Annotated in this window: 56 protein-coding genes and 1 tRNA gene (2 of these 57 only partly in view); 17 read left to right on the top strand and 40 right to left on the bottom strand. The window is 67.6% G+C overall.

Annotated features, from left to right (window positions below; all coding sequences use genetic code 11):
* The 7 genes in view from ACIQLD_RS02495 to lnt are tightly spaced (at most 57 nt apart) and all read left to right on the top strand, a layout consistent with a single transcriptional unit that may run on beyond the window.
* Positions 1 to 905, top strand: the 3' portion of a protein-coding gene (locus ACIQLD_RS02495; RefSeq protein WP_402604613.1) for a hypothetical protein. Its footprint begins 7 nt before the window's first position; 905 of the gene's 912 nt are visible here — the last part of the coding sequence; its start codon lies beyond the left edge, outside the window; the stop codon is at positions 903 to 905.
* The gene (locus ACIQLD_RS02490; protein ID WP_402604611.1) at positions 905 to 1897 is read left to right on the top strand and encodes a helix-turn-helix transcriptional regulator; all 993 of its coding nucleotides are present in this window, start codon (positions 905 to 907) and stop codon (positions 1895 to 1897) included. Before ACIQLD_RS02495 ends, ACIQLD_RS02490 begins: the two co-directional genes overlap by 1 nt.
* Entirely contained in the window at positions 1894 to 2877 is a 984-nt protein-coding gene (locus ACIQLD_RS02485) for a helix-turn-helix transcriptional regulator (RefSeq protein WP_402604609.1), read from the top strand. The genes ACIQLD_RS02490 and ACIQLD_RS02485 overlap by 4 nt, the downstream gene beginning before the upstream one ends.
* 44 nt (positions 2878 to 2921) lie before the next feature.
* A complete protein-coding gene (gene tatA / locus ACIQLD_RS02480) occupies positions 2922 to 3158 on the top strand; it encodes a twin-arginine translocase TatA/TatE family subunit (protein WP_402604607.1) in 237 nt (78 codons plus the stop codon).
* A gap of 57 nt (positions 3159 to 3215) precedes the next feature.
* Entirely contained in the window at positions 3216 to 3974 is a 759-nt protein-coding gene (gene tatC, locus ACIQLD_RS02475) for a twin-arginine translocase subunit TatC (protein WP_402608477.1), read from the top strand.
* Positions 3971 to 6445, top strand: coding sequence for a DEAD/DEAH box helicase (locus ACIQLD_RS02470; RefSeq protein WP_402604604.1), 2475 nt, complete (start codon positions 3971 to 3973; stop codon positions 6443 to 6445). Before tatC ends, ACIQLD_RS02470 begins: the two co-directional genes overlap by 4 nt.
* Before the next feature lies 1 nt (position 6446).
* A complete protein-coding gene (gene lnt / locus ACIQLD_RS02465; protein ID WP_402604602.1) occupies positions 6447 to 7979 on the top strand; it encodes an apolipoprotein N-acyltransferase in 1533 nt (510 codons plus the stop codon).
* Here lnt and ACIQLD_RS02460 read toward each other — a convergent pair.
* The 4 genes from ACIQLD_RS02460 to ACIQLD_RS02445 form a co-directional block, all read right to left on the bottom strand.
* Positions 7976 to 8359 carry an RNA polymerase-binding protein RbpA gene (locus ACIQLD_RS02460; protein ID WP_021200565.1) on the bottom strand — a complete coding sequence of 128 codons (384 nt, stop codon included), beginning with the start codon at positions 8357 to 8359 and terminating at the stop codon, positions 7976 to 7978. The genes lnt and ACIQLD_RS02460 overlap by 4 nt on opposite strands.
* Before the next feature lie 124 nt (positions 8360 to 8483).
* On the bottom strand, positions 8484 to 9260 hold the full coding sequence (locus tag ACIQLD_RS02455) for a glycerophosphodiester phosphodiesterase family protein (RefSeq protein ID WP_402604598.1): 777 nt from the start codon (positions 9258 to 9260) through the stop codon (positions 8484 to 8486).
* The gene (locus tag ACIQLD_RS02450; RefSeq protein WP_402604596.1) at positions 9257 to 10186 is read right to left on the bottom strand and encodes an SPFH domain-containing protein; all 930 of its coding nucleotides are present in this window, start codon (positions 10184 to 10186) and stop codon (positions 9257 to 9259) included. Before ACIQLD_RS02450 ends, ACIQLD_RS02455 begins: the two co-directional genes overlap by 4 nt.
* 8 nt (positions 10187 to 10194) lie before the next feature.
* Positions 10195 to 10668: an NfeD family protein gene (locus tag ACIQLD_RS02445; RefSeq protein WP_402604593.1), complete on the bottom strand. Its 474-nt coding sequence runs from the start codon at positions 10666 to 10668 to the stop codon at positions 10195 to 10197.
* 122 nt (positions 10669 to 10790) lie between these two features.
* Here ACIQLD_RS02445 and ACIQLD_RS02440 point away from each other — a divergent pair, with 122 nt between their 5' ends.
* The gene (locus ACIQLD_RS02440) at positions 10791 to 11555 is read left to right on the top strand and encodes an SDR family oxidoreductase (protein WP_402604590.1); all 765 of its coding nucleotides are present in this window, start codon (positions 10791 to 10793) and stop codon (positions 11553 to 11555) included.
* Positions 11556 to 11627: 72 nt separating this feature from the next.
* Here the strand turns inward: ACIQLD_RS02440 and ACIQLD_RS02435 are convergent, their stop codons facing one another.
* Positions 11628 to 12224, bottom strand: coding sequence for an HdeD family acid-resistance protein (locus ACIQLD_RS02435; RefSeq protein ID WP_402604588.1), 597 nt, complete (start codon positions 12222 to 12224; stop codon positions 11628 to 11630).
* A 116-nt stretch (positions 12225 to 12340) separates the two neighbouring features.
* Here ACIQLD_RS02435 and ACIQLD_RS02430 point away from each other — a divergent pair, with 116 nt between their 5' ends.
* The 3 genes from ACIQLD_RS02430 to ACIQLD_RS02420 are packed head-to-tail and all read left to right on the top strand — an operon-like array spanning position 12341 to position 15609.
* On the top strand, positions 12341 to 12805 hold the full coding sequence (locus ACIQLD_RS02430) for a helix-turn-helix transcriptional regulator (protein ID WP_402604586.1): 465 nt from the start codon (positions 12341 to 12343) through the stop codon (positions 12803 to 12805).
* A gap of 5 nt (positions 12806 to 12810) precedes the next feature.
* The gene (locus ACIQLD_RS02425; RefSeq protein WP_029259226.1) at positions 12811 to 13221 is read left to right on the top strand and encodes a VOC family protein; all 411 of its coding nucleotides are present in this window, start codon (positions 12811 to 12813) and stop codon (positions 13219 to 13221) included.
* Between the two features lie 30 nt (positions 13222 to 13251).
* Positions 13252 to 15609, top strand: a complete 2358-nt coding sequence (locus ACIQLD_RS02420; protein WP_402604583.1) for an ATP-binding cassette domain-containing protein — start codon at positions 13252 to 13254, stop codon at positions 15607 to 15609.
* A 48-nt stretch (positions 15610 to 15657) separates the two neighbouring features.
* Here the strand turns inward: ACIQLD_RS02420 and ACIQLD_RS02415 are convergent, their stop codons facing one another.
* Positions 15658 to 16518 (bottom strand): class I SAM-dependent methyltransferase, encoded by an 861-nt coding sequence (locus ACIQLD_RS02415; RefSeq protein WP_402604581.1) that lies wholly within the window; start codon positions 16516 to 16518, stop codon positions 15658 to 15660.
* A gap of 79 nt (positions 16519 to 16597) precedes the next feature.
* Positions 16598 to 17362 carry a peptidoglycan recognition family protein gene (locus ACIQLD_RS02410; RefSeq protein WP_402604579.1) on the bottom strand — a complete coding sequence of 255 codons (765 nt, stop codon included), beginning with the start codon at positions 17360 to 17362 and terminating at the stop codon, positions 16598 to 16600.
* A gap of 84 nt (positions 17363 to 17446) precedes the next feature.
* On the opposite strand from ACIQLD_RS02410, the gene ACIQLD_RS02405 reads away from it, so the two are divergent.
* Entirely contained in the window at positions 17447 to 17929 is a 483-nt protein-coding gene (locus ACIQLD_RS02405) for an HIT family protein (protein ID WP_402604577.1), read from the top strand.
* Between the two features lie 44 nt (positions 17930 to 17973).
* Positions 17974 to 18507, top strand: coding sequence for an AAA family ATPase (locus ACIQLD_RS02400; protein WP_402604575.1), 534 nt, complete (start codon positions 17974 to 17976; stop codon positions 18505 to 18507).
* On the opposite strand, the gene ACIQLD_RS02395 is transcribed toward ACIQLD_RS02400, so the two are convergent.
* On the bottom strand, positions 18504 to 19562 hold the full coding sequence (locus tag ACIQLD_RS02395) for a GNAT family N-acetyltransferase (RefSeq protein ID WP_402604573.1): 1059 nt from the start codon (positions 19560 to 19562) through the stop codon (positions 18504 to 18506). The genes ACIQLD_RS02400 and ACIQLD_RS02395 overlap by 4 nt on opposite strands.
* Positions 19563 to 19609: 47 nt before the next feature.
* Positions 19610 to 19978, bottom strand: a complete 369-nt coding sequence (locus ACIQLD_RS02390) for a VOC family protein (protein WP_402604570.1) — start codon at positions 19976 to 19978, stop codon at positions 19610 to 19612.
* Positions 19979 to 20055: 77 nt separating this feature from the next.
* On the opposite strand from ACIQLD_RS02390, the gene ACIQLD_RS02385 reads away from it, so the two are divergent.
* On the top strand, positions 20056 to 21381 hold the full coding sequence (locus tag ACIQLD_RS02385) for a nitrate/nitrite transporter (RefSeq protein WP_402604568.1): 1326 nt from the start codon (positions 20056 to 20058) through the stop codon (positions 21379 to 21381).
* Positions 21382 to 21388: 7 nt separating this feature from the next.
* Here the strand turns inward: ACIQLD_RS02385 and ACIQLD_RS02380 are convergent, their stop codons facing one another.
* The 7 genes from ACIQLD_RS02380 to polA form a co-directional block, all read right to left on the bottom strand.
* Positions 21389 to 22201 carry an arginase family protein gene (locus ACIQLD_RS02380; protein WP_402604565.1) on the bottom strand — a complete coding sequence of 271 codons (813 nt, stop codon included), beginning with the start codon at positions 22199 to 22201 and terminating at the stop codon, positions 21389 to 21391.
* A gap of 78 nt (positions 22202 to 22279) precedes the next feature.
* Complete coding sequence (locus ACIQLD_RS02375; protein ID WP_402604562.1) at positions 22280 to 23026, bottom strand: formylglycine-generating enzyme family protein; 747 nt, start codon at positions 23024 to 23026, stop codon at positions 22280 to 22282.
* A 43-nt stretch (positions 23027 to 23069) separates the two neighbouring features.
* A complete protein-coding gene (locus ACIQLD_RS02370; protein ID WP_402604560.1) occupies positions 23070 to 23825 on the bottom strand; it encodes an SGNH/GDSL hydrolase family protein in 756 nt (251 codons plus the stop codon).
* Between the two features lie 34 nt (positions 23826 to 23859).
* Positions 23860 to 25212: an MFS transporter gene (locus ACIQLD_RS02365; RefSeq protein ID WP_402604557.1), complete on the bottom strand. Its 1353-nt coding sequence runs from the start codon at positions 25210 to 25212 to the stop codon at positions 23860 to 23862.
* Between the two features lie 35 nt (positions 25213 to 25247).
* Positions 25248 to 26282 (bottom strand): LLM class flavin-dependent oxidoreductase, encoded by a 1035-nt coding sequence (locus ACIQLD_RS02360; RefSeq protein WP_402604554.1) that lies wholly within the window; start codon positions 26280 to 26282, stop codon positions 25248 to 25250.
* Positions 26283 to 26336: 54 nt separating this feature from the next.
* Positions 26337 to 28013 carry a DUF885 domain-containing protein gene (locus tag ACIQLD_RS02355; protein WP_402604552.1) on the bottom strand — a complete coding sequence of 559 codons (1677 nt, stop codon included), beginning with the start codon at positions 28011 to 28013 and terminating at the stop codon, positions 26337 to 26339.
* A 41-nt stretch (positions 28014 to 28054) separates the two neighbouring features.
* Complete coding sequence (gene polA, locus ACIQLD_RS02350) at positions 28055 to 30688, bottom strand: DNA polymerase I (protein WP_402604549.1); 2634 nt, start codon at positions 30686 to 30688, stop codon at positions 28055 to 28057.
* 45 nt (positions 30689 to 30733) lie between these two features.
* Between polA and ACIQLD_RS02345 the strand changes: the two genes are divergently transcribed.
* Positions 30734 to 31162 carry a hotdog fold thioesterase gene (locus ACIQLD_RS02345; protein WP_402604546.1) on the top strand — a complete coding sequence of 143 codons (429 nt, stop codon included), beginning with the start codon at positions 30734 to 30736 and terminating at the stop codon, positions 31160 to 31162.
* Here ACIQLD_RS02345 and ACIQLD_RS02340 read toward each other — a convergent pair.
* Together ACIQLD_RS02340 and ACIQLD_RS02335 are read right to left on the bottom strand one after the other, a co-directional pair.
* Entirely contained in the window at positions 31137 to 31712 is a 576-nt protein-coding gene (locus ACIQLD_RS02340) for a GNAT family N-acetyltransferase (protein ID WP_402604544.1), read from the bottom strand. The two genes, ACIQLD_RS02345 and ACIQLD_RS02340, sit on opposite strands and share 26 nt — an antisense overlap.
* 2 nt (positions 31713 to 31714) lie before the next feature.
* Complete coding sequence (locus tag ACIQLD_RS02335) at positions 31715 to 32335, bottom strand: ANTAR domain-containing response regulator (protein ID WP_017830602.1); 621 nt, start codon at positions 32333 to 32335, stop codon at positions 31715 to 31717.
* A 100-nt stretch (positions 32336 to 32435) separates the two neighbouring features.
* On the opposite strand from ACIQLD_RS02335, the gene ACIQLD_RS02330 reads away from it, so the two are divergent.
* Both ACIQLD_RS02330 and ACIQLD_RS02325 read left to right on the top strand, forming a co-directional pair.
* A tRNA-Leu gene (locus tag ACIQLD_RS02330) sits at positions 32436 to 32518 on the top strand.
* Positions 32519 to 32601: 83 nt separating this feature from the next.
* A complete protein-coding gene (locus ACIQLD_RS02325; RefSeq protein WP_402604541.1) occupies positions 32602 to 33861 on the top strand; it encodes an alpha/beta fold hydrolase in 1260 nt (419 codons plus the stop codon).
* Positions 33862 to 33883: 22 nt separating this feature from the next.
* Here ACIQLD_RS02325 and ACIQLD_RS02320 read toward each other — a convergent pair whose 3' ends face one another.
* The 22 genes from ACIQLD_RS02320 to pyrF form a co-directional block, all read right to left on the bottom strand.
* A complete protein-coding gene (locus tag ACIQLD_RS02320; RefSeq protein ID WP_402604538.1) occupies positions 33884 to 34540 on the bottom strand; it encodes an esterase/lipase family protein in 657 nt (218 codons plus the stop codon).
* Between the two features lie 109 nt (positions 34541 to 34649).
* Complete coding sequence (pyk, locus tag ACIQLD_RS02315; RefSeq protein WP_402604536.1) at positions 34650 to 36098, bottom strand: pyruvate kinase; 1449 nt, start codon at positions 36096 to 36098, stop codon at positions 34650 to 34652.
* A 58-nt stretch (positions 36099 to 36156) separates the two neighbouring features.
* The gene (locus tag ACIQLD_RS02310; RefSeq protein ID WP_402604534.1) at positions 36157 to 37623 is read right to left on the bottom strand and encodes a glutamate synthase subunit beta; all 1467 of its coding nucleotides are present in this window, start codon (positions 37621 to 37623) and stop codon (positions 36157 to 36159) included.
* Positions 37616 to 42139, bottom strand: coding sequence for a glutamate synthase large subunit (gene gltB / locus ACIQLD_RS02305; protein WP_402608476.1), 4524 nt, complete (start codon positions 42137 to 42139; stop codon positions 37616 to 37618). Before gltB ends, ACIQLD_RS02310 begins: the two co-directional genes overlap by 8 nt.
* 143 nt (positions 42140 to 42282) lie before the next feature.
* Positions 42283 to 43311 (bottom strand): prolipoprotein diacylglyceryl transferase, encoded by a 1029-nt coding sequence (gene lgt, locus ACIQLD_RS02300; RefSeq protein ID WP_402604531.1) that lies wholly within the window; start codon positions 43309 to 43311, stop codon positions 42283 to 42285.
* A 10-nt stretch (positions 43312 to 43321) separates the two neighbouring features.
* Positions 43322 to 44125, bottom strand: coding sequence for a tryptophan synthase subunit alpha (gene trpA, locus ACIQLD_RS02295; RefSeq protein WP_402604529.1), 804 nt, complete (start codon positions 44123 to 44125; stop codon positions 43322 to 43324).
* Entirely contained in the window at positions 44122 to 45390 is a 1269-nt protein-coding gene (gene trpB / locus ACIQLD_RS02290; RefSeq protein WP_402608475.1) for a tryptophan synthase subunit beta, read from the bottom strand. Before trpB ends, trpA begins: the two co-directional genes overlap by 4 nt.
* Positions 45390 to 46160 (bottom strand): indole-3-glycerol phosphate synthase TrpC, encoded by a 771-nt coding sequence (trpC, locus tag ACIQLD_RS02285; protein ID WP_402608474.1) that lies wholly within the window; start codon positions 46158 to 46160, stop codon positions 45390 to 45392. The genes trpB and trpC overlap by 1 nt, the downstream gene beginning before the upstream one ends.
* 2 nt (positions 46161 to 46162) lie before the next feature.
* Positions 46163 to 46393: an HGxxPAAW family protein gene (locus tag ACIQLD_RS02280; RefSeq protein WP_017830578.1), complete on the bottom strand. Its 231-nt coding sequence runs from the start codon at positions 46391 to 46393 to the stop codon at positions 46163 to 46165.
* Between the two features lie 48 nt (positions 46394 to 46441).
* Positions 46442 to 47029, bottom strand: coding sequence for a Trp biosynthesis-associated membrane protein (locus ACIQLD_RS02275; protein WP_402604525.1), 588 nt, complete (start codon positions 47027 to 47029; stop codon positions 46442 to 46444).
* Positions 47026 to 47406 (bottom strand): phosphoribosyl-AMP cyclohydrolase, encoded by a 381-nt coding sequence (gene hisI, locus ACIQLD_RS02270; RefSeq protein WP_402604523.1) that lies wholly within the window; start codon positions 47404 to 47406, stop codon positions 47026 to 47028. Before hisI ends, ACIQLD_RS02275 begins: the two co-directional genes overlap by 4 nt.
* A complete protein-coding gene (gene hisF / locus ACIQLD_RS02265; RefSeq protein ID WP_402604521.1) occupies positions 47403 to 48164 on the bottom strand; it encodes an imidazole glycerol phosphate synthase subunit HisF in 762 nt (253 codons plus the stop codon). The genes hisI and hisF overlap by 4 nt, the downstream gene beginning before the upstream one ends.
* Positions 48164 to 49006: an ATP phosphoribosyltransferase gene (gene hisG, locus ACIQLD_RS02260; protein ID WP_402604518.1), complete on the bottom strand. Its 843-nt coding sequence runs from the start codon at positions 49004 to 49006 to the stop codon at positions 48164 to 48166. The genes hisF and hisG overlap by 1 nt, the downstream gene beginning before the upstream one ends.
* Positions 49007 to 49044: 38 nt before the next feature.
* A complete protein-coding gene (locus tag ACIQLD_RS02255; RefSeq protein WP_017202142.1) occupies positions 49045 to 49308 on the bottom strand; it encodes a phosphoribosyl-ATP diphosphatase in 264 nt (87 codons plus the stop codon).
* The gene (rpe, locus tag ACIQLD_RS02250; RefSeq protein WP_402604516.1) at positions 49305 to 49985 is read right to left on the bottom strand and encodes a ribulose-phosphate 3-epimerase; all 681 of its coding nucleotides are present in this window, start codon (positions 49983 to 49985) and stop codon (positions 49305 to 49307) included. Before rpe ends, ACIQLD_RS02255 begins: the two co-directional genes overlap by 4 nt.
* A gap of 4 nt (positions 49986 to 49989) precedes the next feature.
* Positions 49990 to 51489, bottom strand: a complete 1500-nt coding sequence (locus ACIQLD_RS02245) for an RsmB/NOP family class I SAM-dependent RNA methyltransferase (protein ID WP_402604514.1) — start codon at positions 51487 to 51489, stop codon at positions 49990 to 49992.
* Positions 51486 to 52406 carry a methionyl-tRNA formyltransferase gene (fmt, locus tag ACIQLD_RS02240; RefSeq protein WP_402604512.1) on the bottom strand — a complete coding sequence of 307 codons (921 nt, stop codon included), beginning with the start codon at positions 52404 to 52406 and terminating at the stop codon, positions 51486 to 51488. Before fmt ends, ACIQLD_RS02245 begins: the two co-directional genes overlap by 4 nt.
* 18 nt (positions 52407 to 52424) lie before the next feature.
* Complete coding sequence (locus ACIQLD_RS02235; protein ID WP_402604509.1) at positions 52425 to 54383, bottom strand: primosomal protein N'; 1959 nt, start codon at positions 54381 to 54383, stop codon at positions 52425 to 52427.
* A 16-nt stretch (positions 54384 to 54399) separates the two neighbouring features.
* On the bottom strand, positions 54400 to 55593 hold the full coding sequence (metK, locus tag ACIQLD_RS02230) for a methionine adenosyltransferase (RefSeq protein WP_402604506.1): 1194 nt from the start codon (positions 55591 to 55593) through the stop codon (positions 54400 to 54402).
* 88 nt (positions 55594 to 55681) lie between these two features.
* Positions 55682 to 55936, bottom strand: coding sequence for a DNA-directed RNA polymerase subunit omega (rpoZ, locus tag ACIQLD_RS02225; protein WP_017204385.1), 255 nt, complete (start codon positions 55934 to 55936; stop codon positions 55682 to 55684).
* Between the two features lie 65 nt (positions 55937 to 56001).
* Positions 56002 to 56913: a guanylate kinase gene (gene gmk, locus ACIQLD_RS02220; protein WP_402604503.1), complete on the bottom strand. Its 912-nt coding sequence runs from the start codon at positions 56911 to 56913 to the stop codon at positions 56002 to 56004.
* Positions 56906 to 57095, bottom strand: the end of a protein-coding gene (gene pyrF, locus ACIQLD_RS02215; protein WP_402604501.1) for an orotidine-5'-phosphate decarboxylase. It continues 656 nt past the right edge of the window; 190 of the gene's 846 nt are visible here — the last part of the coding sequence; its start codon lies off the right edge, out of view — the gene reads right to left on this strand; it ends in the stop codon at positions 56906 to 56908. Before pyrF ends, gmk begins: the two co-directional genes overlap by 8 nt.

Raw genomic sequence — 57095 nt, 5'->3', positions numbered from 1 at the left:
AAACGACCGCCGTTCTGGCCTCCCTCAGCCTCGCCGTCCTCGCCCTGACAGGCTGCACCGCGACCGCATCCGACGGTGTCGCCGCCTGCGATCGCGGCGGCAACGACAAGATCCTGAACGTCGCCGATGTGAGCGGGGACCTCGGCTCCGTTCCGGACGTCGACGTCTTCGGACCGGTCAAGACCGACAAGACCTCCTTCGCGGATGTCACCGTCGGCGACGGGATCGCCCTGGGCTCGGATTTCCAGCCCGTGGTCATGGACATCGCCTTCTACGGCGGCGACAGCGGCAAGAAGCTCTACCAGTCCGAATTCAACGGAGACCAGAGTCGCGTGCACAGCATCGACTACTGGGCGCAGCGTTCCGCCGGCCTGTCCGAGGTTCTGGAGTGCGCCACGGAAGGCAGCCGCATCCTCGCTGTCCTGACGCCTGAGGACTTCGGCGCGCAGAACGTCCAGGCGTTCGGGCTCGAAAAAGGCGAGAACATCGTCGCGGTCATCGATGTGCTCGACGTCATGCCGTCGAAGGCATCCGGTGCGCTCCAGTTCAACGATGCCCGCGGCCTTCCCACCGTCGTGCGTGCTCCCGACGGCACTCCCGGCGTCATCATCCCCGATGTGCCCGCCCCGACCGAGATCACCACGCAGACCCTCATCAAGGGCGACGGCCCGGAGGTGAAGAAGGGCGACATCGTCGTCTCCAACGTCATGGGTGTCGGCTGGGACGACAAGAAGGTCACCACGAGCTCCTGGGGCAAGGATGCCAGCGTCAGCGTGGCCGCCGACCAGCTCGTCGGAGCCACCGTGGGATCTCAGCTCCTCGTCGTGTTCCCCGCGGCCGAGAACTCTCCCGCGACCGCGATCGTCGTCGACATCCTGGGCGCAGTGACGGCGCCCGCGCCGTGATGGCTGCCCGGATCCCCGCGGAGGAGCGCCTGACGAATCTCGTCGTGGCGTTGATGGCCACGGAGATCGGGTTGACCAAGCAGCAGATCCTCGACAACGTCTCCGGCTATCGGCAACGCGCCGAGGCGGGAACCCGCTCGGACGCGCTCGAGAAGATGTTCGAGCGCGACAAGGACGAGCTGCGCTCGCTCGGAGTGCCCATCGAGACCATCGGGGACGCCGCCGATCCCAACGATCTCCGCGAGGCCCGCTATCGCATTCCGCAGGCGGAATACGATCTCCCGAGTGACATCGAGTTCTCGCCCGCCGAGCTGGCCGTGCTGCAGTTGGCCGGTAGCGTCTGGAGTGCGGAGTCGGTCTCGGGCGACGCGCAATCGGGCGTCCGGAAGATCCGAGCGCTCGGCATCGACGGCGACGAACCGATCATCGGCTTCGCGCCGCGGATCACGGCACGAGATGCGGCGTTCTCGCCGTTGCAGGATGCCATCGAACGCAGCAGGGTGGTGGCGTTCGACTACTTGAAGCCGGGGGAGGACGCACCTCGTCGTCGGCGTATCCGGCCGTTGGCGCTGGTCGACTACGAGGCGCGATGGCATGTCTTCGGCGTCGACGTCGACGCGGAAGAGGATCGCACCTTCCTGCTCAGCCGTGTCGTCGGCGATGTGCGCGTGAGCCCCCAGAGCTTCGATCCCGCCCTGCGCGACAGCGCCGGAGATCGAGCCCTCGCCGGGTTGGAACGTGTCGCAGCCGAGAACTCCGCCCTCCTGGAAGTGACCCCGGGGACCGAGGCCGCACTGCGCTTGGGACGACGGGCCACATCGGCCGCGCAGGGGATCAATGTGCCCTTCGTCGACCTGCACATCCTCGCCGACGAGCTCGCCTCGTATGGTCCGGAAGTCCGGGTGGTCGAACCCGCCCTGCTGCGGGAGGCCGTGATCTCACGGCTCCGTGCCGTCGTGCGCGTGCACGCCGATGTCGAGGAGGCGAGATGAGTGCGAAGTCGAAGCCCCTGCTCGCGGCTGATCGTGTGCGGCTCTACCTGACTCTCGTTCCCTACCTCCTCGAGCACGGTCAGGTGTCGCTCCAGGAAGCAGCGTCAGAGTTCGGCGTGACTCCGCAGGAGATGCGGGGCATGGTCGAGAAGCTCACCGTCATCGGTCTCCCCGGGGAATCGGGCTACTGGCAGCAGCCCCAGGAGATGTTCGACATCAACTGGGACCTGCTCGATCTCGAAGACGTGATCGAGATCACCAACGACGTGGCGCTGCGTCGCGTTCCGCGCTTCACCGCCCGCGAGGCCGCGGCGCTCCTGGCCGGCCTGCAGATGGTCGCTGCGGTCCCGGCCGTCTCGGATTCGGGTCTGGTCGCCGGGCTGATCTCCAAGCTCTCACGGGGCGCGGCGGATGCGCCCGCCGATGTCGTCGTCGCCCCGAGCGCGGTCGACGAGGTTCGCGAGGCGGTGGCTCGAGGACTGCATGAAGGGGTGGCGATCTCCTTCACCTACCAGGCTCCCGATGCCGCCCCGACGACGCGCACGGTCGACCCGATGCAGATCCTGATCACCAACGGGCAGTGGTACCTGCAGGGCTGGTGCCATCTTCGACAGGCTATGCGCACATTCCACCTCGACCGCGTCAGCGCCCCGACGCTGACCGACATCCCGATCACCCACGCCGGCGATCAGGTTCCCGAGGCGTTCGCCGGCCTGGACGACGAGCGTGAGGTCACGGTCCGTGTGGCCGAGCGACTCGCTCCGCTCCTGAGCGGATTCCTGCCGACGGGTGAAACCGACGTGGTCGATGGCGCGGTCACCACCCGCCTGCATCTCGCCGACCCGCGAGGCATCAAGCGTCTCGCGGGCCGCTTCGGCGGAGCGATGGAGGTACTGGAACCCGGTGTCGCCCGGTCGGCGACCAGGGACTGGGCCGCCGCAGGACTCGCCCTCTATCGCCAACCCGAAGCAAAGGTTTGATCTGTAGACTGGAGCGAACGCTCACCGACGACGGGAATCCTGACATGTTCGCTGGAATGCAAGGCTGGCACCTGCTTATCGTGCTGGCCGTGATCCTCCTCCTGTTCGGTGCTGCCAAGTTGCCGGCTCTCGCGAAGAGCATGGGCCAGTCCGCCCGCGTGTTCAAGGGCGAGATGAAGGCGATGAAGGACGACGACGCTGCTCGCACCGACTCCGCTGCCGTCGAGCCGACCACGGTGAAGGACTCGGGCATCGAACCTGAGACTCCGCCCCGCGCCTGACCGGCCGTGGCAGCCATCGAACCGACCGTGATGCCGAAGGCGGATCGGGATCGACGGATGTCGCTCGGCGCGCATCTCGTCGAACTGCGCAAGCGCCTGATGTTCGCAGCGCTCGCCCTGCTGATCGGCATGGTCATCGCCTTCCTCATCGCTGACCCGATCATCAACTTCATCACCGAGCCGGTGCGCATCATCGCCGAGAAGCGTGGAGACGACTTCAGCGCGCTCAACTTCGGAACGGTCACGGCCGCGTTCGACATGCGCATGCGCATCGCGTTCTCCATCGGCATCTTCCTGTCGGCTCCGGTGTGGCTTTGGCAGATCTGGGCGTTCATCATGCCCGGTCTCACGCGCAAAGAGGTCAGGTACACGATCGGTTTCGTCGTGGCCGCGGTGCCGCTGTTCTTCGCCGGCTGCTACCTCGGCGTGATGATCATGCCGCACATCATCGAGTTGATGTGGAGCTTCACGCCCGCCGGTGCGACGAACCTCTATTCCGCACAGGAGTATTACGACTTCATCTTCAAGCTGATGATCGTGATCGGCATCTCGTTCGTGCTTCCCGTGTTCCTGGTCGCGCTCAACCTCGCGGGCGTCATGTCCGGCCGCGCGATCCTCAAGGGATGGCGGGTCGCCATCATCATCGCCACGGTGTTCGCCGCACTCGCGACGCCGGCCGCTGACGTCGTCAGCATGTTGATGCTCGCGGGGATCCTGATCGTCCTCTTCTTCGCCGCGGCCGGGCTCTCGCTGATCTTCGACCGACGAAAGCGCAAGCGCGACGAGGCATCAGGGCTTCTGCCGGATCCGGCATGAGTTCCCCTTCCGAGAGGTACGCCCGCGCGCAGGAGGCGGTGGAGCACCCGCAGTCGACCGCTTTCGCCGCACTGCAGAAGTTCCAGCTCGATCCCTTCCAGATCGCCGGCTGCCACGCACTCGAGAGCGGACGCAGCGTGTTGGTCGCCGCGCCGACGGGTGCCGGGAAGACGATCGTCGGCGAGTTCGCGATCCACCTCGCCATGCAGACCTCGAGTGACAAGGCGTTCTACACGACGCCGATGAAGGCACTCTCGAATCAGAAGTTCCGAGAACTGGTCGACGTCTACGGGGCCGACCAGGTGGGACTCCTCACGGGCGACACGAACATCAACGGCAATGCGCGCATCGTCGTGATGACCACCGAGGTCCTTCGCAACATGATCTACGCCGACTCCTCGGCGCTCCGCGACCTGCGTTACGTCATCATGGACGAGGTCCACTACCTCGCCGACCGGTTCCGCGGCGCTGTGTGGGAAGAGGTCATCATCCATCTCCCCGCCCGCGTGCGCCTGGTGTCGTTGAGCGCCACCGTGTCGAACGCGGAGGAGTTCGGCGACTGGCTCGACACCGTGCGCGGAGACACCGAGGTGATCGTCTCCGAGATCCGCCCCGTGCCGCTGGAGCAGCATGTACTGGTGCGCGATGACCTCCTGCCGTTGTTCGACGATCGGGCGGGTCCGGCCACGGCGCAGGTGAATCAGGAGCTGATGCGGATCCGCTCCTCGACGAGCACGACCTACGAGAACAACCGGCAGGCACAGGCCTACCGCAGCGACCGCCACGCCGGCCGTCAGGCGAAGCGACCTCCCCGGGGTGGGCGCCGACCGGTGCGTGCTGCCAATGCCCGCCGGATCGAGCGGATGGACCGCCCCGATGTCGTGCGGCTTCTGGAGCGGGCGAATCTGCTGCCGGCGATCTTCTTCATCTTCAGTCGGGTGGGCTGCGATGCCGCCGTGCAACAGGTGCGCCGCTCGGGCATCCGGCTCACCTCGAACGAGGAACGTGCAGAGATCCGCGCGATCGTCGAAGAGCGTACGCGCACGCTCCAGGAAGAGGACCTCGGTGTCCTCGGCTACTGGGAATGGCTCGACAACCTCGAGCGCGGCGTCGCGTCGCATCATGCGGGGCTGCTGCCCGCGTTCAAAGAGGTCGTCGAAGAGCTCTATCAGCGCAAGCTCGTCAAGGTCGTCTTCGCCACCGAGACGCTCGCGCTCGGGATCAACATGCCGGCACGCACGGTCGTGCTCGAGAAGATGGAGAAGTTCAACGGCGAGGCCCGGGTAGCCATCACCTCGGGGGAGTACACCCAGCTCACCGGGCGCGCAGGGCGTCGAGGCATCGACGTCGAGGGTCACGCCGTCGTGCAGTGGACCGAGGGCATGGATCCGCAGGCGGTCGCTGCGCTCGCCTCCCGCCGGACGTATCCGTTGAATTCCAGCTTCCGCCCGACGTACAACATGGCCGTGAACCTGATCGACCTGTTCGGCAAGCCCAGGGCCCGACAGATCTTGGAATCGTCGTTCGCCCAGTTCCAGGCCGACCGCGCCGTCGTCGGTCTGGCACGCCAGGTGCGCGAGGCCGAGGAGTCGCTGGCGGGCTATCAGAGCGCGATGGCATGCGAACACGGCGACTTCCCCGAGTACGCAGCGATCCGACGCGAATTGAGCGACCTCGAGAAGAAGAACCGACAGGACTCGAACGCCCCGCGCGCGTCGCGCGACAAGCGCATGAAGCGCATCCAGACCCTGCGCACGCAGATGCAACGTCATCCGTGCCATCGCTGCCCCGATCGCGAGGCCCACGCGCGCTGGGCGGAGCGCTACTGGAAGCTGAAGCGTCAGACGGACCGCATCCGCCGTCAGATCGAGACGCGCACCGGAACCGTGGCGCGTGTCTTCGACCGCGTCGTCGAAGTTCTCGAGACCCTCGACTATCTCACGGAGGACGAGGGAGAGCCGGCGTTGACCGAGGCCGGTCGCACCATGCGTCGTATCTACGGCGAACGGGACCTGTTGGTCGCGGAGTCCTTGCGCCAGGGGCTCTGGGCCGGCCTCGATGCCCCGTCTCTCGCCGCCATGGCGTGCTGCCTCGTGTATGAGCCGCGACGCGACGAGGCGAACACGGGGGAGAGGGGCCTGCCGCGCGGAGCCTTCCGTGCAGCGTACGAGAAGACGACGACGCTGTGGGCTGAGCTCGACGACCTCGAGCAGGACCATCACCTTCCCGGAAGTGAGCCCCTGGCAGCGGGGCTGGCCGGCGCGATGCATTCCTGGGCACGTGGAGGGATGCTCGACCGGGTGCTGATCGACGCAGACATGGCAGCCGGCGACTTCGTGCGCTGGGCGAAGCAGACGATCGATCTGCTCGATCAACTCTCGATCGTGGCCGAGGACGCCGCTCTCGCGCGTACGGCTCGAGCCGCGCTCGACGGCGTGCGTCGCGGCATCGTCGCCTACTCGTCGATGTGAGATGGACGGAATGACCGAGAAACCAGCGCCACAGCGCGCCCTCCTGCCGCTCTGGGCCGCTGTGATCGCCGCCGCAGTCGCCGCGATGATGATGAACCTGGCCTATCCCGATGACGCGATCTGGATCCTCGCCTTCCCCGCGACCGCTCTTCTGCTCATCGCGTTGATCGGACGCCGGTTCGGCGGAGCCCTCCTCGTCGGGCTCGTCTACGGCATCCTGTTCTTCGCGCTTCTCGTCTCCTGGACATCGCGATACCTCGGCCCTGTTCCCTGGGCCGCCCTCAGCGTGGTCGAAGGGATGCTGACCGCCGTCGTGCTGGTTCCGATCACCCTCGCGTATCGCTGGCTGCCGAAGGCCTTCCCCGGGACGGCAGGACGCCTCCTGGGGCTTCCCGCGACCGTCGCCGCTCTCTGGGTCGGTCGCGAACTGTTCATCGGTTCCTGGCCCTATGGGGGCTTCCCGTGGGCACGGATCGGTATGAGTCAGGCGGAGAGTCCTCTGGCACCGGTCACATCGTGGGTCGGCGTCAGCGGTCTCAGCTTCCTGATGGTGCTCCTCGTCGCCATGCTCATCGAGGTCGTCCGGCTCCGCGCCTGGCGCCGTCCACTCCGCCTGATCGCGCCCGCAGCAGTGCTCGTGGTGTTGCTGTTCACCCCGCTCTTCCCGACCTCCCCGAGCGGTTCCATGCGCATTGCGGCTGTACAGGGGAACGGGCCCACCGGATACTTCGACGACAGAGAGCCTTTCGCCGTCATCCAGGCCCAGACCGAAGCTACAGCGCCTCTGTACGGCGAGGACGTGGATCTCCTCGTCTGGCCCGAAGGGTCGTTGGACGGCGACCCCTTCGAGATCGACGCCCTCGCGCGACGGATGACGCTCGTCGCCAACCGGATCGACGCCCCTCTGCTGGCCAACGCGGCCACCGGGCGTGGCGACCGCTACTTCAACACCTCGATGCTGTGGAACGCCGACGGCACCGCGACGCAGCTGCACGACAAACGTCACCCCGTCCCGTTCGGGGAGTACGTGCCCGACCGCGCCTTCTTCAACGCTCTCGCGCCGAATCTGATCGGGCTCATCCAGAGGGAGTACACGCCGGGGTCGAATCCACCGATCATGGATGTCGACGACGTGCGCGTCGGGCTCGCCATCTGTTTCGACGTGATCTACGACGACGTGATCTGGCAGGGTCTGAACTCCGGCGCCGAGGTGCTGGTGTTCCAGACGAACAACGCCGACTTCCGCGGTACCGACGAGAATCTCCAGCAGCTCGCGTTCGCGCGGATGCGGGCCATCGAGACCGGCCGCAGCGTGGTGAACATCTCCACGGTCGGCACCAGCCAGGTCATCCGCGCGGACGGTTCGACGGTCACCAGCCTGGACGCAGATGAGGCCGGAGCGATGCTCGAAGATGTCGAGCTCCGGTCCGGCCTCACGGCTGGTGTTGTCCTTGGCCCCTGGGTGCAGGCGTTCCTGCTGTGGGGCGGTCTCGGCGCGCTTCTCGTCGGGTGGTGGCGCGCCAGGAGGCGCTAGGCGCCGATCTTCTCGCGGGTCGGATCTTCCCCGGCACCGCGTCGAGCGCGGATAAAGGCGAGGCGCTCTTCGAGCAGCTCCTCGAGTTCGGCGCGCGTACGGCGCTCCAGGAGCATGTCCCAGTGGGTGCGGGCGGCCTTCTCGTCGCTGGCCTCGAGCGTGACGGCCTGACCGTCGACATTCAGGCGGGCCTCGGCGCCGCACGCGCGGCACTCCCAGGTCTGGGGCGGCTCTGCATCCGCCGCGAACATCAGGTTCGTGACGTGGCCGCAAGTGTCACAGGTGTAGGTGGTCTCACGGCGCTCCATGAAAACGACGCCCTCTTCGCTCTGTAGGCTCTGGGCGCCGAGTCGGATGCCGCGCAGGCTGCGATCTGCCATTGTGTGGTCCTCTCGTCGCTGTCAGGTATAACGCTCCAGCCTGTGCGCTTCATCCACGCGGCCGCCTTCTCGGCGGAACTCACAGGTTAATCCCAGCGCCGGAGGTTATGGGGCGCGTCGGAAGTCAGCGAGGAGCGAGTGTCTTGAGAGCGAGATCCGCCCGATCGGAGACGATGCCGTCGGCCCCGAGGGCGACGAGGCGCCGCATGTCGTCGGGATCGTTGACGGTCCATACGTGGACCTCGACGCCGTGCCGGTGGGCCGCACGCAGGAGCGCGGGAGTCAGTACCCTCAGCGCGCCGTATCTCTCGGGAATCTGCAGCGCGTCGACCTCGCGGAGCAGGTGCGCAGGGGAGAGGCGGAGAGCCGAGAGCGCACGCAGGGCGGCGATCGTCCGGCTCCCTCCGGACGTCGCGGGACGAAGAGCGGCGCCGGCCCGCAGTACCGAGGCGAGGGCGGCGCGACGGTTCGCGTCGGAGAAGCTGGTCAGAAGGATACGGTGGGTGTGCTCGACCAGGATCGGGCCGAGAGGGTCGACGGCGGCCGCGGTCTTCACGTCGATGTTGAATCGGACATCCGTGAAGGAGGCCAGCGCCTCCGACACCGTCAGGAGTCCACCGTGGTCGGCGAACAGAGTCCGCAGTTCGCGCGTGGGCACCTCGCGGACGTTGCGGCTGTCGCCGATCAGGCGTGTCAGGGTCGCATCGTGGAACAGCACGACGTCGCCGTCTGCGGTGACCTGGCAGTCGGTCTCGATGTAGTCGACGCCCGCGGCGTGCGCGGCAGCGAAGGCCGCGGCCGAGTTCTCCCAGACGCCTGAGCCCTCGCCCGGCGCGGTGATCAGGCCGCGATGGGCGAGGACTCGGGGATGCCGCGTCTTCGAGAAGTACGGGTGCGTCACGCGCCGGGCAGCGTGTTCGTCGGGCCCTGGCCCGGCTTCGGGGTGAACGCACTGCCGATGCCCTTGAGCGCCTCGGTGAGCTCACTCGGGATGATCCACAGCTTGTTGGACTGCCCCTCGCTGATCTTCGGCAGCATCTGCAGGTACTGGTAGGCGAGGAGCTTGTCATCCGGCTCGCCCTGGTGGATGGCGGTGAAGACGTTCTGAATCGCCTCGGCCTCACCCTGTGCGCGGAGCACGGCCGCCTGCTTGTCACCCTCTGCGCGCAGGATCTCCGCCTGACGGGCGCCCTCGGCCTCAAGGATCGCTGACTGCTTCGTGCCCTCCGCCGTGAGGATCGCGGCGCGTCGGTCACGCTCGGCGCGCATCTGCTTCTCCATGGAATCCTGGATCGAGATGGGCGGGTCGATCGCCTTCAGCTCGACGCGGCCGACGCGGATGCCCCACTTGCCGGTGGCTTCGTCGAGCACCACGCGCAGCTGGCCGTTGATGTTGTCGCGGCTCGTGAGCGCCTCTTCGAGGTTGAGGCCACCGACGACGTTGCGAAGCGTGGTGGTGGTCAGTTGCTCCACGGCACCGAGGTAGTTCGCGATCTCGTACGTGGCGGCGCGCGCGTCGGTCACCTGGAAATAGACGACCGTGTCGATCGACACGACCAGGTTGTCCTCGGTGATCACCGGCTGCGGCGGGAACGAGACGACCTGCTCGCGCATGTCGATCAGGGGGCGCAGCCGGTCGATGAATGGGACGAGGACGTTCAGCCCGGGGGTCAAGGTCTTGTGATAGCGCCCCAGTCGCTCGACGACTCCGGCCGTGGCCTGCGGAATGATGCGGATCGCGCGGGCGACAGTGACCACCACGAAGATGATCACCGCGATCACGAGGATCCACAGGATCGCTGTGGGGATGAACGATGCGTCGTTCACTGGTTCTCCTAGTCGTTGACGGGACGGACGATGGCGGTGGCGCCGTTGATCGCGCTCACGGCGACCGGAGCGCCCTGGGGAATCGGCACGGGGGTGGCGGTGCGAGCGGTCCAGGTGTCGCCGTTGGCGAGCTTGACCTGGCCGGAGATCTGCGTGATGTCGTGCAGCGCGATCCCTCGCAGGTCGACGAGGGCATCGACGTTGGACTTGGTCGGGTCCTCGCCTCGGCGCAGGCGCTTGAGCAACGGGGGACGCAGGAAGAGGATGAACAGCGCGGCCGCGGCCGCGGCGATGATCACCTGCAGCCACACCGGAACACCGATCAGATCCGTGACCAGACCGACCACGCTGCCGAAGCTCAGCATCAGGAACGTGAAGTCCAGCGAGAGCATCTCGATCACGAGGAAAACGGCGATCAGGACCAGCCAGCCGATCCACGCCCATTGGTCGATGAACGTGACGAACGTCGCGAGATTGTCCATGCGGCCTCCTTTGTGGTCAAGGTATCACGCCGACACCGCCTGATCCGGGTGCCACCGTGCGCGCTTGATAGTGTGAGAGGGCCGTGCGATCACGGCTTTTTCACGCATCATGAGGAGTCACCGTGACCGACGTTCTTCCCGCAGGATCCCTTGACGGCAAGGTCGCTCTTGTCACCGGTTCATCGCGGGGGATCGGCGCCGACACCGTGCGCTACCTCGCCGAGGCCGGCGCCGACGTCGTCATCAACTTCCGCAACAAGGCACCGCGAGCCGAGAAGCTCGCCGCACAGCTGCGCGAACTCGGTCGTCGCGCACTCGTCGTGGGCACGGATCTGACCGACCCTGCGTCCGTCGCCGAGATGTTCGAGGCGATCCGGGCAGAGTACGGTCGACTCGACGTGCTCGTGCTCAACGCCTCCGGCGGCATGGAATCGGGCATGGCCGAGGACTACGCCCTCGCGCTGAACCGCGACGCGCAGCTCAACGTTCTGAACGCGGCGACCCCTCTGCTCGCCGGCGGCGCGCGCGTCGTGTTCGTGACCAGTCACCAGGCGCACTTCATCCGGACCACGCCGACCATGCCGGAGTACGAGCCGGTGGCGCTCTCGAAGCGCGCGGGGGAAGACGCGCTGCGTGAGCTCATCCCCGGCCTGGCAGCGAAGGGGATCGGGTTCACCGTCGTCTCCGGCGACATGATCGAGGGCACGATCACCGCGACGCTGCTGGAGCGCGCGAACCCGGGTGCGATCGCCGAGCGCCGAGAATCGGCCGGCAAGCTCTACAACGTCTCGGAGTTCGCGGCCGAGGTGGCCAAGGCCGTGATCGACCCGGTGCCGGCCGACAACACGCGTCTCGTCGGCGACGTGAGCGCCTTCGCCGCCGAATAGCACGGCATACAGAGAATCGGCCCCGCCCTGCACTCTGCAGGGCGGGGCCGATTTCGATTCAGACCGAGAGCCTCAGCTCGTCGCTCCACCCTGGACTGCGGAGACGTACTCCTTCTCGTCCCGACCGAGCGTGATGGCACGCACGATCTGGATGATTCCGAGCACCACCAGGGCGATGCCCAGCAGCAGCCAGAACGCGAAGCCGGCGATGAGCGGCGAGAACAGCACGATGATTCCCGCGACGATGCTCAGGATCGCGTAGAGAACGGTCCAGACGCGCGACCCGTCGCTGCCCAGCAGCGTGAGGGCTACGATCCCGTCGACGATCCAGCTGACGCCGATGAAGATCACGACGACGAAGGCGAGCGTGGCGGCGGCCGCGTTCAGGTTGAAGAACGCGATCACACCGGCTGCGATGTAGAGCAGGCCGAGGACGATGTGGCCCACACGTGCCCAGCCGCCCTTCGCGCTCGAGAAGATGCCGAGCCCGATGTACACCAGACCGGCGATGATGAGGTACGAGGCGAAGATCGCCGTCACGATGACCGCGGACTTCACCGGCCAGACGAGGAGGACGATTCCGGCGAGCAGCGCCAGGACACCGGCGACGGCCAGCGTGACGCGGATCGACTTGAACAACGACTTGGCCTCCGTGAGTGGTTCAGACATGGTGGGGACCCCTTTCTGAGAAGATCCTGTGAGGATGCATCATCAGGTTAGCGCTCCGCTGGTCCGGAGCGCGGGAGAAGCGGCCCTCCGCGTTTCGTTCCGTCATGTCGCGACTCATGAGGACATGGCAAAATCGAGTCGTGACCGCCGTCGACGAAGTTCGCCTTCGTGAACTCACCGTGATGAGAAGAGTCCGGGACCGCATCGACCGGGAGTACGCACGGCCGCTGGACGTGGAGGCGCTCGCACGCGGTGTGCACATGTCGGCGGGGCACCTGAGCCGACAGTTCCGCGAGGCATACGGCGAATCCCCGTACTCGTATCTGATGACACGCCGGATCGAGAGGGCGATGGCGCTCCTGCGTCGCGGGGACCTGACCGTGACGGAGGTGTGCTTCGAGGTGGGCTGTTCCTCCCTCGGCACGTTCAGCACGCGTTTCTCCGAGCTCGTCGGTGTCGCACCCAGCGTGTACCGTGAACGCGCTGCCAGCGTCGAGGGGATTCCCTCGTTCCAGGCCAAGCATGTGACCAGACCGATCAGGAATCGAGAAGCGCCGCGAACCGACGCTCACCTAACGTGAACACCATGAACATCAGCATCCATTACGCATTCCTTCCGCACACCGATGCCGAAGCGGCCCTCGCGTTCTATCGCGACGCCCTCGGCTTCGAGGTGCGCAACGACGTCGGATACGACGGCCTGCGATGGCTCACGGTCGGACCGGAAGGCCAGCCGCAGACATCGATCGTGCTGCACCCACCGGCAACCGACCCCGGCATCACCGACGCCGAGCGCCAGACGATCCTCGAGCTGATCGCGAAGGGCAGCTACGCGGCTCTCACACTGGCCAGCGATGACGTCGATGCCCTCTTCGAACGTCTCGTGGAGCGCGGGGCCGACGTCGTGCAGGAACCCATCGATCAGCCGTATGGGGTGCGCGATTGCGCGTTCCGCGATCCTGCAGGCAACCTGCTGCGTATCAATCAGGCCGCCTGACCCACTCCACCGATCCCACGAAGGACGCCGATGACCACGGACGAGCACCCCGCAGACACCCACGACCTCATTCGCGTGCAGGGCGCCCGCGAGAACAATCTGAAGGACGTCAGTGTCGACATCCCGAAGCGCCGACTGACCGTGTTCACCGGTGTCTCCGGCTCGGGGAAGAGCTCGCTCGTGTTCGACACGATCGCGGCGGAATCGCGACGCATGATCGACGAGACCTACAGCGCCTTCGTCCAGGGATTCATGCCGTCGGTGCCGCGACCCGACGTCGACGTCCTCGAGGGCCTGACCACGGCGATCATCGTCGACCAGGAGCGCCTGGGCGCGAACCCGCGATCGACCGTCGGCACCGTCACCGATGCCAACGCGATGCTCCGCATCCTGTTCAGCAAGCTGGGGCAGCCCTACATCGGTGGACCGACCGCCTTCTCGTTCAACATTCCGACCCAGAAGGCGAGCGGGGTCATGACCGGCCCTGGCGGGGAGAAGAAGATCGTGAAGGACGCGATCTACCTCGGCGGTATGTGTCCGCGATGCGAGGGTAGGGGAGCGGTGTCCGACCTCGACCTCGCCCAGATCGTCGACGAGTCGAAGTCTCTCGACGACGGAGCCATCATGGTGCCCGGCTACACCGCAGACGGATGGATGGTGAAGGGGTTCTCGCAGTCGGGCTTCTATCCGGCGGACAAGCCGATCTCTCAGTTCACGGAGAAGCAGCGCCACCTGTTCCTCTATGGCGAGGTCACGAAGGTGAAGATCTCCGGAATCAACATGACGTATGAGGGTCTGATCCCGAAGATCACCAAGTCGATGCTGTCGAAAGACCTCGATGCACTGCAGCCTCACATCCGGGCCTTCGTCGAACGGGTGGCCACATTCGCGGTCTGTCCGGAATGCGACGGGACGCGCCTGACCGAAGGTGCGCGCTCGTCGAAGATCGAGGGCGTGAGCATCGCCGATGCGTGCCGCATGCAGGTGACGGACCTGGCCGATTGGGTCCGAGGTCTCGATCTTCCCGGAGCCGGCCCGCTGCTGCAGGCGCTCAGCGCCAATCTGGACGCCTTCGTGACCCTCGGCCTCGGTTACCTGAGTCTGGAACGTCCGTCGGGCACGTTGTCCGGGGGAGAGGCGCAGCGCATCAAGATGCTGCGGCACCTCGGGTCATCGCTCACCGACATCACCTACGTGTTCGACGAGCCGACGATCGGTCTGCACCCGCACGACATCCAGCGCATGAACGGCCTCCTGCTTCAATTGCGCGACAAGGGCAACACCGTGCTGGTGGTGGAGCACAAGCCGGAGACCATCGCGATCGGCGACCACGTCGTCGATCTGGGTCCTGGTGCGGGCAGCGCCGGTGGTGAGATCTGCTTCGAGGGCACGGTCGAGGGGTTGAAGACCAGCGGAACGAAGACCGGCGATCACCTCGAGGACCGGGCGCAGCTCAAAGAGGCCGTCCGTTCGGGGGAGGGGGCGATCGAGGTGCGCGGCGCCTCCGCCAACAACCTGCAGAACGTCGACGTCGACATCCCCACGGGCGTGCTCACGGTCGTTACGGGCGTCGCCGGGTCGGGCAAGAGCTCGCTCATCCACGGGTCGGTGTCCAAGCGCGACGGCGTCGTGGCGATCGACCAGGCGGCGATCAAGGGCTCCCGGCGAAGCAACCCTGCAACGTACACGGGACTCCTCGAGCCGATCCGCAAGGCGTTCGCGAAGGCGAACGGCGTGAAGCCGGCTCTGTTCAGCGCGAATTCCGAGGGCGCGTGCCCCTCGTGCAAGGGCGCGGGCGTCATCATCACAGAGCTCGGCTTCATGGACACGATCGAGACTCCCTGCGAGGACTGCGGGGGCAAGCGATTCCAAGCCGGCGTCCTGGAGTACAAGCTCGCGGGCAAGGACATCACTGAGGTACTCGATCTGCCGGTCTCCGAGGCCCGGGTGTTCTTCAGCGACGGGGAGGCCAAGCTTCCGGCCGCCACGGCGATCCTCGGCCGCATGGAAGACGTCGGACTGGGCTATCTGTCGCTCGGACAGCCGCTGTCGACGTTGTCCGGCGGAGAGCGTCAGCGCATCAAGCTCGCGATCCAGATGGGGGAGAAGGGCGACGTCTACGTGCTGGACGAGCCCACGACGGGTCTTCACCTCGCCGATGTCGACAAGATCCTGGGCCTGCTGGATCGACTCGTCGACGCAGGCAAGACCGTGATCGTGATCGAACACCATCAGGCCGTCATGGCGCACGCGGACTGGATCATCGATATCGGTCCGGGTGCCGGTCACGACGGCGGCAAGGTCGTCTTCGAAGGAACGCCGACTGATTTGGTATCCCAAAAATCCACACTGACGGGGGAGCACCTCGCGCAGTACGTCGGCGCGTGAGAGTAGTCGGGGTACGTGCGCACGCATGCACCCCGACGCTCACGCCTCTCAGGTTGCGTCGTCTCCGTCGAGTCGGGCGATGATCGTGTACGTGCAGGGGATCAGGTCCCGCTCGGCATCAGGCCAGGCGTAGCCGCCGGAAATCTCGACCATGCGCTCGCTGAACCGCCACGGGAGCGTACGGCCCTCATCGAAGTGGACGAGCCTGAGCCCGGCGCGCAGCAGCGCACCGAGGATCTCGGACAACGGGTGCGGCCACTCGTAAGTGCGGGCATGGTGGATACGACCGTCGCCGGCATAGGTGCTGTCGTCGTCCCACTGCTGAGCGCGGCCGGTGGCGAAGTAGGAGTAGCGCGTGGTCAACGTCGCTGCGTCCTCATCCAGCGCGTACAGGGCGGGATGACCGTCGCGGATGAAGAACATGCCGCCTGGGCGCAGCAACTGAACGATCTGCGCTGCCCATCGATCCAGGTCGTCGAGCCAGCTGATCGTCCCGATGCTCGTGTACACGACGTCGAAGTCACCGGTGACGGCGGCCCGCGCGTCGAGCACATCGGTCTGCACCCACGTCGCATCGACGTCCAGACGCTCTGCGAGATCGGTCGCCGCACGGAGCGCCGACGGCGAGAAGTCGACGCCCGTCACCGTCGCACCCGTGCGGGCCAGTGAGACCGTATCGGTGCCGATGTGGCATTGCAGGTGACACAGATCAAGCCCGGACAGGCTGCCTGCCGGAAGGAACGCGGTCATCGTCGCGAGATCGTCGCGTACGACATCGCTGAGATGCTCGGGATCGTCGAACGCAGCGAGTCCGTAGGCTTCCGTGTGCAGCGGAACGCGGTCCTCCCAGTTCTCCTGGTTCGCGCGTCGTGCAGATTCCCAATCGATCTCGACGTTGTTTCCGTTCACGAGGCGAGCCTATCGATCACCGCGCTCGTCTCGCGGATTCATCCGATAATGCACATTATGTCAGTTTGAGTTAGCCCGATCACTCCCCGTTCTCGAAGATCTGCTGGGCACGGCGCACGATGTCGTCGATGCGAGACTGCAGGTACGGCCCCGGACACTCGGTCCCCGACCAGGTTTCGCGGTGAGTGATGACGTGCGCGCGATCGATCGTGAAAGACACCGGCACGCCGTCCAGACTCTTGCCGTCGAAGCTCGCCAGCCACGCGATCATCTGCGCGAGCTCTTCCACCTGCCCGGCCGTCACCGCGTACTCAGGCGCCCCCGTGGCATTGAGGGTCTCCACCGCCACGGACCGCCAGTTCCAGTCAGCACCCGTTGCGGACGGTTTCGCGCCGGGACGGATCAGCTCGATGACCGACCCATCGTTGCGCAGATAGAAGGTCGGCGCGGAAGATCGCTTGTTGCAGCGCGAGAGGAAGTCCAACTGATCCGCCGTCGTACCGGTGTGGTGGATGACGAACCGATCGATGACCGACGTCACCGCGTGACCGTCGCTCCCCGCGGTGTCACGAAGAGCCCGGACGGTGGGGTTGGCGCAGTCCGTGAACCCGAGCGGTGCTTCAAGGCCTCTCACCGCGCGCTCGTAGACGGCGTCGTACTCCGGAAGCCCCCTCGGGTTGTCCCGAGCCCGGTTCGTCGCCACAGTATCGGGCGCCCCCGCGGTCGTCGCGAGCCACGCCCCCGCCGCGGTCACCGCGACACCCGTCCCCGCAGCGAGGAGAAAGCGCCGACGGGTGTGTGCCGAAGGTCCATCGACGGGGTCGGGCGGCAGGGAGTGCGACATCCGCCTATTCAACACGCGCCCGCCGGGAATGGGGTGGCGGACACAGCCCTCGGGGCGGCCCCTCCCCCGTGCGATGATCGTTGCGTGCACCCAGCCACCCACGAGCCGCCCGGCTATGCGTGTCCGTTCTGCAGGTTCCAACAGGGGCTGTTCGACGAACTCGGCATGCCGTCCGACGTGGTCGCCGTCACCGACCACGCATTCGCCCGGATCGCGCCGAAGTGGTGGCCCGAGAACCCAGGGGCGGTGCTGGTCATCCCGCGGACGCACGTGGAGAACATCTACGACCTGTCACCGGAGGACGGCCTCGCGGTGTGGGATCTGACGCAGAGGGTGGCGATCGGCATCCGGTCGTCGTACGGATGTGAGGGCACAACCATCCGGCAGCACAACGAGCCCGCAGGAGACCAAGACGTCTGGCACCTGCACGTGCATGTTCTCCCCCGCTATCCGGGCGATCGCCTGTACCAACGGCACGGTGACGCGGTCTGGGTGGATTCCGACCGTCGCGCGACATTCGCATCGAGGCTCAGAGTCGCGCTGGGGACGCCGTTCGTGCTCGATTGACCGCCCGTCTCGACCCGCCGGGCAGGCGCTGCAAGGATGGCTCGATGACTCTCACCGGCAGTGGTTCCACGCGTCTCGTCATCCTGCGCGGCGATGCCGCATCGGGGAAGACGACGACGGCGACAGCACTGCGGCCGGAACTCGGTCAACGGGTGGCTGTCATCTCCCAAGACCACTTCCGCCGCGAACTGCTGCACGACCCCGATCGGTTGAGACGCTCCCGGACAGCGAGCATCCTGATCGTCGGCGCCGCCCGTCAGGCGCTGGACCTCGGCTACGACGTCATCCTCGACGGGATCTTCAATCTGCGCGACTACGCCGAAGCCTTCGAGAGCTTGTACCTCGACCACCGCGGAATCACCGTCATCTATCAGTTCGACGTCGGCCTCGACGAGACGATTCGGCGCCATGCCGGCAGGCCGCTCGCGAATGCCTTCGGGGAGGACAGGATCCGCCGATGGCACGACGGGTGGCAACCACTCCCCTGGTTCGATGAGCGACGGGTCGGCCCGGAGACGACCACGGATCAGCTCGTGACGATGATCCTCGAAGATCTCGGCCGCCGCATCGTCGACTAACCCGGTTCGTCAGCCGCGGGCTCAGCGATCGGCCACGGCGACCGGAGCCGGCTGTAGACGAGCATGTCACGGCGCTCATCGCCGACCTTCTGCCACGAATGGAGCAACCCCTCGCGCGTGTACCCAGCCCGCTCAGCAGTCCGGAGTGAAGGCACGTTCGTCGGATCGATGTGCAGCTGCAGACGATGCAGATCCGAGAGGTGCCACGCCCATTCCGTGAGGGTTCGCAGCGCGCTGTGGGCGTATCCCTGGCCGCGTCGCGCGGGGCGGATCCAGTAGCCGACGGTTGCTCGCCCCTGGTCCCGATCGCGGAGCCACAGCCCGATCTGCCCCACACATCCTTCGTTCGCCTCGATAGCGAACGAGTAGCCGATACCCGCCGCTGCCCGTTCGTGCTGGCGGACCAGCCACTGCCCGGCGAGTCCGTGATCAGCGGCGAAGGGAACCGTGGTGACGTCGGTGATCGATCGATCGAAGGATGCGTCCAGCACGGCATCGATGTCAGAGGCCTCAAAAGGTCGGAGCACGATCCCGGGCCCCGGTACCCGCGGAACGCTGAGTGCCGAAGGGGCCGCGCTGAATCCCCTGTGCCCGTCGATGAGACCGCGGCGGTACGTGATCATGGGCTCCCCGCCGAGCGGGTGAGGGACGGGCGTCGAGACCGGCGCGAACCCCTCCGATTCATAGAGCCGGATGGCGGCGTTCCCCCTCCGCACCGCGAGTTCGATGCTGACGAAGCCGGCATCCGACGAATACCGAATCGCATCGCGCAACAGGGCACGACCGTGTCCTTGGCCGGCGGATGATGGCAACACGGCGAGCCGCTCCAGCACAGCTGTCGTCTCATCGTTCGTCTTCGGCGTGGTGAGAGCGAATCCCGCCAGACGCTCCCCCGTGAGCGCGAACCGGAGGACAGGGCCATCGAACAGCCGTCGCATGCGATCGGCGACCGACCGCGAGTCGACATCCCCGTCACGGTCCCGGAGCGCGTGAATCCAGACCTCGATGCATCTGTCGATGTCTTCGGGGATGCCGCCCGCCACGATGTCTGTCATACCGGCAATCGTCGCACGCCACGACACCGGCGAAGCCGCCACCGGGGCTACTGCGTCGCCCACACCCCGAGCTCGTTGCCGGTCGGGTCGGCGAAGTGCAGGCGTCGCCCGCCGGGGAACGCATACGGCTCCTGCAGGATCGTTCCGCCGGCCTTCTCGATAGCCGTCTTCGTGGCGTCGAGATCGTCGGAATAGAGCAGCACGAGCGGACCACCGACGGGCCGCGGCTCATCGGCGACCATCAGACCTCCGGCTTCGTTGCCGTCGCCGCGCGGCGACACGATCCCGGCATAGTCGGGGCCGTAGTCGTTGAAGCTCCAGCCGAATGCGTCGCCGAAGAAGCGCTTCGACGCCACCAGATCGGTGACGACGAGTTCGATGTAGTCGAGAGAGTGGTGCAGAGGTGAACTGGTCATGGCGCCACCGTAACGACCCCGACCGACATCGTGCTGCGGTCGACGTACGCATGTCGTCGGAGGAGTAGCGTTGAGGCGTGCCGCAGGTCTCCCACTCCCCCGTCGCGACACCGGGATGGCGAGCCTGGGTGATCTGGTCGGTCGGCGTCGCGGCTTACGTGCTGGCGATCACGAACCGCACATCGCTCGGCGCTGTCGGCGTCGAAGCCGCGGACCGATTCCAGGCGGATGCATCGACGCTCGCCCTGTTCGCCGTGGTCCAACTCGCCGTCTACGGCGGAATGCAGATCCCGGTCGGGGTGCTCCTCGATCGCTTCGGCTCCCGCCCGATCATGACCGTCGGAATGCTGCTGATGGCCGCGGGGCAGCTGACCATGGCGATCTCGCCCGGCATCGGCATCGCGATCTTCGCGCGCGTGCTGCTCGGCGCCGGTGATGCTGCGATCTTCCCTGCCGTGCTGCGACTCGTCGCAACCTGGTTTCCCGCCCAACGCGGCCCGCTCATGGTGCAGTTCACCGGGATCATCGGTCAAGCCGGCCAACTGATCGCGCTGGTCCCGCTCGCCGCACTCCTGCATGCCACCAGCTGGACCATCACCTTCGGCAGCATCGCGGGCCTCGGCGTGCTGTTCACCATCCTCGTCGCGCTCGTCATTCGCAACCACCCCGCGGAGCGCGGTGCCGACGTGTCGGTGAACACCGATACCGGTGTCGTCCGCGTGGTCACATCCGCAATAGATACCGGTGTCGGCATACGTGCTGCCTGGGCGCACCCGGGCACACGGCTGGCCTTCTGGTCGCACTTCACGACACCCTTCGCGGGCACGGCGTTCGTGCTGCTCTGGGGAATGCCCTTCCTCACCGCGGCGGAAGGGCTCGACACCGCCCACGCGGCCGGCATCATCTCGGTATATGTCGTCGCAGGCATGTTTCTGGGGCCGATCATCGGCGACCTCTCGCGACGACTTCCGAATCACCGCTCTCTCGCGCTCGTGCTCCCCGCCGTCGGGGTGCAGATGGCCGCGTGGGTCGCTGTCATCGCGTTGCCCGAAACCGCGCCCATCTGGCTCCTCTATGTGCTGGCGATCGCCCTCGCGACCGGAGGACCCGCCTCGATGATCGCGTTCGATCACGCGCGCACCCACAACCCGTCCCACCGGCTGAGCACCGCGACCGGCGTGACGAACGCGGGAGGCTTCATCGCCGCGCTCATCGCCATCTTCCTCATCGGTCTCGCACTCGACCTGCAGGGCGCCGGCACGCCCGAGACCTATTCGCTCGAGGCCTTCCGGATCGCGTTCCTGATGCCGATCCCCCTCTGGATCATCGGCACGGTGTTCATCCTCATCGAGCGCAAGCGGACGCGCATCCGCATGGGCCTCGATCCGGAACGTCGGCGCTGAGCCCGCCCTATCGGAGCAGGTGCTGCAGCGTCTCCACGATGAGCTCGACGCTGACGCGTTCCGGCACCTCTGCATCGCCCGCTTCGAACTCCGCGAGTTCGATCCCCCGGACCGAGCCAGAGGGCAACGCAGCGAAGATCGCCGCCACGTGGTGCGGCAGCAGCCCTCCTCCCACCCGGTAGGCCGCGGGGATGTACCCGGGTTCGAGAACGTCCCAATCGACGTGGATCCAGACGGGACGACCCGCGACGAGTTCGAGGACGCGCTCCGGCGTGCTCTCCGAGGGAGCGAGAACGGTGACCCCGGCTCCGGCGAGCAGCTCTCCCTCAGGGACGTCGATGTCGCGACCGCCGACCACGATCACCTGCTTCGGATCGATGCCGGCTCCGTGACCACTCTCCCAGAGTCCGCACGCCGCGGCCAGGACCATACCGCCGAGATAGCCCGAATCCGTCGTATCCGGCGTGTTGAAATCGCCGTGCGCGTCGATCCAGAGCACGACGGCATCGGGATGGTGCTCGGCAGCAGTGGGCAGAGTACCGAGGCTCGCCGCGCAGGTGTTCGTGATCAGTAGGGGCATCGCGCCCGCAGAGATGGCGTCCTGCACCGCTGCGCGCAATCCGCTCAGAGTCGCCTCCGCTTCGGGAAGCGCGACGGACCAGTCATCGACCACGCCCGGGGTCGGGGTGCCGATGAACAGCGGTTCGATCTCCAGCAGTGCGGAGACCGCCTCACCCACGCGTCGTGCACCCACGAGCGCCCCGTCGGTGCGATCGGCCACACGGCCTTGAGAGACGATGAGCGCGTAGGAAGATGCCATGTCTCCAGCTTTCCATCCGCGGGATGTCAGGACAAAACGTGGAGTGTGCGGCCCAGACAGCAGCGCGATATCGGCGTCTCAGCGCCGACGAGGCGTCCATCCGGAAGGCAGCGGCCCCTCTTGGGCAGCGCGTTCGCGGTCCGCTCGCGCGGACCAACCCTGCGCCTCGTCGACCGTGTCGAACGCGCCCCGCGCCAGTCGGAGGCCGACATCCTCGTGATGCATGCGCGGTGCTCCTCCGCGGCGGACCGATGCCCGCACGCTCCAGGCGTCGTCGGCGAACCCGCCGCCGCGGAAGACGCGGTAGCTGTCATAGCGGGCGGGATCGAGCAGGTCCCAACACCACTCCCAGACATTGCCGAGGGTGTCGAAGAGACCGTTGAGGTTCGGCAGCTTGCCGCCGATGTCCTGGGGCGAGGACACACTGTCCGCACTCGTCCAGGCCGCGTCGGCGAGAGGCGCATAGTGCGGCCCGGCCGATCCGGCGCGGCAGGCGAACTCCCACTCCGCTTCGGTGGGAAGCCGGTACCCGTCTGCGGTGGTGTCCCAGGAGACCTCCTCGCCGTCGAACAGGTAAACCCGGTCGAGGCCCTCCCACTCGGATGCGGCGTTGCAGAAGTGGATCGCGCGCAACCAGCTGAGGTCTGCGGCCGGACGACGCGGGTGGCGCACCGGGATGCCCAGAACCTCTGCGAGCTGCTCCTCCGTCACCGGATACACACCGATCTGGAACGGCTCGAGGGCGACATCGCGGCGTTCATCGCGACGTGCGTCGCGCAGCGTCAGTACACCGGCGGGTATGCGGGCGAGCTCGAAGTCGCTCACCGCTCCCCCGCCGCCGTCGCCGCCGCCGATAGACCTTTCCGCATCATGACGGTGCTCGTTCGACCCAGGTCGGGTATTTCGCCGTACGCCCGTCGCCCGAAGATGTGCGCGTCACTCGGCGCCGCACCCATGGGCCGACGAACTCGCGGTAGTAGGCGAGTCCCGAGGGCCCGGTGCCGAGACGATCGCTCGGCGCCCACCAGGTCTCCGGCGGCTCATATCCCAGCGCGTGCAGCACTCGGGCGGCCACGCGATGATGGCCGGCCGCATTCATGTGCAGGCGATCGTCCGCCCAATACGCGCCGCGTGACAGCTCGCGATCGGGCCAGTTGAGGGCCCGGATGACGTCCGGACGCTCCTCGATCCGGCGGAGCACCGCGTCCGAGAGAAGGTCGCCGCGGCGCTGCACGAGAGAGCCCATGGGAAGCTGCCCGCTCGGATTCGCACCGGAGAGCAGGATCATGGTGACACCCTCCTCGTCGCACCGCCGCAGCACGCGGCTGAAGGCATCGGCGATGTGCTCGACATCGGTGCGCGGGCGCAGCATGTCGTTGCCACCGCCGTTGAAGGAGAGGTGGGTGGGGCGCAGAGCAAGCGCCGGTTCGAGCTGCTGCTCGACGATCGGCCAGGCGAGTTTGCCCCTGATCGCGAGGTTCGCATACTGGATCGAGTGCCCGGCCGCGTCCGCCCAGCCCTGGGCGGCGAGATCGGCCCAGCCGCGCTCCCGTCCGTCCGGAAGGACGTCACCGACCCCTTCGGTGAACGAATCGCCGATCGCCACGAACCGCACATCTGCCATCGTCCCAGCCTATTGCGGCTCACGACGCACTGCGTCAACGGTCGTCGAGCGCTTGACCGCCCCGATCGACGAGGCCCCATGCTGCAGCAGCCGCACCGAGGAAGCACACGCCGAATACAGCGAACAGCAGCGGGGCCCCACCGGCGATCAGGAGCACCGGCACGGAGAGCGGCGCCACGATCGATGCGATGCGGCCGACACCGGCTGCCCAGCCCGCTCCCGTTCCACGCAGTGAGGTCGGATAGATCTCGGGCGTCACGGCGTACAGCGCGCCCCAGGCACCGAGGTTGAAGAAGGACAGAGCCATCCCCGCAGCGATGATCGCCCCCTCGGTCGTGGCTGTGCCGAAGACCACGGCCGAGACCGCCGAACCGAGAAGGAACACCGACAGGGTCAGCCGTCGCCCCCAGATCTCGATCAACCACGCGGCGACCGCGTAGCCCGGGAGCTGCGCGAGTGTGATGATCAACGTGAAGCCGAACGAACGGACCAGGTCGAACCCGGCGTCCACGAGGATGCTCGGGATCCAGATGAACGCGCCGTAGTAGGCGAAGTTCACTCCCAGCCACACCATCCACAGACACAGGGTGCGCAGGCGGAACTCCGCATTCCAGAGCGTCGCGAGGCGGGCTCGAGCCGTGACCGCCATCGCACGGGACGCAGGTTCTTTCCGAATGGCCGGCGCCGCCGCCACACCGGCATCGGCCTCGAAGGCCGAGACGATGCGATCAGCCTCAGCGATGCGTCCACGCGAGGCGAGCCACCGTGGAGACTCAGGCATCCGCCACCGCACGAACAGGGCATACACGGCGGGAATCGCGCCGAGCGCGAAGGCCCAGCGCCATCCGTCGTCGGATGCCGGGATGACCAGGAAGCCGATGACGGCTGCCGCCGTCCATCCGAGCGCCCAGAAGGCCTCCAGCACGACGATCAGACGACTGCGGATCCGCGCGGGAGCGAACTCGCTCACATACGTCGACGCGACCGGGAGCTCGGCACCGAGACCGAGCCCGACGAGGAATCGCAGCACGAGGAGTGCCGCGAGTCCGCTGACAAGCGCACTGGCGCCGGTCGCGATGCCGTATACGAGCAGGGTGAGTGCGAACACCTGCCGACGCCCGAAGCGATCGGCCAGCAGACCGCCGAGCGTCGCGCCGATGGCCATCCCGATGAAACCGACGGAGGCGATCCACCCCGCCTCGCCCTTGGTCAGTCCCCACTGCTGCGTGAGAGCCGCGAGGATGAAGGAGATCAGACCGACATCCATCGCGTCCAGCGCCCATCCGAGCCCGGATCCGGTGAGCAGCCGGAGGTGTCGACGCGTGAACGGCAGGACGTCCAGACGCTCGGCCAGCGATGAGCGGCTCGGCAAGGCGGTGTTGGCCATGCTCCTCATCGTAGAGCCGAGCGACGCACGCCCCGTCAGTCGCGGTCGGAGAGGATCTTCCGCACGCGCGGGATCACCTCGGTGCCGTACAGCTCGATGCTGCGCATCATCGCCTCGTGCGACAGCGTGCCTGTGGCGTACTTCAGATCGAAGCGTCCGAGACCGAGGGTGGTGATCGTCTCGGCGATCTTCGCAGCGACTCGATCCGGTGAGCCCGAATAGATCGCCCCTTCCGGCCCGACGTCGTTCTGGAAACGCGCGCGGCTGTATGCCGGCCAGCCGCGCTCGCGGCCGATGGTGTTGTTCATCGCCTCGAATCCGGAGTACGCCGCATCCCACGCCTCTGCGTCGGTTTCGGCGATATGACCCGGCGAATGAACGGAGACGGGGTGCGAGGTCGTGCCGAACGACGCCACCGAGCGGTGGTACAGGTCGACGAACGGCTTGAACCGCACCGCCGGTCCCCCGATGATCGCGAGCATCAGACCGAGGCCATGACGTGCGACGCGAACGACCGATTCCGGGCTTCCACCGACACCGACCCAGGTACGTAGGCCTTTCTCGGTCTTGGGGAACACGTTCGCGTTGTCGAGCGATGCCCGCATCGTGCCCGACCACGTCACGGGCTCTTCCTTGAGCAGCTCGACGAAGAGCTCCAGCTTCTGCTCGAACAGCGCGTCGTAATCGCGCAGGTCATAGCCGAACAGCGGGAAGGACTCGATGAAGGATCCGCGCCCGAGAACGACCTCGGCGCGACCGTCCGAGAGGGCATCCAGCGTCGAGAAGCGCTCGAACACGCGTACCGGATCGTCGGAGGACAACACGGTCACCGCCGTGCCCAGCCGGATGTGTTCCGTACGGGCAGCGATCGCAGCCAGCACCATCTCCGGCGCGGACACCGCGAACTCGGCGCGGTGGTGCTCCCCCACTCCGAAGAAGTCCACGCCGACCCTGTCAGCCAGTTCGGCCTGCGCCACGATGTTGCGGATGGTCTGCGCCCCGGTGAGGAGCTCTCCATCCGCGTCCCTCGTGATGTCGCCGAAGGTGTCCAGCCCGAATTCGATGCCCATGTCATCCCTTCCTATTCAGGTGAATGAACACACGGCGGTCGAACCGCATTCCCGTCAGCGCGGAAGCAGCGCGCTGCGCAGCGTGTCGAGGCCGACACCGCCCATGTCGAGGGCCCGCTTGTGGAAGTCCTTGAAGGAGAACGCGTCGCCCTCGGCCGCACGAACGCCGTCACGGACCTGTTCCCAGATGCGCTGGCCGACCTTGTACGACGGGGCCTGACCCGGCCAGCCGAGGTAGCGGTTCACTTCGAACTGCACGAACTGGTCGGACATGTTCACGTTGCGGCGCATGAAGTCCAGCGCATACTCCGCGTCCCACACGCCCGTGCCGTCAAGACGGGGCTTGCCCAGGTGCACGCCGATGTCGAGCACCACTCGTGCCGCTCGCATGCGCTGTCCGTCGAGCATGCCGAGGCGATCGGCGGGATCGTCGAGGTAGCCGAGCTGCTCCATCAGGCGCTCGGCGTACAGCGCCCAGCCCTCGGCGTGACCGGAGGTGCCGGCGAGCAGCCGCCGCCACGAGTTGAGCTCGGCCCGGTTGTACACCGCCTGAGCGATCTGCAGGTGGTGCCCGGGAACGCCCTCGTGGAAGACGGTCGTGAGCTCACGCCACGTGTCGAACTCCGTGACGCCCTCGGGAACGGACCACCACATGCGGCCCGGACGCGAGAAGTCGTCGGTCGGGCCGGTGTAGTAGATCCCGCCCTCCTGGGTGGGGGCGATCATGCATTCGAGGGTGCGGATCGCCTCGGGGATGTCGAAGTGGGAAGCCCCGAGTTCGGCGACCGCGCGATCACTCGTCTCCTGCATCCACTTCTGGAGCGCGTCGGTGCCCACGAGCTTGCGCGCAGGGTCGGCCTCGAGATGTGCCACAGCCTCTTCGACGGAGGCGCCCGGCAGGATCTCGTTCGCGATCGCGGTCTGCTCCGCCACCATGCGCGCGAGTTCTTCACGGCCCCACTCGTAGGTCTCGTCGAGATCGATCGTCGCACCGAGGAAGCGACGGGAGTTGAGCGCGTACAGGTCGCGTCCGACGGCGTCGACCTCTCCGGCGGCGGGGGCGAGTTCCTCCGCGAGGAAGCGGCGCAGCTCGTCGTACGCGACGCGTGCGGCGGCGGAGTTGTCGGCGAGGGTGCGCGCGAGCGAGGCGGGCAGCTGGCCTTCTTCCGGGTCAGCCTCCGCGACGAACGCGGCGAAGAACCCGTCGTCTGCGGTGTAACGGTCGATCTGCGTCGCGACCTCGATCACCTGGCGACGCGCCGGCGTGACCCCCTCGGCAATACCGGTGCGCAACGTCTCGACATAGCCACGGAGGGCGTCGGGAACCGCGGCGAGCCTCGTCGCGATCACGTCCCAGTTCTCGACGGTCGCGGTCGGCATCAGGTCGAAGGCCGCACGCACGTCCTGCGCTGCCGAGGCGATGACGTTGAGGTCGCGCAGATGCCACTTCGCGTCGTGCAGCTCGAGATCGAGCCGCAACTCCGCACCCAGGTCGGTCTTCGTCACCTCATCGATCGCGTCGACGGGCTCGAGCGACGAGAGCCTGTCGAGAGTCGCTCGAGTCGCCGCGGCGATCTCCTCGTGCCCGGCTGGGCTCAAGTCGCCGAAGCGATCGTTCATCTCGTCGCGGCCGATGTAGGTGCCGAGGGTGGGCGCCAGGACCGCGATCGTGTCGACCCATTCATCGGCGACGGCGTCGATGGCGGAGGGAGTGCGGGGAGCAGAAGTCATGGTTGCCAGCCTAATCCCCGGCCCCCTCTCGCCGCCGGGTCTCAGTGCGCCGCCTCGTTCCAATCGCGACCGCGTCCGACCTGCACGTCGAGCGGCACGGAGAGCTCAGCCGCATCACCCATCCGCGCGCGCACGATCCGCTCCGTGGCATCCCACTCCCCGGGAGCGACCTCGACCACGAGTTCGTCGTGGATCTGCAGCAGCACGCGAGAGGCGAGCTGCTCGGATCGGAGGTCGTCGTGGATGTGCAGGAGCGCGATCTTCATGATGTCGGCGGCACTGCCCTGGATCGGAGCGTTGAGCGCCGCACGCTCGGCGTTCTCGCGCAGCACCCTGTTCGGGCTCGCCAGGTCGGGGAACGGACGACGCCGGCCGAAGATCGTCTCGGTGTAGCCGACCTCCTTCGCCTTCATCACCGAGGCCCGCAGATAGTCGCGCACGGCGCCGAAACGTGCGAAGTACTCGACCATGAGCTGCTTGGCCTCGGACTGTTCGATGCGCAGCTGCTTGGAGAGACCGAAGGCCGAGAGCCCGTAGACCAGACCGTACGACATGGCCTTCACCTTGGTGCGCATGGCCGCCGTGACATCGCTCGGCTCGACGCCGAACACCCGCGCGCCGACGAAGCGGTGAAGGTCTTCTCCGCTGTTGAACGCTTCGATCAAGCCCTCGTCACCGGACAGGTGCGCCATGATGCGCATCTCGATCTGCGAGTAGTCAGCCGTGAGCAGAGACTCGTACCCCTCGCCGACTTCGAAAGCACTGCGGATGCGGCGAGATTCCTCGGTGCGCACCGGGATGTTCTGCAGGTTGGGATCGGTGCTGGAGAGCCGCCCGGTCTGGCTTCCGGTCTGCACATAGGTCGTGTGCACGCGGTGGTCGTCACCGATCGCGGTGTCGAGGGACTCGATGATCTGACGGAGCTTCGTGGCCTCACGGTGCTGCAGCAGCAGACTCAGGAACGGGTGGGGATTGCTCTCCTGCAGGTCAGCCAGCACCGCGGCATCCGTCGAGTAGCCGGTCTTGGTCTTGCGGGTCTTCGGGAGCTGGAGGTCTTCGAACAGGACCTCCTGCAGCTGCTTGGGCGAACCGAGGTTGAACTCCCGTCCCACGACGGAGAACGCCTCCTGTGCGAGCCCTTCGGCGCGGGTGGCGAGCTCACCGGAGAACGTGGAGAGCACGTCGTGCGAGACCGCGACGCCCGCGACCTCCATGTCGGCGAGGGTGAGCAGCGTCGGGAGCTCGATCTCCACCAGGACCTTCGCGACCGACTCCGGGATGTCTTCACGCAGGGCGTCGGCCACACGGAGGGAGAACCACGCCTCCTGCGACGGCGTCGCCCCCTCGGTCTCGGGAACGAGCTGCGACGGATCGGCTTCGGGGAGCTTCTCACCGAGGTAGCGCTCGACCAGGTCGGAGAGCGTCTTGTCGGGGAAGCTCGGTCGCAGCAGCCAGCCGGCGAGGCTCGTGTCGTAGGCGAGACCGCCGAGTCGGATTCCCTGGCGGATCAGCGCCTTCACCTGGGGCTTCGCGTCGTGGAGCACCTTCGGCGCATCGGACTCGAACCATTCGCGCAACGCGTCGACGGCGGCATCCGCCCAGTCGGTCTCGCGGAGCTCGGTCAGCGTGGCGGCACCGATGCGCACCGGGACCCCTCCCTGCGTCGTGATGCGCAGAGAGACATCGCCTTCCTGCGCCGCAGCCCAGGTGGCGAGATCGGACGGCGTCACCTCTGCGGGGACCGGAAGGACGACGACGGATGCGGGGTCGTCGGCGACTTCTCCTGCTCCGACGGCCTCGAAGACCCGGGGCAACAGGGTGCGGAACTCCAGACGCGCGAAGATGTCCCGCACGGCCTGAGCATCGATCGGCGCGACCGCGAGATCGGCGGGGCCCACCGGAAGTTCGACATCCGTGAGCAGGCGGTTGAGCTTGCGGTTGCGGCGGACGTCGTCGATGTGGTCGCGGAGGTTGCCCCCGACCACACCCTTGATCTCATCGGCACGGGCGATCAGCTCGTCGAGCGAGCCGAACTGCGTGAGCCACTTGACAGCTGTCTTCTCGCCGACCTTCGGCACGCCGGGCAGGTTGTCGCTCGTCTCACCGACGAGGGCCGCGATATCGGGGTACTGTTCGGGCCGCACCCCGTAGCGTTCCTGCACGGTGGTCGGGTCGTAGCGCTTGAGCTGGGAGACGCCCTGCACCGACGGATACAGCAGCGTGACGTCGTCGTTGACGAGCTGGATGGTGTCGCGGTCGCCGGAGACCACGAGCACCTCGAAGCCCTGTTCCGCGCCCTGCGAGGCAAGGGTCGCGAGGATGTCGTCGGCTTCGATGCCCTCTTTCGTCAGGACCGGGATCGACATGGCCGCGAGGCAGTCCTGCAGGAGCGGGATCTGACCCTTGAACTCCTGCGGCGACTCGGAGCGCGTGGCCTTGTACTCCGGGTACTCGTCCGTGCGGAACGAGTGACGCGAGGTGTCGAAGGCGATCGCCAGATGCGTCGGCTGTTCGGCCTTGATGAGGTTCACCAGCATCGACAGGAAGCCGTAGATGCCGTTGGTGTGCTGATTGTCCTTGGTCGTGAAGTTGTCGACCGGAAGGGCGAAGAAGGCGCGATAGGCGAGCGAGTGGCCGTCGACGACCATGAGGGTAGGCTTTGCGGAGTCCGTCACCCTGTCAGCCTAACGAGGACGACAGACACCCGCTGAGGAGGATGCATGAGCGACGTCGCGATGAGCGAGGGACTCGACTGGGCCACGGCCCGTGGAATGGGTGCTCTGGCAGAGAAGATGGGCATGGAGTTCGTCGAATTCAGCGTCGAGCGCTGCGTCGCGATCATGCCCGTCGAAGGCAACACCCAGCCGGTGGGACTCATGCACGGCGGCGCCTACGTGGTGCTCGGGGAATCCCTCGGATCGATGGCGGCGAACCTGCACGCCGGCGCCGGCCGACTCGCCGTCGGCGTCGACATCAACGCGACGCACACGCGCTCGGCGACCTCTGGCGTGGTCACGGGAGTGTGCACGCCCGTGCACCTGGGCCGGAGCATCACCGTGCACGAGATCGTGGTGACGGACGATCAGGGGCGCCGCTGCTCCACGATCCGCATCACCAACATGATCAAGGACCTTCCCGCCGAGCGCTGAGCGGTTGCTCCAGCAGTCGCTGGAACAGCAGGTGGTCCTGCCACTCCCCCGCGATGCGCAGGTACTTCGGAGCCATCCCGATGCGCTCGAAACCGTTCCCGAGCAGCACGCGCTGAGACCCGAGGTTGTGCAGCAGCGTGGCCGCCTGCAGCCGATGAAGGCGCAGCTCCTCGCGCGAGTACTCGATGATCTGCGCGACCGCCCGGCTCGCGAGCCCACGGTGCAGCCTCGACGCGTCGACCCAGTAACCGAGGTCGGCGCTCCAGAACGCGCCACGGACGATGTTGTTGATGTTCATCCGTCCGCGGATCTCTCCGTCATCGGATTCGATGACGAAGCGGATGCTGCGACCGGCGGCCGCGTCGTCCACGCATTGCTGCACATGCTGCTCCTGCGACGCCACAGAGAAGAACACCTCGTCACGTGCAGGCTCCCACGGAGCGAGGTGCTCGCGGTTCGCGAGGTACGCACGCGAGAGTGCAGCGCCGTCTCCCCGCTGCACTGGCCGCAGGGCATGCTCGCTGTCGAGCCGGAAACTCCCGGCGCTCACCGCTACTTCTTGGGAGCGAGCTGTTCGATGATCGCCTTGGCGACGTCCTGCATTGTCAGACGACGGTCCATCGACGCCTTCTGGATCCAGCGGAACGCCTCGGGCTCGCTCAGGCCCATCTTCTCGTTGAGGAGGCCCTTGGCACGGTCGACGAGCTTTCGGGTCTCGAAGCGCTCGACCATGTCGGCGACCTCAGCCTCGAGCGTGATGATCTGCTCGTGCCGGGCCAGCGCGATCTCGATCGCCGGCAACAGGTCGTTCGGAGTGAACGGCTTCACGACATACGCGAGAGCACCGGCCTCGCTGGCACGCTCGACGAGCTCCTTCTGGCTGAACGCCGTGAGGAGGACGACCGGGGCGATGTTGCCCTTGTGCAGCTTCTCGGCGGCGCTGATGCCGTCGAGCTGAGGCATCTTGACGTCCATGATGACCAGGTCGGGGCGCAGCTCGGTCGCCAGAGCGACCGCGGTCTCTCCGTCACCGGCCTCACCGACGACATCGAAGCCGTTGTCGCGGAGGATCTCGACGATGTCGAGACGGATCAGCGACTCATCTTCGGCGACGACGACGCGTCGGGGTGCGGATGACGTGGGCTGCTCAGCCTGCTCTTCTTGCTCTGTCACACCACCATCCTAGTGGAGTGCCCCTGTCCGCAGGCCGTAGGCGCTCGGCGCGGAGGATGACACCCCTTCCCTGCGCTAAAGTCGTAGACGCGACACACGAGCCGGCGTGGCGGAATGGCAGACGCGGAGCACTCAAAATGCTTTGTCCGAAAGGGCGTGTGGGTTCGAGTCCCACCGCCGGCACCCTTGCGAGATCCAGTGAGCGGTTCTCGCTCCTCGATCGGACGGCCCTGCCCGCACGGCCCGTCATGCGCTAGAAAGTGCTTATGCACAAAGGCGAAGACCTCCCGGCCGCGCACGCTGCGCCACCGCGACGTCGACGCCGTGCGCTCATCGTCATCGGCGCGGTTCTCATCGTCGCGCTCATCCTCGTCGCCGCCGAGGTCACGCGGAGGACACTCGCCGAGCAGGACGAAGCCCGAGCGGATCCGGCGTTCTACACGCTCCCCTCTCCCCTGCCTCGGGGCGATCCGGGTGAGATCATCCGCATCGAATCGATCCGGAGCGCCCCCGTCGGCACCAACGCGTGGCGCGTGATCTACCACTCCCGCGATCTCGTGGGGGCGGACATCCCGGTCTCCGGCGTGGTGATCGTTCCGGATGGGGCTGCTCCCGAGGGCGGCCGCACCGTGGTGTCGTGGGGCCATCCCACCACCGGAGCGGCATCGAAGTGCGCTCCTTCACTCGGCCTGGATCCGTTCCAGTACATCGAGGGGATGCACGAGCTGCTCGCCGAGGGGTATGCCATCGCGGCCACCGACTATCCCGGGCTCGGCGTCGAAGGCGCGTCGTCGTATCTGCTCGGCGTTCCCGAGTCCAACAGCGTGCTCGACATCGTCCGGGCGGCGCGACAGATCGACGACGCTCACGTGAGCGACAAGGTCGTGCTGTGGGGGCACTCGCAGGGCGGACAGGCTGTGCTCTTCGCTGCGGAACGTGCAGCGGAGTACGCGCACGAGCTCACGATCGAGGGGGTCGCCGTTGCGGCCCCGGCGGCGAATCTGAACGCCCTGATGACCGACGACATCGTGAACCTCTCCGGCGTCACGATCGCCTCCTTCGCCGTCCCGGCCTACGAGGCCGCCTACGCCGATCAGTACGGAGCCACAGCGATCACCGGCATCCTCACCCCCGCCGGCCTGGAGGCGACGCCCGACATGGCCGCACTGTGCCTGCTCACGCAGAACGACGAGATCCACGCGATCGCCGACCCGCTGGTCGGTGGGTATGTTCGGAGCGACCCTGCCACGACCGAGCCGTGGCAGACGATGCTGCAGGAGAACAGTGCGGGGAACAGCCCCATCAGAGTGCCCGTCTTCATCGGGCAGGGAGAAGCCGACGAACTCGTGCTGCCGAGCGCGACCGAGGGCTACGTGGAACTGCTGTGCACGCAGAACGCCGACGTGACCTTCCACCGCTACCCTGGCATCACCCACGGACTCGCCGCCTATGCCGCCCTGCCTGACCTGCTGCTGTGGCTCCCGACGCTGGACGGAGACCGTCCAGCGTCGGGCGGCTGCCGGTGACTTTCGGCATCTCGACGGAGAGCTACTCCGCGAGGACGGCGAGTTCCGCCAGGACGCGGGGATGCGCGAGGATACGGAAGTGTCCGCCCGTGTCGAGGCGGACGTTCTTGGCACCGTTCAGTTCGCTCCCCTCGGGGATGTGCGGGTCGAACTCCGCGTAGACCGACACGATCCGCTCGTTCACCGCGCGCTGCTGTGCGAGGTTCATGATCGAGGGATCGTCGGGAGAGAACTCCCGCAGGGTGCGCGACAGCATGAGCCGGGCGTAGCGCGAGCCCCCGAACGGGGTCGCGATCGCGAGCATCGACCGTACGCGCTCCCCCGCCGGGCCCGTCATCACGATCTTCCCTGCCAGGCCCCCTTTGCTGTGCGCCACCAGGATCACATCGTCGAGCTCGTTGGCCGACAGGAACGCTTCCACGGCCAGCGCCATGTCGCCCACCGGGCGCTGATTCCGGTGAAGCGTGTCGACGATGTGGATCGGATGCCCGCGGTCGTGCATCGCGGCGACGAGCGGCTGCAGAAACCTCCAGGTCTCATAGACGCCGGGGAGGACGACGATGTGCGCGGCGCTCCCCGATGCGAACGACGCCGGGTCGGTGCGATCGAAGATCGCGCGAAGCTGCCAGTACCCCGCGTATACGTAGTCGGCGAGCCACCACCCGGCGTTCCTCAGCACGTTGATGATGTGCTCCCCCGATGACCGCGCGACTCCATGACTGAAAACTACCGGATGCGCACGACGGAGGGGGCGGGACCGAAGTCCCGCCCCCTCTGGATGCTGTGTGTCAGACCCCGGCCTTGTAGATCGGAGCTGCACCGCGGATCGCATCGCCGACCTTGTGCACACGAAGGTCGTTCGTCGATCCGACGATTCCGGGAGGGGAGCCGGAGATCACGACGACCTTGTCTCCTTCCTCGGCGAGACCGTTTCCGAGCAGATACTCGTCGACCTGGTGATACATCAGGTCGGTGTGCTGCACCATGTCGACCAGGGTCGAGCGGATGCCCCAGGTCAGCGCCATTCGGCGACGGATGCCCGGCTCGGGCGTGAAGGCGATCATCGGGATGCGCGAGCGCAGGCGCGACAGACGACGAGCGGAGTCGCCCGACTGCGTGAACACGCAGAGGAACTTCGCGTCGACGAACTCGGCGACCTCGAGAGCGGCGAGGGTGATGGCGCCGCCCTGTGTGCGGGGCTTGCTCGTGAGCGGCGCGATGCGCTCCAGGCCGTGCTCCTCGGTCGACTCGATGATGCGGGCCATGGTCTCGACGACCACGACCGGGTAGTCTCCGACGCTGGTCTCACCGGAGAGCATGACCGCGTCCGCACCGTCGAGCACCGCGTTCGCCACATCCGAGGTCTCGGCGCGCGTCGGAACGGGGCTGTTGATCATCGACTCGAGCATCTGCGTCGCGACGATGACCGGCTTCGCCATGCGACGTGCGATCTCGACAGCGCGCTTCTGCACGATCGGCACGGCTTCGAGCGGGAGCTCGACGCCCAGGTCGCCACGCGCGACCATGATCGAGTCGAACGCGTCGACGATCTCTTCGAGCGCGTCGACGGCCTGCGGCTTCTCGACCTTGGCGATGACGGGAACGCGGACGCCCTCTTCCGCCATGATCTCGTGCACGCGGGTCACGTCGGCGGCGTTGCGCACGAACGACAGCGCGATCAGGTCGGCGCCGATGCGCAGACCCCAGCGCAGGTCTTCTTCGTCCTTCTCGCTCAGCGCGGGGACGTTGACGGCGACGCCGGGCAGGTTGATGCCCTTGTTGTTGGACACAGCACCGGCGACGATGACCTTGGTCGTGACGGTCACACCGTCGGTCTCGACGACCTCGACGCGGACCTTGCCGTCGTCGATCAGGAGGAAGTCACCGGGCTTGACGTCCTGCGGGAGACCCTTGAAGGTCGTTCCGCAGATCTCCTTGTTGCCGATGATGTCTTCGGTGGTGATCTTGAAGATGTCGCCCTTGGCGAGCTCGTAGGGACCGTTCTCGAACTTGCCGAGACGGATCTTCGGTCCCTGCAGGTCGACGAGGATGGCGACCGGGCGACCGGCATCCTCCGCGGCACGACGCACGTTGGCGTAGTTGTTCTCGTGCACGGAGTAGTCACCGTGGCTGAGGTTCAGTCGAGCGACGTCCACCCCCGCATCGATCAGTGCGCGCACCGTCTCATAGGTGGAGGTGGCGGGGCCCAGGGTGGCGACGATTTTCGCGCGTCTCAAAGATTTCTCCAGGGTAGAAGTGGGGGAAGGTAAATCAGGCGACGGTGCCGGCCTCAGCCTACGCGGGCTGGAGACCGATCGCGACATCGCTCGGGCGCACGGGCTCGGGAAGCACCGTTGTGCCCATCAGGAACCGGTCGACGTTCGCGGCGGCTGCCCGCCCTTCGGCGATGGCCCACACGATGAGCGACTGTCCGCGGCCGGCGTCGCCTGCGACGAACACGCCGGGAACGGTCGACTCGTACGAGGAGTCGCGACGGAACGCACCACGGTCGGTCACCTGCGGCAGCGTTTCCTCGGTGTAGCCGCCCTGCTCGGGACCGGTGAATCCCATCGCGATCAGGATGAGATCTGCGGGGATCTCCCGCTCGGTGCCGCTCTTGGGGACGCGACGCCCATCGACGTACTCGGTCTCCGCCACACGGAGGGCACGGACCTCGCCGACGTCGTTGCCGAGGAACTCGACGGTCGACGCGAGGAACACCCGCTCGCCGCCCTCCTCATGCGCGGAGGAGACTTCGAAGACCGTCGGCATCATCGGCCACGGCTGGTGGTCGGGACGCGTGTCACCCGGCCGCTTGCCGATCGCGAGGTTGGTGACGCTGAGCGCGCCCTGACGGTGGGCCGTGCCGATGCAGTCCGCACCGGTGTCGCCACCGCCGATCACGATGACGTGCTTGCCCTCGGCACTGATCTGGTCGGTGACCTTGTCGCCCGCGACCGCGTGGTTCGACTCCACGAGGTACTCCATGGCGAAATGCACGCCATCGAGGTCGCGGCCCGGAATCGCGAGGTCGCGAGGGACCGTGGATCCGGTGGCGATGACGACCGCGTCGTACCGCGCACGCAGGTCGGGCCAGGAGATGTCCTTGCCGATCTCGACGCCCGCACGGAAGCGCGTGCCCTCCTCCTGCATCTGGCGCAGGCGGGACTCGAGCTGCGTCTTCTCCATCTTGAAGTCGGGGATCCCGTAGCGGAGCAGGCCCCCGATACGGTCATCGCGCTCGAAGACCGCGACGGTGTGCCCGGCACGGGTGAGCTGCTGGGCGGCCGCGAGACCCGCCGGTCCCGATCCGACGACGGCGACCGTCTTACCCGTCAGGCGCTCGGGAGGCTCGGGCTCGACCCATCCTTTCGCAAAGGCCTCGTCGATGATCGAGACCTCGATCTGCTTGATGGTCACAGCCGGCTGATTGATGCCGAGCACGCACGAGCTCTCGCAGGGCGCCGGGCAGAGGCGGCCAGTGAACTCCGGGAAGTTGTTCGTGGCGTGCAGACGCTCTATCGCCGCGCGGCCCTCGCCCCGCCACGTGAGGTCGTTCCACTCGGGGATGAGGTTTCCCAGCGGGCAGCCCTGGTGGCAGAACGGCACGCCGCAGTCCATGCAGCGGCCCGCCTGCCGACGCAGAACCTGCTTGTCGCCGGGCTCGTAGACCTCTTTCCAGTCCATGATGCGCACCGGCACCGGACGTCGTGCGGGAAGCTCCCGCTCGGTCACCTTCAGAAAGCCTTTGGGGTCAGCCACCGGTCACCTCCAGGATGCGGTTCCACACGATGTCGCCGTCGGGGTCGATCCCCTCGGCCAGCGCCTCCTCGCGCATGCTCCGCACGGCGGCGAAGTCACGAGGCAGCACCTTCACGAACTCGGTCGCGGCCTGCTCGAAGCTCTCGAGGAAGGACGACGCCAGCGGCGAGGCCGTGCGCTCGACGTGCCCGACCAGCAAGCTGCGCAGCACCTCGAGATCGGCGCGATCGAGCGGTTCGAGCAGCAGTTCTCCGCTGCCGAGGGACTGCGCGTTCACCTTGCTCGTGTCGAGCGCGTGCACATACGCCACTCCCCCGGACATGCCGGCACCGAAGTTGCGTCCGGTCGACCCGAGGATCACGGCCAGGCCGCCGGTCATGTACTCCAGCGCGTGGTCGCCCACGCCCTCGACGACCGCTGTCGCACCCGAGTTGCGGACGAGGAACCGCTCGCCGACGACGCCGGAGATGAACATCGTGCCCGAGGTCGCGCCGTAGCCGATGACATTGCCGGCGATCACGTTCTCGTGCGGAGCGATTGCGGAGCCGCGCGGCGGACGGATCGTGATGTCACCGCCCGACAGCCCCTTGCCGACGTAGTCGTTCGCATCCCCCTCGAGGCGGAGCACGATCCCCGGCGGCAGGAACGCCCCCAGCGACTGCCCGGCGGTGCCGTGGAGGGTGACGTCGATCGTGCCCTGCGGCAGACCGTCGGCCCCGTGCCGCGAGGTCACCTGGTGACCCAGCATCGTGCCCACAGCGCGCTCGGTGTTGGCGATGGGCAGCTCCACGACGACGGGTTCGCCGTTGAGGAGCGCCCCCTTCGCGATGTCGATCAGCTGCACGTCGAAGTGCTTCTCGAGTTCGTGATCCTGCGTACGACCGCTGCGACGTGGCTCACCTGCCGGGAACACCGGACCTTCCAGCACCGGCGTGAGGTCGAGCCCCTCGGCTTTCCAGTGCTCGACCGCAGCGTTCACCTCGATGAGGTCGGCGCGGCCGACGATCTCGTCGAGCGAGCGGTAGCCGAGTTCGGCGAGGAGCTCACGCACCTCCTCGGCGATGAACTCCATGAAGTTCACGACGAACTCCGGCTTGCCCGTGAAGCGCTCGCGCAGAACCGGGTTCTGCGTGGCGACACCGACAGGGCAGGTGTCGAGGTGGCAGACGCGCATCATGATGCAGCCGCTGACCACGAGCGGAGCAGTGGCGAAGCCGAACTCCTCCGCGCCGAGCAGCGCGCCGATGATCACATCGCGGCCGGTCTTGAGCTGACCGTCGACCTGCACCACCACACGGTCGCGCATTCCGTTGAGCATGAGCGTCTGCTGCGTCTCCGCCAGACCGAGCTCCCACGGCGTACCCGCATGCTTGAGCGAGTTCAGCGGGCTGGCACCCGTTCCCCCGTCATGGCCGGAGACCAGGATGACGTCGCTCAGCGCCTTGGCGACACCCGCCGACACCGCGCCGATGCCCGACTGGCTGACCAGCTTGGTGTGGATGCGCGCCTCGGGGTTCGCCCTCTTCAGGTCGAAGATGAGCTGCTTGAGGTCTTCGATCGAGTAGATGTCGTGGTGCGGCGGCGGCGAGATCAGTCCCACGCCGGCGGTCGCATGACGGGTACGGGCGACCCACGGGTACACCTTGGTCGGCGGCAGCTGACCTCCCTCGCCGGGCTTCGCGCCCTGAGCGAGCTTGATCTGGATGTCATCCGCCTCGGTCAGGTACAGGCTCGTGACGCCGAAGCGTCCGGAGGCGACCTGCTTGATCGAGCTGCGGCGTTCGGGGTCGACCAGCCGGTCGGGGTCCTCGCCGCCCTCGCCCGTGTTCGACTTGGCACCGATGCTGTTCATCGCGATCGCGAGCGTCTCGTGTGCCTCACGGGAGATCGAGCCATAGCTCATCGCACCCGTGGAGAAGCGCTTGACGATCGCGGAGACCGGCTCGACCTCGTCCAGCGGCACCGGCTTGCGTGTGCCGGTGCGCAGGGTGAACAGCCCGCGGAGCGTCTTCAACTCGGCAGCCTGCTCGTCGACGAGCTTCGTGTACTCCCGGAAGATGTCGTAGCGCCGTGTGCGGGTCGAGTGCTGCAGCTTGAACACCGTCTCCGGGTTGAACAGGTGCGGGGATCCGTCGCGCCGCCACTGGTACTCGCCGCCGGTCCACAGACGCTCGTGCGCGCGCGCCGCCGCATCCTCGGGGTACGCGTAGTCGTGACGCGCCTGGTTCTCGGCGAAGATCTCCTCGATGCCGATGCCGCCGAGCTTGGACTCGGTGCGCGTGAAGTACGCGTCGATGAACTCCTGGCTGAGCCCCACCGCCTCGAACACCTGAGCGCCCGCGTACGACGACACCGTGGAGATGCCCATCTTCGACATGATCTTGAGCACGCCCTTGCCGAGCGCGTAGATCAGGTTCTTGACCGCCTTCTCGGGCGTGATGCCGTTGATGTAGCCGGTGCGCACGAGGTGCTCGACCGTCTCCATCGCGAGGTACGGGTTGACGGCCGAAGCGCCGTAGCCGATCAGCGTCGCGACGTGATGCACCTCGCGGACGTCACCGGCTTCGACGATGAGACCGACCTTCATCCGGTTCTCGCGCCGGATGAGGTGGTGGTGGATCGCCGACACCATGAGCAAGGACGGGATCGGGGTGAGGTCCTTGTTGGAGTCGCGGTCCGACAGGATGATGAACTCGGCGCCGTTCTCGATCGCCTCGTCGACCTCGGCGCACATCTCGGAGAGCCGGTCCTGCAGCGTCTGGGGGCCGGCATCGAAGTGGTACAGACCCCGGATGGTCGCGCTCGACCGCCCTGGCATGGCCTTGTCGATGTGGCGGATCTTCGCAAGCTCGTCGTTGTCGATCACCGGGAAGTCGAGCGAGACCGTGCGGGTGTGCTCCGGTCCCCACGACAGCAGGTTGCTCTCCGGTCCGAGGCCCAGCTTGAGGCTGGTGACGACCTCTTCGCGGATCGAATCGAGTGGCGGATTGGTCACCTGTGCGAACTGCTGGGTGAAGTAGTCGAACAGCAGACGCGGACGCTTGCTCAGCACAGCGATCGGCGTGTCAGACCCCATCGCACCGAGCGGCTCGACGCCGGTCTGTCCCATCGGAGTGAGGAGGATGCGGACCTCTTCCTCGGTGTAGCCGAAGGTGCGCTGACGACGGGTGATCGATGCCGGCGGGTGCACGATGTGCTCACGCTCGGGCAGCTCAGCCAGGCGCACGGCACCGGCATCGAGCCACTCCTGCCACGGGTGCATCGTGGCGAGGTCGCGCTTGAGCTCGCTGTCCTCGATGATGCGACGCTGCGACGTGTCGACCAGGAACATCTTCCCGGGCTGCAGACGACCGCGGCGCTTGATGCGCTCCGGCTCGAACTGCAGCACGCCGGTCTCCGAACCGATCACCACGAGGCCGTCGGTCGTCTCTGTCCACCGTCCAGGACGCAGCCCGTTGCGGTCGAGGGTGGCGCCGACGAGCGTGCCGTCGGTGAAGATGAGGGCGGCAGGACCGTCCCACGGCTCCATCTGGTTGGAGTGGTACTCGTAGAACGAGCGCAGCTCCGGCGTGATGTCAGCCTGCTTCTCGTACGCCTCCGGGACCATCATCATGATGGCGTGCGGCAGGCTGCGGCCGGTGAGGGTCAGCAGCTCCAGGACCTCGTCGAAAGAGGCGGAGTCGCTGGCTCCGTCGGTGCAGATCGGGAGCAGCGGCGAGATGTCGCCGAGCAGTTCGGATTCGAGCTGAGACTGACGGGCGCGCATCCAGTTGCGGTTGCCGCCGACCGTGTTGATCTCGCCGTTGTGGGCGAGCATGCGCAACGGCTGCGCGAGCGGCCAGGACGGGAACGTGTTCGTGGAGTACCGGGAGTGCACCACGGCGAGTTCCGACGCGAAGCGCTCGTCCTGCAGGTCAGGGTAGAAAGGCTCGAGCTGCAGCGTCGTGACCATGCCCTTGTAGCCGAGCGTGCGCGCCGAGAGGGAGACGAAGTAGGCGCCGAGCTCGTGACCCGCGCGCTTGCGCAGACGGTAGGCGACGCGGTCGAGGGCGATGCCCGTGAGCGGCGCATCGGTGTGGGTCGCTCCGCCGGCGCTCACGAAGAGCTGCTCGAAGGCGGGACGCGCCTCATCGGCGAGCTTGCCGAGGTTCTCGTTGGCGGTGGGGACCTCGCGCCAGCCGAGGACACGGAGTCCCTCGGAGCGGGCGATCTTCTCGATCCCGGCCTTCTGCTGGCGGCGTTCGCTCGAGTCGCGAGGCAGGAACGCCAGTCCGGCCGCGTACTCCCCCACCGGCGGCAGTTCGAAGCCGACGACGGCGCGGAGGAACGCATCGGGCATCTGCGTCAGGATGCCGGCGCCGTCCCCGGTGCCCGCATCGGAGCCGATGGCTCCGCGGTGCTCCAGGTTGCGCAGGGCCTCGAGGGCCAACGCGATGATGTCGTGCCCGGCTTGGCCGCGCAGGGTCGCGACCATGGCGAGGCCGCAGGCGTCCTTTTCGAACGCCGGGTTGTACATGCCCTGCTTCGGGGGGTATGCGCCGGAGGCGCCGTAAGGGGGCTGGAAGTACACCAGTTACCGTCCTCAGATCTTCGAGTGAAACCCGGGGACGACGTCGGCCCGCTCGTTCAGTGCAATGGTTCTCCCGCCACGAGGCGGCGTTATCGAGAGCCGTCCTCGCTCGTGGGAGCAGTGCTTGTGGCGGTGGCTCCTGCGGTGACTTCTTCGGTCGGAGGCTCGCTCACGTCTACGAAGTCAGAGGGATTGTTCTGCGATTGTACATCAGCGTCTGCGTCCGTCCGTTCGCGGCCGGGCTGGTACGGCGAGGGCTCGAGTCCGGGGTGCCGGCGCGTCTGGACGATGAGGATCGCGAGACCGACGAGGACGCCGATGATCGCGGCCAGGACGTTGCTGCGCAGGCCGAGGATGATCTCGCTCGGATCGATGCGGATCGACTCCCAGACGATCCGGCCCGCGCTGTACCAGATCAGGTAGACGGCGAACAGACGGCCCCACTGGAAGAAGAGCTTGCGGCCGAGCCAGAGCAGGACGATGACGCCCAGTCCGTTCCACAGCACCTCGTAGAGGAATGTCGGGTGGAACAGCGTGCCCTCGGGCAGACCAGGAGGGAAGGCCGAGTTCGTGGACGGGATCTCCAGCCCCCACGGCAGGTCGGTGGGAAGACCGAAGAGCTCGTTGTTGAACCAGTTGCCGAAGCGGCCCATGGCCTGCGCCAGCAACAGACCGGGGGCCAGGGCGTCGGCGAAGGTCCAGAAGCGGATACCGGTCCACCGGCAGCCGAGATACGCGCCGATGGCGCCGCCGATGAGGGCGCCGAAGATCGCGATCCCCCCCTCCCAGATCGCCCAGACCGACCCCGGCTGGAAGGGGTTCCAGGTGTTGATCCCCTCGCCGAAGTAGTCGTTCGGATGGGTCAGCACGTGGAAGATGCGCGCGCCGATGATCGCCAGCGGCACTGCCAGGATCGAGATGTCGATCACGACCCACGGCTCTGCTCCGCGCTTGGTGAGACGACGGTTGGTCAGAAACGTCGCGGCGATGATGCCGGCGATGATGCAGAGCGCGTAGAAGTGGATCCGGATGCCAGGCCACACGTCCCAATAGGAGACCGTGGGGCTCGGGATGCTGGCGAGCACGTTCGTGAAGGTGCTGTGGAGCGCGAGTGACATGAGTGCGATTCTAGTTCTCGTGATCGGGGCGTGCCGACGCGGTGCCGGAGGCCAGGTTTCGGGTGACTTCTGCGAGGGCGGGAACGCCGCCGTCACGCAGGGCGCGGACGAGGGCCGTGCCGACGATCGCGCCGTCGGCGTACTCCGACACTCCCGCGATCTGCTCGGCGGTGGAGATACCGATACCGACGCACGCGCGGTGCGCGCCATGCGTGCGCAGACGCCCGACGAGGGTGCGGGCGGCGCGGTCGAGCTCGGCGCGCTCCCCCGTGATGCCCATCGTCGAGACGGTGTACACGAATCCGGTGGACGACTTCACGACGAGGTCGAGACGCTCGTCGGACGAGGTCGGAGCCGCGAGGAAGACGCGATCGAGGCCCGTCCGCTCGCTGGCGGCGATCCACTCCCCCGCCGCGTCCGGGGTGATATCGGGCGTGATGAGCCCGGCACCGCCGGCGGCGAGCAGATCGTCCGCGTAGCGGTCGATGCCGTACTGCATGACCGGGTTCCAGTAGGTCATCACGAGGACGGGAACGTCGGTCGCCGCGGTGATCGCGCGGATCGCCGTGAAGAGGTCGGCCATCCGGAAGCCCGCGGCCAGGGCCTTGGTGGTCGCCTCCTGGATGATCGCGCCGTCCATCACCGGGTCGCTGTACGGCGGACCCAGTTCGATGATGTCGACACCGTTCTCGGCGAGGGCGATGGCGGCCTGGATGCTCGTCTCGAGGTCGGGGAAGCCCACAGGCAGATAGCCCACGAACGCGCTGCGGCCGGCATCCTGGGCGCGCTGGATCGCCTGTTCGACGCGACTCATAGCTGCGGCTCCCCCTTCGCTGCCCGCTCGTCCTCTTCGCTCTCCTCGGACCCGTCGTGCGCCAGGGCGGCCTCGTCATAGAGCGCGAAGTAGCGCGCGGCGGTGTCCATGTCCTTGTCGCCGCGTCCGGAGAGACACACGGCGATCAGTCCATCGGGGCCGAGCTCGCGACCGATGCGCAACGCGCCGGCGAGGGCGTGCGCGGACTCGATCGCGGGGATGATCCCCTCGGTCCGGCTGAGCAGACGCAACGCCTGCATCGCCTCGTCGTCGGTGGCCGGGATGTACTCGGCACGGCCGATGTCCGAAAGCCAGGCATGCTCCGGACCGACGCCAGGGTAGTCGAGACCCGCAGAGATCGAGTGCGATTCGATCGTCTGTCCGTCCTCGTCCTGGAGGACATAGGTCTTCGCACCGTGCAGCACGCCGGGGCGGCCTCGCTCGATCGAGGCCGCATGCTTCTCGGTGTCGACGCCGTCGCCGGCCGCCTCGACACCGTAGAGCTTGACGCCCTCGTCATCGAGGAACGCGTCGAACATGCCGATCGCGTTGGAACCGCCGCCGACGCACGCGATGACAGCGTCCGGAAGGCGCCCGACCTCGTCGAGCAGCTGAGCGCGCGCCTCTTCGCCGATGATCTTCTGGAAATCACGGACCATCGCGGGGAACGGGTGCGGTCCCGCCGCCGTGCCGAAGATGTAGTTGGTGGTCTCGACCGATGCCACCCAGTCGCGGTAGGCGTCGTTGATGGCGTCCTTGAGCGTGCGCGAACCGGAGGTGACCGGGACGACCTCCGCACCCAGCAGTCGCATGCGGGCGACGTTGAGCGCCTGACGCTCTGTATCGACCTCGCCCATGTAGATGGTGCACTCCAGACCGAACAGCGCCGCCGCTGTCGCGGTCGCGACGCCGTGCTGACCGGCACCGGTCTCGGCGATCACGCGGGTCTTGCCGAGGCGCTTGGTGAGCAGAGCCTGACCGAGCACGTTGTTGATCTTGTGCGAACCGGTGTGGTTGAGGTCTTCACGCTTGAGGAAGACGCGTGCACCACCGGCGTGCTCGGCGAACCGCGGCACCTCGGTGATCGAGGAAGGGCGACCGGCGTACGAACTGAGCAGCTGCGCGAGCTCGGCCCGGAACCCGGGATCGACGATTGCCGCCTCGTAGGCGACCGTCAGCTCGTCGATCGCGGCGATGAGAGATTCGGGCATGTAGCGCCCGCCGAACTCACCGAAGAAGGGGCCGTGCTGGTCGCGCAGGCTCATCATGCCTCCAGGAAACTCTTGAGGGTGGCGACGGGGTCGCCGGTCACGAGCGCCTCGCCGATCAGGACGACGTCGGCGCCGGCCGAGCGGTAGTGCACGACATCGGCAGGAGTCAGCACCGCCGACTCCGCGATCTTCACCGCCGTGTCGGGAATGCGCTCGACCAGACGCCCGAACAGGTCGCGGTCGAGTTCGAGGGTCTTGAGGTCTCGCGCGTTCACGCCGATCAGCGGCGCGCCGAGATCGATCGCGGCCTCGAGCTCATCCGCGGAATGCGTCTCGACGAGGGGCGTCATGCCCAGTTCGCCGATGAACCCGAAGAGATCGCGCAGCACATCGGGCTCCAGCCCCGCGACGATCAGCAGGACGAGATCCGCGCCCGCTGCACGTGCCTCGAGCACCTGATACCGGGTGGCGATGAAGTCCTTGCGCAGCACCGGAAGCGAGACCCGGGCCGTGACGGCCTCGAGGTCGGCGAGGCTGCCGCCGAAACGGCGCTCCTCCGTGAGCACGCTGATCGCCGAGGCTCCCCCGGTCTCATACAGCGACGCCTGGAGCGCGGGGTCGGGGATGTCGGCGAGAGCACCGCGGGACGGACTCGCGCGCTTGACCTCCGCGATGATCTTCACGCGATCGGCGGGCGCCAGGAACGACAGTGCGTCTTTGGCGGCCGGTCGAGCCAGGGCATCCCGTTCGAGCGTGGCCAGCGGGCGCGACAGAGCGCGACGCTCAGCGTCTGCGACAGCGCCGGCCGTCAGGTCGGCGAGCACCATTAGTGCGCCTTCGGAGCGTACTTCGGACCCTTCACGCCGTAGCCGGCCTTCGCGAGCACCCAGCCGACGATCGCGCCGATCGGGATGAGCGCGACCGAGGCGACGACGAGGGCGGGCTGCTCGAAGCAGAAGGCGACGGTGCCGGCGGCGACGCCGACCAGCATGATCACGACAGCGGTCCAGGCGGCAGGCGAGTGTCCGTGGCCGGGGTCGGCGATCGGGTTGGTCATGTTCTCCTCCGGGGGACGACGTGGCAGTTCGGAATCAGTCTATCGGGGTCAACGCGTCGGATCGGTTCCGCGGGACAGCTCGTCCCAGGAATCCACGGCGTCCACGGGGCCGTCATGCACGACGTCGACGTGATCGGTGCGGTAGCGCCGCCCTCCGGCCTTCCAGCCACGCCAGGTGACCAGGACCACGATGGACGCGACGAGCAGGATCGCCCAGCCCACGAGGGCGATGTACGGCCACGCGGACGGCACGATGCTCGCCACGACCTCGTGGACGGCGAGACCGCCGGCGAGTCCGGTGACCTCAGTCACCGTGGCCGCGACTGCGTCGAACGGCTCGACGAGCAACAGCTGGAGCGTCGACCAGCCGAGGAACAGCGCGGTCGCCGCCGCGAGCACGCCGAACACGAGGCGGACGGCCTTGCCGGCGATCGACAGCGCCGCGCCGAGCGCCAGCACCGCCAGGCTGAGCGGAGCGAGCAGCACCAGGGCCGATGCGCCGGGGACCAGGATCGCCTCACCCGCATCCGCGCGCTCGACCGTCAGCCAGGTCTGGGTCGACGAGATGATGCCGATCGCACCGGCGAGAAGGAATCCGGAGACGGAGAGGGAGCGACCGCGCTGCGCGAAGCTCACGACTGATCCGCCCCGACGGTCGCCTCGAGGTCGTTCGCGTCGAAGCAGGTGCGCGTGCCGGTGTGACAGGCCGGCCCGGTCTGCGCCACGAGGAGCAGGATCGCATCGCCGTCGCAGTCCAGACGCGCCTCGTGCACGACCTGGATGTTGCCGGAGGCGTCACCCTTGCGCCAGTACTCCCGGCGTGAGCGCGACCAGTACGTCGCTCGCCCGGATGTCAGGGTGCGACGAAGCGCCTCCGCATCGACCCACGCGAGCATGAGCACCTCGTGCGAGTCCCATTGCTGCACGATCACGGGGGCCAGGCCGTCGGCGTTGAAGACCACCTGCGCGATGCGCGCCTCCACCAATGCCGCCTGCCCGTCTGCGTCGCTCATCGTACGAGCACTCCTTCCGCGCGAAGCGCGTCTTTGACATCTCCGACCGTGAGCGCGCCGGTGTGGAACACGCTCGCCGCCAGGACCGCATCCGCGCCCGCCTTGATCGCGGGGGCGAAGTCGGATGCCCGCCCCGCACCGCCCGATGCGATGACGGGGACGGAGGCTGCCTCGCGCATCAGTCGGACGAGCTCGAGGTCGAAGCCGTCACGCGTGCCGTCGGCGTCGATCGAATTCACCAGCAGCTCTCCCGCACCGCGTTCCGCGGCCTCACGCGCCCAGTCGAGCGCGTCGAGGGTGGTCTGGGTGCGACCGCCGTGCGTCGTCACGACGAAGCCAGAGTGCGTGGTCGGAGCGCGCTTCACGTCGAGCGACAGCACGAGCACCTGTGCACCGAAACGGTCGGCGATCTCGCCGATGAGCTCGGGTCGCGCGATCGCAGCGGAGTTGACCCCGACCTTGTCCGCGCCCACCGCGAGCAGACGCGCCACATCGTCGACGCTGCGCACTCCCCCGCCCACGGTCAACGGCACGAACACCTGTTCTGCGGTGCGCTGCACGACGTCGTAGGTCGTGGCACGGGCGTCGACCGTGGCGGTGACGTCGAGGAAAGTGATCTCGTCCGCGCCCTGGGCGGCGTAGTGCCGGGCGAGTTCGACAGGGTCGCCCATGTCGCGCAGGTTCTCGAAGTTGACTCCCTTGACGACGCGGCCGTCGGCCACGTCGAGGCAGGGGATCACCCGACTGGCGAGCGTCATCAGAGCCTCGCGTTGTGGATCGCGGTGACCAGGATGGCCCGCGCACCGAGCGCGTACAGCGCATCCATCACGGGGTTCACGCGCGAGCGCGCCACCATCACCCGCACAGCCACCCACTCGGGATCACGCAGTGGCGAGACGGTCGGCGATTCGACGCCGCCGGCGATCTTCACGGCGTCATCGAGGAGGGCGACCGGCAGGTCGTAGTCGATCATCACGAAGCGACGCGCGACCATCACGCCCCGGAGGCGACGAAGAAGGGTGTCCGCGCCCTCGGCATCCACCGGTCCCGCGATGAGCACGGCCTCCGATTCCAGGATGACCGGACCGAACACCTCGAGCCCGGCCTGCCGCAGCGTCGTCCCGGTCTCGACGACGTCGGCGACCGCGTCGGCGACACCGAGGCGGACCGCGGATTCCACGGCTCCGTCGAGCGGCACCAGATCGACGGCGATGTCGCGCTCGTCGAGGAATGCGTCCACCAGGCCGGGGTACGACGTCGCGATGCGCAGACCGTCGAGCTCGGTCACGTCGGTACAGCGCCCGGTCGGAGCGGCGAAGCGGAAGGTCGAGCCGGCGAATCCGAGCGCCTCGATCTCCCGCGCACCCGGCATGCGGGCGTCGAGCAGCAGATCACGCCCGGTGATGCCCACATCGATCGCGCCGGAACCGACATAGGTGGCGATGTCCTTGGGGCGGAGGAAGAAGAACTCGACGTCGTTCTCGGCGTCGATGACGTGGAGGGTCTTGGGGTCGCGTCGACCGGCGTAGCCCGCCTCGGCGAGCATGTCGGCGGCGGTTTCGGAGAGCGAGCCCTTGTTGGGAACAGCGATACGCAGCATGGATGGCTTTCAGTTCGAGGAGATCGGAACGGAGCGCATCACAGATGTCGGTAGACGTCCTGCAGGCTGAGGCCCTTCGCGAGCATCATCACCTGCACGTGGTACAGCAGCTGGGAGATCTCCTCGGCGGCGGCTTCGTCGGACTCGTACTCCGACGCCATCCACACCTCGGCGGCCTCTTCCACGATCTTCTTGCCGATCGTGTGCACGCCGCCGTCGAGCTCGGCGACCGTCCCCGATCCCTCAGGGCGGGTCTCGGCCTTGACGCTGAGCTCGGCGAACAGCTCGTCGAAAGTCTTCACGCTTCCAGGCTAGCGGCTCTGGCGAGGTCTCTCAGCCGGGTGACGGCGGCTTCGACGTCATCCGAGCCGTACACGGCCGAGCCAGCGACGAACGTGTCCGCGCCCGCGGAGGCGGCGATCTCGATCGTACGGTCGGAGATGCCCCCGTCCACCTGAAGCCAGACCTGGGAACCCCGCCGACGAGCCTCTTCGGCGAGGGCACGGAGCTTCGGCATGGTCTCCGGCATGAAACCCTGCCCGCCGAAGCCGGGCTCGACCGTCATCACGAGGATCTGATCGAACTCGTCGAGCACCTCGTACAACGACTCCACAGGCGTCGCCGGCTTGACAGCGACCCCCGCCCGCGACCCGATGTCGCGCAACCGGCGTGCGAGGGCGACGGGCTCGTCCGACGCTTCGAGATGGAATGTCACGCTCGCCGCGCCGATCTCGGCGTACTCGGGGGCCCAGCGCTCGGGATCGGTGATCATCAGATGCACATCGAGCGGGATCGGACTGGTGGCCTGGATGCGCTCGACCATCTGCGGGCCGAACGTCAGGTTGGGGACGAAGTGGTTGTCCATGACGTCGACGTGGGCGAAATCGGCGGTCGCGATCCGGGCGAGATCCGCCTGCATGTTCACGAAGTCGGCGGCGAGGATGCTCGGGTTGATGCGCGGGGCGAGTGGCAGTTCCACGGTCCTAGTCTTCCTTCCCAGATGAGGTGTTCTCGGTCGATGAGCGCTGCAGGAGTGCGAGGAACATCGCATCCGTTCCATGACGGTGCGGCCAGAGCTGGGCGCTGCCCGATTCTTCCCGCCCCTCCTCGGCGAGATCGATCGGCGAGCGGGCGACATCGGCGACAACCGAGCGCGCGTCGAGTTCGACGACGTCGGTGCGGTCGCGCAGTACCTCCTTGACGACCCCCGTGGTCTCCGCGAGGTGAGGAGAGCACGTCACATAGGCCACGATGCCGCCAGGGGCCAGAGCATCGAGCGCGGCGGAGAGCAGCTCCACCTGAAGCGGGACGAGCTCGGCGACATCAGCCGGAGACTTTCGCCACCGTGCTTCGGGGCGGCGGCGCAGCGCACCGAGGCCCGTGCACGGGGCGTCGACGAGGATGCGGTCGAACTCGCCGGGTCGGGATGCGGCGAGAGCCCGCCCATCCTGCTCATGCACCACGACGTCGCCGGGAACCGCCCTCAGCGCCTTGCGCACGAGGCGCGCTCTGACGGGGACGATCTCGTTCGCCTCCAGCGTCGCCTCGTGCTGGCGCGCGATCGCGGCGAGCAGGGCCGTCTTACCGCCGGGGCCCGCGCACAGATCGAGCCAGCGCTCGCCCGCCGTGATCGGGGCCGCACCGGCGAGTGCCAGTGCGACCAGCTGGGACCCCTCGTCCTGCACGCGCACGGTGCCACCGGAGGCCTCCACCGGACGGCGCGGATCGCCTCCGGGAGAGGCGAAGGCGGTCGGCGCGTAGGGAAGGCGGGGCTCACCGGGCTCCGCCAGGCCGGGGAGGGCGACGAGCGTGACCTCAGGCGATACGTTGTCGGCATCGAGAAGGGCGTCCAGCTCGTCTCCGCGCCCCTCGGCCGCCAGGGCGCGTCGCAGTGCGCGGATCACCCAGACCGGGTGCGCGGAACGCAGCGCGAGCCGCTCGTCATCCGAGCGTGCCCCGCTCTCGATACGCTCCTGCCAGTCTTCGCTCGATTCGCGCGTGATGCGCCGGAGCACCGCGTTCGCGAAGCTCGAGGCCCCGCGACCGGACTCCGTGGCCACCAGGTTCACAGACTCGTTGACGGCCGCGTGCGAGGCGACGCGCGTGGCGAGCAGCTGATGCACCGCGAGGCGCAGCGCATCGAGAACAGCCGGGTCGATGCTCTCCGTCGAACGATCCGCCGCCGCCGCGATGATCGCATCGTAGGTGCCGAGTCGGCGCAGCGTGCCGTAGGTCAGCTCGGTCGCGAGCGCCGCATCCTGCGGAGTGAGCCGCGCGTCGGCGATCGCCGAGGGAAGAACGAGATTCGCATAGGCGTCCGTCTCGGACACTGCGCGCAGCACGTCGTAGGCCACCCGTCTCGCAGGCTGCACGGTGCGCACCGGCCCGCGCTGACCGTCGCGAGGCGCCCCAGCCGGCCCCTGCCCGACACGTGGCCGCCCGTTCGATGGCCGAGGCCGTCGGTTCCGTCCGTCGTCGCTCATGATCCGGCCACCATCTCCTCGCCCCCACGCAGACCACGCCACCAGTCGACCGCGTTCATCGCTCCCTTGCCAGCGGGCTGCACCTTGGTGACGGCGAGCGGGCCGGTGGAGGTGCCGATGTGGAGTGCCGTCTTGGTGCCGCGGAGACGGCCGGGGGGCAGGACTTCGGCCTCCGGCGCAGGCACCGCCTCGAGCACCTTCAGCGGCTGACCGGCGACGGTGGTGTGCGCACCCGGTTCCGGGGTCACGCCGCGGAACCGGGCGAATACGACGTCGAGCGGCTGGTTCCAATCGAGAAGACCATCCGCGAGCGTGAGCTTGGCGGCGAAGGTCGGCTCCCCCTGCTGTGGCACCGCCGCTGCCGTACCATCCGCGATCGCCGAGACGACGTCGGCCGTGAGCTCGGCACCGTCCAGGGCGAGCGCCTCGAGCGCCTCGCCGGCCGTCGCCGTCGCCGGAATCTCGACCTCGCGGGTGGCGAAGACGTCGCCGGCGTCCAGTTCCGCGACGAGCTGGAAGACGCTGGCTCCGAGGACCTCGTCGCCGGCGATCAGTGCGCGCTGCACCGGTGCCGCGCCCCGCCAGGCGGGCAGAACGGAGAAGTGCAGGTTGATCCAGCCCGCGGTCGGGGCCGAGAGCAGCGGCTCGCGCACGAGCCCGCCGTACGCCACGATCACGCCGAGATCCACCTGCAGGGCCGAGATCTCGTCGGTGGCGGCATCGTCGAGCCGGGCAGCCTTGATGACGGGGAGCCCCAGTTCTGCGGCGGCCTGTGCCACCGGTGACGGGGTCAGCACCCGGCGACGCCCGAGGGGCGCGTCCGGTCGTGTGACGACCGCGGCGATGTCGTGGGACACCGCGAGACGGCGAAGGGTGGGCACGGCCGCAGCAGGTGTGCCGGCGAAGACGAGGCGCATGAAGGTTCTCCGGAAGGGTCAGAGCTCTGGTTCGAGGATATCGAGGCGGACCGAGAGCGTGCTCTTGGTCGCACGCCCCTTTCTGCGACGCCCGCTCACCGCTTCGGCGACGACCGCGGCGCGCAGTGCGGTCGCCACACGGGCTCCGGCACCGTAGTCGAACCGGACGAGCGCGCGTACCCGCGGAGGGACATCGTCGGATTCGACCGGGACAGGACCCAGCACCGCGTCGGAGGGAAGGGCGAGCTCGGTCAGCGCGGCGAGAGCGCGGGACACGGCGGGAACGGACCCCTGGACGAGGGCCACCCTGGTCGTCGGCGGCATGTGCAGCGGCGCCCTGCTCTCGAGCTCCGAACGGGCATGACCCGCCTGATTCCAGGTCGCGAGCGCCTTCGCGGCCGCGCCGTTGACGCCGACCAGATGGATCGGCGCGCCGGGTGCGGCAAGAGCCGCGGCATTCGACCACCAGCGCAGGCAGGACTCGGCGACGCGCAAGTCGGGCGCCTGGAGCATCCGTGGGCCGTCGAGCAGCACGACGGCGCGATATCCGCCGTCGGCGATCGGCTCGGCACCGCGGGTCGCCACCACGAGTGCCGGCTTGGACGGGACCCTCTCCACTGGGTGCGCACCGTCGGCCACGATCACGCGCACGCCGGGGAAAGCCCGGCCCAGTTCGTCGGCGGTGCGCTCGCTGCCGGATGATGCCAGGCGCAGCTTCGTGGAGGAGCAGGTCGGGCACGACCAGGCACTCGCAGCGCGACCGCACCAGGCGCACACCGGCACCGCACCGCGATGCTTCGCCCCGAGGGGACCGCCGCATTGAGCGCACCTCGCCGGAGCACGGCATTGCGCACACACGAGCGACGGCGAGAAGCCGGGCCGCGAGACCTGCACGAGCACCGGGCCCTCCGCCGCTGCGGTGCGTGCGGCCAGGAATGCGGACGACGGCATCCGCTGAGCGGTGGGCTGCTCCATCTCCTGGGGTGTGCTGAGCACGACCCGCGGCAGCACGCGGCGCACTGCTCTGACGTCCTGCAACCAGCCGAGGACGACCAGGCGCTCCACGTCGGTCGTTCGTGTGTGGCCCGCGAAGAGCAGTGCCGATCCCTCGAGCTCCTGACGCAGCAGCGCCGCATCCCTCGCGTTGACATACGGGGCGAGCGGTTCTCCCAGGAGCGGATCGCCGTCGTCCCAGATCGCCACCAGGCCTGCCACGACCGGTGAGTAGACCGCCGAACGGTTCCCCACCACGATGCACGGCGCGTCCTCGAGCGTGCGCAGAAAGCCGCGATAGCGGTCGGGGTTGGTCTGCCGGGAATCATGACGCACGATCGACGCTGCAGGCACGAGCGCCTCGAGCGCGAGGAGGAGCCGATCGAGATCACGGCTGTCGGGAACGACGAGGATCGACGACGCGCCGGCGGCGAGCGTGCGTGCCGCCGAAGCCGCCAGCAGCCGAGCCCAGCCCTGCACCCCGTCGACGAGCTGCGGAATCGCCTCCACGGCTGCGCGTCCGCCCGAATCGAGCACGGCGTCGAGGCCTTCGTACAGACCGACTGTCTCCTCTGCCACGACGAGCGCATCCGCCGCTGGTGTCTCGACGGGTGTGTCGGCGGTCCAGGCCTTCTCGACGCGCACCTGACGCTTGGGGATCACGAGCCGCAGCACGTCGGAGGCCGAACCGGCGGCACGATCCGCCACCCGACGTGCGAGCGTATGCAGGCGCTCCGGAAGCACCGGCACCATGGACACCACGCTCTCTACCTCGGAGAGCGCACGGTCTGCGTCATCTTCGACGTCGACGTCGACGACGTAGCCGTCGATCACGCGCCCGGCGGTGCGCAGCGGCACCTGCACGCGGACACCCCTCGGCACATCGCCCAGCTCGGGCGGAAGCGCGTAGTCGAAGAGGCGATCGAGCTGCGGCAGGGGCGAATCGAGGAGCACGCGCGCGATGCGCCGGCTCTCCGGAGGCATCAGGACCGCGGTCCCATCAGAGCCCGGCAGCGCGGCGCAGCTCTTCGGCGCGGTCGGTACGCTCCCAGGTGAAATCGGGAAGCTCTCGGCCGAAATGCCCGTAGGCGGCCGTCTGGGCGTAGATCGGACGCAGCAGATCGAGCTGGTCGATGATCGCCTGGGGGCGCAGATCGAACACCTCGTTGATCGCGCGTGTGATGACCTCGTCCGACACCTTGCCCGTGCCGAAGGACTCGACATAGAGACCGACCGGGCGCGCGACGCCGATCGCATAGGCGACCTGCACCTCGAGCCGGTCCGCCAGCCCGGCGGCGACAGCGTTCTTCGCCACCCATCGCGTGGCGTACGCACCGGAGCGGTCGACCTTGGACGGGTCCTTGCCGCTGAAGGCGCCACCGCCGTGACGCGAGGCTCCGCCGTAGGTGTCGATGATGATCTTGCGCCCGGTCAGGCCGGCATCGCCCTTGGGTCCGCCTGTGACGAAGGGACCCGCAGGATTGATGTAGAGCGTGACGTCGTCGAGGTCGAGTCCGGTGGTCGAGAGCACCGGGTCGATCACATGCGCACGGACCTGGGCCTGCAGCTCTTCCTGCGAGATGTCGGGGTGGTGCTGCGTCGAGACCACGACGGCGTCGACGGTCTTCGGTGTGAAGCCGTCGTACCCGAGCGTGACCTGGGTCTTGCCGTCGGGACGCAGGAACGGCAGCTCCCCGCTGCGACGCACCTCGGCGAGACGCTCCGCGAGACGGTGGGCGGTCCAGGCGGCCATCGGCATGAGCTGTGGCGTCTCATTCGTCGCGAAGCCGAACATGATGCCCTGGTCGCCGGCGCCGAGGCCGTCGAGCGGGTCGACCGAGGAACCGTCGCGGTGCTCCTGCGCGCTGTCGACGCCATGGGCGATGTCTGTCGACTGCTCACCCACCGAGATGCTGACCCCGCACGAGGAGCCGTCAAAACCCGTGTCGCTGGAGGTGTATCCGATGCCGTTCACGACCTGACGCACGATCGTGGGGATGTCGACGTAGGCCTCGGTGCGGATCTCACCGGCCACGTGCACGAGGCCCGTCGTGACGAGCGTCTCGACCGCGACGCGAGAGCCTGTGTCCTTCGCGATGAGGCCGTCGAGGATGCTGTCGGAGATCTGGTCGCAGATCTTGTCCGGGTGCCCCTCGGTGACGGACTCGGACGTGAACAGACGCAGTGCGCTCATCGAAACTCCAGAACGGGAAGGACAGAAGAAGGGTGTTGCACCCATTCTGGACCGCGCCTCCGACAGACGGGAGGCGCGGTCTCGAATATCACTCTGCGTGACGCAGGCGGAGCTTGTCCTCGTTGATCTCGTGCAGCGCGATGGTGAGCGGCTTGTCCTCGACGGACGAGTCCACGAGCGGGCCGACGTTGTCGAAGAGGTTTCCCTCGTGCAGGTCGGAGTAGTAGTCGTTGATCTGACGCGCGCGCTTGGCGGCGTAGATGACGAGTTCGTACTTCGAGTCGACGCGGTCGAGCAGGTTGTCGATGGGGGGATCGATGATGCCGTTGTTGTGTCCGGCCATGGTGAGACCTCCTGATCAGGCGACGGGATCGTCGCGAAGACGGTGCGAAAGGCGCGCGAAGACGCTCAGCGCGCAGAGCTTGTAGACAATTCTACGACCTCGCGAGCCGCCGTGGCGACGTCCTCGTTCACGACGAGGTGGTCGAACTCGTTCTGGGCGGCGAGTTCGACCTTCGCGGTGCGCAGACGTCTGGCCCGTTCCTCGGCGTCTTCCGTGCCTCGTCCGACCAGTCGATGGACCAGTTCGTCCCAGCTCGGCGGCAGCAGGAAGATCAGCGTCGCGGAGGGCTCGGCGTTCCGTACCTGGCGCGCGCCCTGCAGGTCGATCTCGAGAAGGACGGTCTTGCCCTCGGCCAGCGCGGCATCGATCGGCGCACGCGGCGTTCCGTAGCGGGAGCGGTTGTGCACCACCGCGTACTCGAGCAGTTCGTCGTCGGCGATGAGTCGGTCGAACTCCGCGTCGTCCACGAAGTAGTAGTGCACGCCGTCGATCTCACCGGGGCGGGGCGGCCGGGTAGTGGCCGATACCGACAGGTGGATCTCCGGATTGTGCTCACGGATGTGCGCGGCGACCGTCCCCTTGCCCACAGCGGTGGGGCCGGCGAGCACCAGCAGACGACTCCGTGCGTCACGCGGGGTCGGCATCGGGAAGCGCGAGTCGAGCCAGGCTTCCAGTACCCGGCGCTGGCGGGCGCCGAGCCCACCCAGACGCTTGACCGGGGAGATGTGCAGCTCGTCCAGCACGCGATCGCGCTTGCCCGCGCCGATCGCGGGCAGTGCCAGCAGGAAGTCGGTGATGCGCATCGACCCCTCCACGGAGTCGGCATCTGCCGTCGCTCGGTGCAGGACGGTCTGAGGGGTCACCACGCGCATCGTGAGGTCCCTCTTGACCGAAGCCCTGGCCCGGCGACGCTCGACGGCGCGGCGCGCCGCCGCGACCCGGTCGACCTCGGGAACCGTGCGCTGCGCGTCAGACACCGGCCACCTCGAGATACTCGGCGGTGCGTGCGGAGATGGCCTCGGCCAGTTCGACAGGGCCGACGGACAGGAGGCTGCGGCTCTCGCTCGCGATCACCGCATCCGACATCCGCCCGAATCGCGGACGGAGATCGGCCGGTGTGGCGCCCTGGGCGCCGAATCCGGGAGCGAGGATCGGAGCG

The sequence above is a fragment of the Microbacterium sp. NPDC091662 genome (genome assembly GCF_044756705.1).
Lineage (GTDB): Bacteria > Actinomycetota > Actinomycetes > Actinomycetales > Microbacteriaceae > Microbacterium.
The sequence above is the reverse complement of the archived record's forward strand: the minus strand, read 5'-3'. Positions and strand labels throughout refer to the sequence as shown.

Bases quoted from the DNA above. Each gene is read 5' to 3' on its own strand.
- ACIQLD_RS02490 (WP_402604611.1), top strand. From the start codon at position 905: ATGGCTGCCCGGATCCCCGCGGAGGAGCGCCTGACGAATCTCGTCGTG.
- ACIQLD_RS02485 (WP_402604609.1), top strand. From the start codon at position 1,894: ATGAGTGCGAAGTCGAAGCCCCTGCTCGCGGCTGATCGTGTGCGGCTC.
- tatA (WP_402604607.1), top strand. From the start codon at position 2,922: ATGTTCGCTGGAATGCAAGGCTGGCACCTGCTTATCGTGCTGGCCGTG.
- tatC (WP_402608477.1), top strand. From the start codon at position 3,216: ATGTCGCTCGGCGCGCATCTCGTCGAACTGCGCAAGCGCCTGATGTTC.
- ACIQLD_RS02470 (WP_402604604.1), top strand. From the start codon at position 3,971: ATGAGTTCCCCTTCCGAGAGGTACGCCCGCGCGCAGGAGGCGGTGGAG.
- lnt (WP_402604602.1), top strand. From the start codon at position 6,447: ATGGACGGAATGACCGAGAAACCAGCGCCACAGCGCGCCCTCCTGCCG.
- ACIQLD_RS02460 (WP_021200565.1), bottom strand. From the start codon at position 8,359: ATGGCAGATCGCAGCCTGCGCGGCATCCGACTCGGCGCCCAGAGCCTA.
- ACIQLD_RS02445 (WP_402604593.1), bottom strand. From the start codon at position 10,668: ATGGACAATCTCGCGACGTTCGTCACGTTCATCGACCAATGGGCGTGG.
- ACIQLD_RS02435 (WP_402604588.1), bottom strand. From the start codon at position 12,224: ATGTCTGAACCACTCACGGAGGCCAAGTCGTTGTTCAAGTCGATCCGC.
- ACIQLD_RS02430 (WP_402604586.1), top strand. From the start codon at position 12,341: ATGAGGACATGGCAAAATCGAGTCGTGACCGCCGTCGACGAAGTTCGC.
- ACIQLD_RS02425 (WP_029259226.1), top strand. From the start codon at position 12,811: ATGAACATCAGCATCCATTACGCATTCCTTCCGCACACCGATGCCGAA.
- ACIQLD_RS02420 (WP_402604583.1), top strand. From the start codon at position 13,252: ATGACCACGGACGAGCACCCCGCAGACACCCACGACCTCATTCGCGTG.
- ACIQLD_RS02410 (WP_402604579.1), bottom strand. From the start codon at position 17,362: ATGTCGCACTCCCTGCCGCCCGACCCCGTCGATGGACCTTCGGCACAC.
- ACIQLD_RS02400 (WP_402604575.1), top strand. From the start codon at position 17,974: ATGACTCTCACCGGCAGTGGTTCCACGCGTCTCGTCATCCTGCGCGGC.
- ACIQLD_RS02395 (WP_402604573.1), bottom strand. From the start codon at position 19,562: ATGACAGACATCGTGGCGGGCGGCATCCCCGAAGACATCGACAGATGC.
- ACIQLD_RS02390 (WP_402604570.1), bottom strand. From the start codon at position 19,978: ATGACCAGTTCACCTCTGCACCACTCTCTCGACTACATCGAACTCGTC.
- ACIQLD_RS02380 (WP_402604565.1), bottom strand. From the start codon at position 22,201: ATGGCATCTTCCTACGCGCTCATCGTCTCTCAAGGCCGTGTGGCCGAT.
- ACIQLD_RS02370 (WP_402604560.1), bottom strand. From the start codon at position 23,825: ATGGCAGATGTGCGGTTCGTGGCGATCGGCGATTCGTTCACCGAAGGG.
- ACIQLD_RS02365 (WP_402604557.1), bottom strand. From the start codon at position 25,212: ATGGCCAACACCGCCTTGCCGAGCCGCTCATCGCTGGCCGAGCGTCTG.
- ACIQLD_RS02360 (WP_402604554.1), bottom strand. From the start codon at position 26,282: ATGGGCATCGAATTCGGGCTGGACACCTTCGGCGACATCACGAGGGAC.
- ACIQLD_RS02355 (WP_402604552.1), bottom strand. From the start codon at position 28,013: ATGACTTCTGCTCCCCGCACTCCCTCCGCCATCGACGCCGTCGCCGAT.
- ACIQLD_RS02345 (WP_402604546.1), top strand. From the start codon at position 30,734: ATGAGCGACGTCGCGATGAGCGAGGGACTCGACTGGGCCACGGCCCGT.
- ACIQLD_RS02325 (WP_402604541.1), top strand. From the start codon at position 32,602: ATGCACAAAGGCGAAGACCTCCCGGCCGCGCACGCTGCGCCACCGCGA.
- gltB (WP_402608476.1), bottom strand. From the start codon at position 42,139: ATGTACAACCCGGCGTTCGAAAAGGACGCCTGCGGCCTCGCCATGGTC.
- lgt (WP_402604531.1), bottom strand. From the start codon at position 43,311: ATGTCACTCGCGCTCCACAGCACCTTCACGAACGTGCTCGCCAGCATC.
- trpA (WP_402604529.1), bottom strand. From the start codon at position 44,125: ATGAGTCGCGTCGAACAGGCGATCCAGCGCGCCCAGGATGCCGGCCGC.
- trpB (WP_402608475.1), bottom strand. From the start codon at position 45,390: ATGAGCCTGCGCGACCAGCACGGCCCCTTCTTCGGTGAGTTCGGCGGG.
- ACIQLD_RS02280 (WP_017830578.1), bottom strand. From the start codon at position 46,393: ATGACCAACCCGATCGCCGACCCCGGCCACGGACACTCGCCTGCCGCC.
- hisI (WP_402604523.1), bottom strand. From the start codon at position 47,406: ATGAGCGACGCAGACGGGCAGGCGGCATTGGTGGAGGCGCGCATCGCG.
- hisF (WP_402604521.1), bottom strand. From the start codon at position 48,164: ATGACGCTCGCCAGTCGGGTGATCCCCTGCCTCGACGTGGCCGACGGC.
- hisG (WP_402604518.1), bottom strand. From the start codon at position 49,006: ATGCTGCGTATCGCTGTTCCCAACAAGGGCTCGCTCTCCGAAACCGCC.
- ACIQLD_RS02245 (WP_402604514.1), bottom strand. From the start codon at position 51,489: ATGAGCGACGACGGACGGAACCGACGGCCTCGGCCATCGAACGGGCGG.
- fmt (WP_402604512.1), bottom strand. From the start codon at position 52,406: ATGCGCCTCGTCTTCGCCGGCACACCTGCTGCGGCCGTGCCCACCCTT.
- ACIQLD_RS02235 (WP_402604509.1), bottom strand. From the start codon at position 54,383: ATGCCTCCGGAGAGCCGGCGCATCGCGCGCGTGCTCCTCGATTCGCCC.
- metK (WP_402604506.1), bottom strand. From the start codon at position 55,593: ATGAGCGCACTGCGTCTGTTCACGTCCGAGTCCGTCACCGAGGGGCAC.
- rpoZ (WP_017204385.1), bottom strand. From the start codon at position 55,936: ATGGCCGGACACAACAACGGCATCATCGATCCCCCCATCGACAACCTG.